Here is a 57,671-nt window from a genome sequence, read left to right on the forward strand (position 1 = left end):
AACCCCAGGTTCGCCTGTCCCTGCCACATGTTGATACGACGGGCGCGCTGATGAACCAGTCACATATTATCGGAAATTACTATCCACTCTATGCACTATTCCACACTGAAGCCAGAACTTAAAACTTAAACTTTAACCCCAGGTTCGCCTGTCCCTGCCACATGTTGATACGACGGGCGCGCTGATGAACCAGCCTAACTATCCACTCTAAGCACTATTCCACACTGAAGCCAGAACTTAAAACTTAAACTTTAACCCCAGGTTCGCCTGTCCCTGCCACATGATATCGGCGCTGATTGACCATAGGCACTCTCCACCGTCACAAAACAGAGCACTGCTGCTATTTACAAATGTGGCATAGCCTCTGGCATCTGCAAACAGTGAGAAGGCCTCGGTCATCTGGTACTCGATGCCGGCCCCGAAGCCCATTGAAAATCGCGACTCGGTCGAGTAATCGTCACCCGGACGCATCTGAGTCAAACCTAAACTTGCCGTTACATATGGCCTTAAATTGCCATTGGGGAAATAGAGCGAACCACCGAGATGAAAGTAATCCACATTTAAATCAGTAATGATGTCAGGGCTGAAACTGCCGCCGCTTCTAAGGTCTGTGCCTTGATGGCTATAGAGGAAGTAGATATCTCCCGGATCTATTGTCGTAATCCCCGCCATGAAGCCGTAATGTCCGGACTCAGAGATCTTTAATGCTCCCGGCTCTCCCGTATTTTCTGCGGTGACATCAAACTCGCTGGCACCGAAACTATAACCACCGAAGGGGGCGACAAATGCCTCGGCCACAGCCGAAGCGGGGAGCAGGGTCGACGCCGCAAATAACACTGAAAACGGTAACAGCTTTGTGATTTTCATAACAAATCCTTTTCTGTAAACGACAATATCATGCCTGTTAAATGCCACAAGTATACACATGACGACTCAACACAACCTTTTCCATACCGCCCGTAAGTGACTGATAAGCCAATTACAAATTTGTGAGAAGCTTAACGCATTCCTCTGTCACTCTTCACCCTGTCGTAAGCCGACTGAATATCTTGTGCTTTCACTTTGGCAAGTTCCATCATCTCTTGTGGTAACCCCTTGGCCACCAGCTTATCGGGATGGTGCTCATTCATTAACTTACGATAGCTGCGCTTAACCTCCTGATCCGAGGCAGCCTCGGTCAGCCCCAACAGATCATAGGCATCTTCAACCGTGGTCTGTTGATTATTGCCTCCCTTATGGAAGTTAAATTCGGCTTGCCAACGTTTCAGCAATTCGTCCAACTGGCCGGCGCTGAAACCTAACTCTTGAGCCACAGTTAACAAAACGGCGTGCTCTTTAGGATCGAGCTTAGCGTCAGATAATGCAGTCTGGATCTGGATCTCCAGAAACATCTGCAGCAACTCTTTACGCCCCATGGAGATGAGCCGGAACGTTTTAAGGCAAGCCTTGATATCGAAATCGCTCGCCTTCCCCTCTTTAAACGCAGCTTGTGCCTCCTTCCTGGCCTCCCCCTTAAGCTGCATCTGATCCATCAACAGCGTAGCGATACGAATATCGTTTTCGGTAACCTGGCCCGAGGCCTTTGCGACATGACCCATCACCGCAAAGGTGGTATTAAAAAAGAGTGTCTGTCTGTTTGCGCCTTTACCTATGATGCCACTGAGCTCGGCACTTTTCTTATCATAAAGATGGCCTAGCCAGAGGCCTATCAGACCACCAATGATTCGACCAAACATGAAGCCGATTGCAAAGCCAAAAAACTTACCCCAAATACGCATCAATAAACCTTAATCATAAAAAAGTGGACTTCCGAAAACTAATCTTGAATCCATAACAGCCTGTATCAGCCCCTAACGCTTACTCTTCTGTCGGCGCTCGAGTTTTAATAAACGCTCCTTAGTTCCTACATCACACCAAAAACCGGTGAAATGGGAACCGGAAACGGCCTTCAATGCCATCTTCTCCCTTAACAGAGGAGCTAGCGGAAAACCATCATCGGGAGTGCCTTCAAAAATAGAAGGGTGATAGATCCCCATGCCGGAAAATGTTAATGCCGACTCATCGTTATGCGGAGCCGGAGAAACCAGGCCATCTCTGAGTGGAAAATCCCCTTCCGGATGCTGCTCAGGATTATCTACCAGCCATAGATGAGCCAGTTTACCATCTAACGGGTCCCCCATACTGAAGTCGGGAAATGTTGGTAACTCATCGATAAATATATCGCCGTTGATAACCAAAAAAGGCACATCTCCCAATAAGGGGAGAGCTTGCTTGATTCCGCCGCCGGTCTCTAATGCTACAGACTCGGCACTGTAACGAATACTCACTCCCCATCTTTTACCGCAGCCCAAGGCTTGAACCAGTTTTTCGCCAAGCCAGGCATGGTTGACCACTATCTCACTGATCCCGGCTTGAGCCAACCGCTCAATGTGGTAGACGATCAGTGGTTTGCCGTCGACTTTGACCAGTGGTTTCGGAATGGAATCGGTAAGGGGGCGTAGCCGCTCCCCGCGCCCCGCCGCTAAGATCATCGCCTTCATAGTTTCTCCTTGAAACCAGGTATTATCAGCGACTCGATCCAGTGAGCAAACGAAGATAGCTCAGGGTAACGCCCTGAAACATCTTGGATATATTCCAGGGTTAATGGAATATCATTCATATAAGCTGGCTTGTTATCCCTGTAATTCAGTCTGGCAAAGATACCTGCGGCCTTTATATGACGCTGTAGCCCCATCAGATCGAACCACCTGCGGTAGGTAGCCACACTTAGGCCCTTATCGATTACCCCAGACTCAAGCTGCTGCTCGTAGTGTTGTAGCATCAGCCTTTCAACCAGCTCTTCCGGCCAACGAATATAGCAATCTCTCAGCAGAGAAACCGCATCATAGGTTACCGGTCCTATTACTGCATCCTGGAAATCGATAACGCTCAGCTTTTCATTGTCCAGCATCAGATTACGGCTATGATAATCCCGATGCATCCCCACCTTGGGCTGCTGTGCGGCGTTATTAATCAATAGGGTATAAACGCCATCCAACATAGTTCGCGTTGTGGCATCGACTTCTATGTTGAGGTGATGATTTATCAACCAATCAGTAAAAATGTCCAGCTCTCGCTTCACAAATTCATCATCGTATAGAGGCAGTGCTGTTTCACCGTCGTCCATAACTGAAGCGACCCGGTTCAGTAGGGTTAACGCCTGCCCATAATACTTGTCTACATTATCAATGGTTAATACAGACAGAAGCTGCATATCTCCCAGGTCACTCAACAGGAGAAAGCCTTCTTCGGCATTTATTTCAATCACTTGAGGCACATCAACACCTTTGCCTCTGAGTGCATTAGCCAATTTAACAAAGGGCATAACTTTGATGAGTTTTGGAGGCGAGTCCATAACAATGAAGCTTTCATCACCATGCCTAACCCTGAAATAGCGCCTGAAACTGGCGTCTCCGGAGATAAGCTCAGGGGCGACCTGGCTATCGAAAATGTGGTTCAGCCATGCATTTAAAGCAAGAAATCTGGGATCTGACAAGGGCACCTCATGGCTCTTATGGAAAAATTGCTTTATTATAAAGCAAAATGGAAACAGCTAATAAGCTCAATCTCGATATTTAGCTGTGTTGCCTCAAACTAGCGGCAACTTTTCTCACCAATATTTGTCCAGACTAAGAAATCATATAAAACGACTTAAGATGCAGATCCGTTATTTATTGGCACTAAGCCTACTTCCCCAATTAGTCTTGGCTGAAGAAAAAGAAGTCTCAACCAATACCGATACCCAATGTATCGTAGAGCCACCGGTTCCCCGTTTGTCGATTCCACAGAGCGATGTAAAGCTTGATCTTCAGGAGATCCGCATCATATCCGATCGCACAGAAGCACAGATGGGAAAACAAGCCAAATTTAATGGTGATGTTTCATTCAGCCAGGGCGAACGCAATATCGCTGCAGATGAGGCCATTTTAGATCAAGAGTCGGAACGATTAGACGCAAATGGCAATCTGGTATTTCAGGATCAGATGTTTACCGTCACGGCAGATTCACTGGTTGCCGAGATGCGCAGCAATAGTGCCACCCTGTCGGGAGCGCAATACTGGTTACATGGCCAGCAGATCCATGGAGATGCAGAAAAGCTGGAGATCACTCCGGACAACAACCTCTATCTGACCAAGACCAACTTTACTACCTGCCCCCCAGAAGACACCTCTTGGTTACTCGAAGCCGAGACGATAAAAATTGACAGTGAAGAGGAGTGGGGAGAGTTATGGGATGCCAAACTGAAAATAGGTAATGTACCGGTTCTCTATATTCCCTATATGACGATCCCGGTTTCGGATAAACGTAAGTCAGGCTTTCTGTTTCCGACCTTCAGCACCAGCACAACAAATGGTGTAGAAGTTGCCACTCCCTATTATTGGAATATAGCCCCTGAGTACGATCTTACCTTCACGCCCCATTATATGTCTGCCCGTGGGCTGTTTTTAAAGAGTGACTTCAGATACCTCGCCGGCGACGCTCAGCAGGGCCGCCTCAATGTCGAGTACCTTGGAAACGATGATCTGTTAGCTAACTCGCCTAATCGTTATCTCTATCATTGGGAGCACAGTGGTGCCATCGATGACAATTGGCGGGTACTGGCTAACTATACCGATGTATCGGACAACAACTACTTCAATGACTTAAAGTCGGATGTACAACGAGCTACCGATAATCAGTTGACCCGAATCGGTGAAGCCAGTTACTTCGAAAAAAACTGGGATTTCAACGCCAGAGTACAAGATATTAAGGTACTGGGCGAAGATGAGAAGCCTTACCAGGTCATGCCACAACTGGGATTCAACTACCGTGCTCCTGACATCTGGAATGGATTAGATTTTGGCTTCTTGAGTGAAGTAACCAATTTTGAGCATGAAGATAGTGACAAGACGACCGCCACCCGTCTTCATTTTGAACCCAGCATCTCGCTACCACTCCATGGACCGGCCGGCTCTTTAACCAGTGAGCTGAAACTGCTTCAGACCTACTACTGGCAGGAAGATAACAGAGTCGATACCAATGAAGAGCTGGATAGTCAGGTTAACCGAACCCTGCCGCAGGTACGGATCCATGGCCAGATTAACTTCGAAAGGTTTACTGACTACTTCAACGAAAACTACCGTCAAACTCTGGAGCCTCAGTTCCAATACCTCTATGTCGGATATGAAGATCAATCGAATATCGGAGTTTATGATACCGCCCAACTTCAAGAAGACTATTTCGGACTGTTCCGTGAACGGCGCTTTTCAGGGCTGGACAGGGTCGCCGATGCAAATCAGATGACCTTAGGTTTAACCACCCGCTTGTTTGATTCTCATAACATCGAGAAGTTTAAGTTTAGTCTGGGTCAGATTTTTTACTTCCAGGATAGCCGGGTCGGAATCACAGACTCTGCATTTCAAGGTGAAACCTTTTCTCAGGAAAATACCTCAAACTCAGTGTTAGCGGCAGAACTCAATACTCAACTCCACCGGGATTGGTATATGAGCGGTGCGATTCAATATGATACGACCGAGAGTGAGAATAAGAAGAGTGAGGTTACCCTCGACTTCCGTCCGGGAGCCAATAAACTGCTTCAATTCAGTTACCGTTATGTCCCCGATCTGCTGAACAGCAACACCAACGAATCGGTTAATATCTCACAGGCCGGTATGCGGGGAGCATGGCCGCTTAATGACAGCCTTTACTTGGTCGGTAACTGGTATTACGATCTCAACGAGAGCAGAAGTGTGGAAACCTACGCCGGTTTCCAGTATGAGTCCTGCTGCTGGGCCTTGCGTTTAAGTTATCATTACCGAATCAAGACCAACTATGATGATGATTATAATCCGGTATTGGATAACAGAGAGCTGTTTGAGAGCGGCTTATATCTTAATTTTGTGATAAAAGGACTAGGAGGCTCGGGTCCGTTAGGTGTATCAGACATGCTTAACGATGGTCTATTTAATTACCGAAAGCCCCTTTATCTTAAAAACTAGCAAAACAATTATTTTTTAGATGAACCATGAGTAAGACCTATAGTCCAACTCTTGATAATAGGATTTAACCGGCATCGTTTAATGCCGTACAGACGTTAATATGCCAAGGATTTTTGTTGATGAAACCCTGTAAACATTTGATTTTTGCCTTTCTTACCCTGGCAATGAGCCACACAGTTCAAGCTAAAGTGGAGCCTCTGGATCGTGTCACTGTTCAGATAAATGAAGGCATTGTGCTGGAGAGCGAGATAGCCAGCATGATAGAGACCGTAAAAGCCAATGCCATCTCGGCTGAACAGGCTCTTCCATCGGATCAAGCACTAAGAACTCAGGTCATCGAACGTTTGATTATGACCCGACTACAGATGCAGATGGCCGATAGAATAGGCTTGCATATCGGAGACCTTCAGCTGGATCAGACCATAAGTAACATTGCGAAAGAGCAAAAGCTAACTGTCGATCAGATGAAGGAGAAGATCGGCGAAGAGGGGATGAGCTGGAACCAGTACCGTGAACAGTTACGTAAAGAGATCACCTTAGGCGAGATACAACGTATTCAGGTTCAGCGCCGTATTCAGGTCTCACCTCAAGAGATTAACAACTTAGTCAAACTCATCGAGGAGCAGGGTCTACAGCAGGTTGAGTTCCAGATAGGGCACATACTGATTGAAGTACCAAGCAGTCCAAGTAGTGAAGAGCTTCAAAAATCGAGTGACCGTGCCAATACAGTATTAAACCGTATCAAGAGTGGCGATGACTTCCGCCGCACAGCGATAGCGGCTTCGGCTGGTCCAAAGGCTCTGGAGGGCGGTGTATGGGATTACATGAACGTCAACGAGATGCCAACACTTTTTGCCGAGGTGCTGGGTGGCGCTAAGACCGGTGATATCATAGGTCCAATCCGAAGCGGAGCCGGATTCCATATCATCAAGGTTCTCGATGCCCGTGGCCTTCAGACCAAAGAGATTGATGAAGTCAGATCAAGACACATTTTGATCAAGCCATCACCGATCCTTTCTGAAGAGCGAGCCAAGGCGATGCTCGATAAGTTCGTGGAACAGATTCGTTCAGGTGATGCAGACTTTGCCGCCCTTGCCCGTCAATACTCTGAAGATCCTGGGTCCGCTGCTAAAGGTGGCGAACTTGGCTGGGCCGATCCATCTGTCTATGTGCCCGCATTCGCGCAAACCTTGAATGCACTTGAAATAGATGAGATCAGTGAACCATTTCGCTCTACTCACGGCTGGCATATAGTTCAGCTTGAAGAGCGTCGAAAAACAGATGCAACAGATAAATTTAATACCAATCGGGCGCACCAACTTATTTTCCGCCGTAAGTTTAATGAAGAACTACAAAACTGGCTGGATGAGATGAGATCTGAAGCGTATATCGAAGTTTTCGATGCCGACTTTAATCGAGGTTAATCATATTGACGACTAAACGAATTGCCATTACCCCGGGTGAGCCCGCAGGAATTGGCCCAGATTTAGTTATCCAACTAGCTCAGCAGGCCTGGCCTGCTGAGCTAGTTGTTTGCGCCGATCCTGAACTTTTGTCCGGCAGAGCCAAAAAGCTCGGACTTCCACTCCAGCTTAGACCCTATCAGCCTAATCTGGAGCCAAAGCCCCAAGAAGCCGGAACACTGACACTGGCCCCCTTTTCGTTGCTTACCGAGTCACAGTGTGGTCAGCTCGATGAGCAAAATAGTGCCTATGTCGTTGAAACCTTACGTTATGCCGGCGAAAAAAACATGAACGGCGAGTTCGATGCGGTCGTCACCGGTCCGGTACATAAAGGGATCATCAATCAGTCTGGTATCCCCTTTAGCGGTCATACTGAATTTTTTGCTAATCAGGCAAACTGTCAGGATGTCGTAATGATGCTGGCGGCTCCGGGTCTACATGTAGCATTAGTCACGACCCATATCCCGTTAGCCTATGTATCTAAGGCGATTACCCGCGACAGGTTGCATCAGATAGTGAAGATTCTGCACTCTGATCTGGTCAGCAAATTCGCGATTAAGCAGCCTAAGATATATGTCTGTGGACTTAATCCCCATGCCGGCGAAGATGGCCATCTGGGACGGGAGGAGATCGATACCATCATACCCGCACTCGAAGAGTTACGCGGTGAAGGGATGCATATCGTCGGACCACTACCTGCCGATACCATTTTTCAAAAGAAATATCTGGAAGATGCCGATGTTATCTTAGCCATGTATCATGATCAGGGCTTGCCCGTGCTAAAATCCCAGGGATTTGGCAGCTCTGTTAATATTACCTTAGGGCTTCCCTATATTCGCACATCTGTCGACCACGGTACCGCACTGGAACTTGCCGGTACCGGCCAAGCAGACATAGGAAGTTTTGTCTGCGCACTTAATAAAGCCATTGATCTGGCTGCAAATGCTGAGTAGTTGAAAATACGTAATGAGTAATAAAGTACATTTAGGCCATACAGCCAGAAAACGTTTCGGACAAAACTTTTTGACCGATGGCAATGTTATCAACCGTATCGTGGGTGCTATAGCCCCGGATAATGATCATGTTATGGTTGAAATTGGCCCAGGTCTGGGTGCCTTAACCGAACCCGTTGCCGCAGCTATCGATAAACTAACGGTAGTAGAGCTGGATAAAGATCTCGTCGAACGACTCCAGGAACACCCGACGCTAAAAGATAAGCTTGATATTCATCAGGGTGACGCTTTAAAGTTTGATTTCAGTCAGCTGATCGAAGCGGACAAGCAGCTCAAGGTGTTCGGTAACCTTCCCTATAACATCTCTACCCCACTCATGTTTCATCTGTTCGAGTTTGCCGAACATATCAAAAACATGCACTTTATGCTGCAAAAAGAGGTGGTATTGAGGCTGTCTGCGAGTCCGGGAACCAAGGCCTATGGTCGATTGACTGTTATGGCTCAGTACCACTGTCAGGTGCTTCCGGTTCTGGAGGTTCCTCCGGGATGCTTTACTCCTCCGCCAAAGGTCGACTCAGCCGTTGTCCGTCTCGTACCATATAAAGAGAAACCCTGGCCATGTAAAGATGTTGAACTGCTCAGACACCTGACAACCACGGCATTCAATATGCGCCGTAAGACGCTACGTAACAACCTTAAGCATATGATCACAGATGATGAGTTTACCCAACTCGGTATAGACTCTTCGCTCAGGCCCGAACAGATAAGTGTCGAGCAATATGTGGCTATGGCCAATCTTGTTATCGACAAAAAATAGGTCTTTATCATATACCTATTGATATCGTCTTATTCGATACAGATAATCATACCAAGTAAATTTAGGGAGGGCTGAGCCCTCCCTTCTTTCGCCATAAGGAAAGTCATGACTGCAATCGAAGATTCAATCAAGGTCGAAGTAAAAACCGAATATATTGAAGAGCAATCGGATCCGATTGAAGAGAGATATCTGTTCAGATACACGATTACCATAGTTAACCTTGGCGAGAGCGCAGTGACACTGAAGAGCCGCTACTGGTCCATCACAGATGCGAACAACCACAATAGTGAGGTGCGGGGTCAGGGGGTTGTTGGCGAAACACCAAGGATTGAACCGGACAGTGCATATCAATATACCAGTGGTACTGTGATGGAAACCCCTCTGGGAGTAATGGAGGGGAGTTATACCATGATCACCGACGACGGAGTGAGCTTCAAGGCGCAGATCCCCCTGTTCAGGCTCGCGGTCCCCGGTCTTCTTCACTAGATCACTTAATCCACTTTGAGGCTACACAGATGGCGCACTATTTTGTCGGCGATATTCAAGGATGCTTTGAAGAGTTACAGCGGCTTCTGAGCAAGGTCGACTTTAATCCGTCACAGGATCAGCTTTGGGCTGTGGGTGATCTTGTGGCAAGAGGCCCGGGCTCACTCGAAACACTAAGGTTCTTTCAGCAACTGGATGGCTCAGCCCGGGTCGTACTGGGAAATCATGATCTTCACCTCTTTGCCGTTAACGCTAAAATTAAGCGGGCCAACCCCAGCGATCATCTGGGACCTTTGCTCTCAGCTCCCGATATCGACTCTCTGATTGGTTGGTTACGATTACAGCCTCTTTATCAGGAGTTTCCGGAGCACAAGCTGATAATGACCCATGCAGGCGTGCCGCCTCAGTGGGAGCTCGATACCTTGCGAACCGAAGCCGATAGGGTTTCCGCCGCACTACAATCACATGACTATATCTCCTCACTCATCGGACAGATGTATACCAATGGCTCAAATCGTTGGCATGACTCTATGACCACAGTTGAGCGCAACATATATTGCATCAATGCCCTTACCCGAATGAGATTTTTACACAGTGACGGCAGTCTGGACTTCGGCTGCAAGCTGCCGCCGGCAGCGTGCCAGGATCCTGACCTATCTCCCTGGTTTGAGCATGCGGGTATTATTAATCAAACCCATACGTTAGTTTTCGGGCATTGGGCCGCCGTTATGGGTAATGTGCCCTCAACAAGTATCCAGGCACTCGATACCGGTTGCTGTTGGGGCGAGCACTTAACACTTTGGCATTTAGAATCTAATCAAAAAATAACCCAAAGCAGGTTAAAAAAGAGTTAAACTAACTTTTAAATTGGCCGATAAAAATTAATCACGAGAGCCAACCTGCCCAAGCTATGAATTTTAAAGATATTTTGCGAGGGAAGAGTAACTGACAGCTCAGAGCTGAATAGTTGCGGGAAATATAATAATAATCGGAGCGCCCTATGAAAATGAATGTCGCCACAAGAGTCATTGGCGGGTTTACTGTTGTTACCCTGTTACTGATCGCTTTAGGTGGAGCCTCTCTACTTACCAATAGTAAACTCAAGACAAGTACGCAGGTGCTGCAAGAGCTCAGCCTACCGGCGCTCGAATCCAGTGGCCACCTTGTCGAGAGCCTGTCAGTCCAGGATACCCAGTTACTCACGGCCTACCATAGCGGAGAGTCGGCACACATTCCGGCAATCGAATCCAAGTTCTCAGAATCCAGCCAGGCATTTGTCAACGAATTAGATACGCTATCTGCTATTGTCAGCTCTCAGACTCAAGCCGACTTCACCACAGTGATCTCAGATCTGCGCCAAAGTTACCTTAACTTTGAAAGTGACGGCAGGAAGATGATCCAAACCAAGCAGAGCGCACTGGTTACCCGAGAGAAGCTGACCTCTAAGTTAGAAGCACTTGAGGAGGCCGCCGATGATGCCGCGTCTATCTTGTTGGATCTTATCGATCTCGAAATCAGTGAAGACCCCGTCGAGCAACAGATCGCCGCCACAGCCGGTGATATAGATAACAGCTTGAGTGGTATCGTGAGCACCAGTTTAGATCTGGTCAATAGCCGCAGTAAACAGCAACATGAAACTATTACCAATGAGCTGGACTACTACATTAGAAATATCGGCTATAAGCTTGAGTATATCGGGACCAACTGGACTGAAGAGGTTGATGCTGAATTACTCACCGAGATCAATAGCGAAGCGAAGAAAGTGTTCACTATGCTTGAAGGCGCTGACTCTATCCAAGCCTTAAAGGCCCAACAATTGGATCTCGAGTCAGAGTCAGACCAGATGCTAACACGGGTCGAAAAAGATACTCAAAACCTTAACCTGAATATGAGAGCCCTGACTGATACCGTAGAGTCAGTCTCTAAAGAGGTGAGTGACAAGGCCATCAGCGATATTGATTCAGCCAGCATCAACACTATGGTTCTGGTGCTGATTGCAATTATTGTCTCCATCATCGTCAGTGTCGCCGTGATCCGCCCTCTCACGCGTTCACTGGCTAAAGTTAATAATGCACTGAATATTCTGGCATCGGGTAACTTGACCCATAAACTGGATGACTCGGGTCATGATGAATTTGCCGAACTGTCCAAAAACTGTAATCGACTCGTAGATAGTTTACGAAGCCTAATCCAGGGAATTTTAGATCGCTCCAACCAGCTTGCCGCCGCCGCCGAGGAAACCTCTGCCATCACAATGCAAACCACCGCAGGTATCCAGGAGCAGAAGAGTCAGGTCGATCAAGTTGCCACTGCAACTACCGAGCTCAGCTCCAGCGCACATCAGGTAACCACAAGCGCCGACAATGCACTACAACAGATAAAACAGGCCGATGATGAAGCGCAGCATATGCGAGCCATCGCCGACGAGAATAAACAGACAATTCTGGCGCTGGCCGATGAAGTCGCAAAAGCTGGAGGCGTGATCAATAAGCTTCACTCAGATAGTGCCTCAATCGGTTCGATTCTGGATGTGATCAGGGGCATTGCCGAGCAAACTAACCTGTTAGCCCTCAATGCGGCTATTGAAGCCGCCAGGGCGGGAGAGCAGGGTCGCGGTTTCGCCGTTGTTGCCGATGAAGTCAGGAGCCTTGCATCAAGGACTCAGGATTCTACACAAGAGATACAGCAGATGATTGAGGTACTGCAGCAGGGTGCCCAGGAAGCGGTCTCGGTTATGGACTTAGGGCGCGAACAAGCCAGCTCCTGTGTCGAGAAAACTGAGCAGGCAAACATAGCGCTGGAAAGTATCAGCGAAGCCGTACATCAAGCTCATGACTCCGGCACTCATATTGCCCATGCTGCACAGGAACAAAACATCGTCAGCCAACAGGTTTCAGAGAAACTGGAACATATTGCCGCCATCTCGGAGGAGACATCTACCGGCGCAGATCAGACTGCGCAGTCGAGCCATCAGGTCGCACAGTTGGCCGAGGAGTTACAGGCATCGGTAAGAGAGTTCACCGTCTAAAGGGATGTTATACCAATCAGTATAAGCACACACAAAAAAGCCGGACACTGTCCGGCTTTTTTGATATTAACTTTGATATTTAACCGCCCGATACCCGTTCACTAATTGCAGCGGTAATCGCACTGTCACCATGACCATTTTCCTCAGCCCACTGAACAACAGTCTTTCCGTCAGCCTCAACAGCTTGCAGATCTGTTACTGAGAGGCGTTTGGCGACAAATTTTCCAACCTTATCTGAACCACTGTTCATCGCGGTCCGAAGTAGACTATTGCCGTTACAGGAGATACCACCGTAGATGTTGCGCAACTTTACGCGACTCTCTTTTAGCTTCTTACGCAAACGGTTCTTATCATCTGCTTGCACATAGTTGCAGATATTGGCCGCCAGCTGGTCATTAGCCTGTACAGGAATAGAAAAAGTAGAAGCCGCGATAATCACAGCGAGGGTCGTAGGTAACAGACGCATCCGATACTCCTTTATTATTATTAATTTTTATACTGTAGAGCACCAAACGAGTAAATTTATCTGCCCCACCCTAAAACCGAAACACAAACACTCAGACAATTTAACATTTTTTCACCAAATTGATAAAGGTATATTCCAAACCTTTCTCATTTATCGAAGTTTGCTCACTTTCACGCTCCCAGGTTCCATCATCCCATTGTGGAAAATAGGTATCACCTTCAACATCTATGTTGATCTGGGTCAGGTAGAGCTTATCCGCCTGAGGCAGCAGAGATGAGTAGAGCTGACCACCTCCGATTACAACCAACTCTTCACAGTTTCCGACAACCTCTTTTGCCGCTTCAAAAGAGGTAACACAGGTCACTCCCTCGATGTTCAGAGATTCCTGACGACTTACCACTATGTTATGACGGCCTGGCAACGGACGTCCGATAGACTCAAATGTCTTTCTCCCCATCACGATAGGCTTACCTAAGGTCATCGCCTTAAAGTGTTTAAGGTCCTCAGGAAGATGCCAGGGCATCTGATTATCTTTCCCGATAACACGGTTGTTAGCCATCGCCGCAATCATGGCAATCTTCATATAATCTCCAAGTTTTTGTTTTTAGTGTGCTCACCGATACAGTGAGAGTGGAAATATCCAGGTCAGATGACCGGTCGGGTTCGAAAGTAGAGCAAACTGGGCATAGCTAAGCCCACGGATAACGCACCAAGAATAAACACGGTTTTCAACCCGTTGCTGATCACCTCAGAAGTTAATTCAGGGCTGATCTCAGATTGAGCCGTCAGCTGCACCAGTGCTATTACGGTATTAAATGCATATGTACCGGGGATCATAGGAATGATGGCGGCTACTGCATACATCAACGGAGGTGCCAGGTGACGCTTGGCAAAACCGATAGTGATTAAACCGACAAGCGCAGCGGCAGCAAACGTTGCCCACTCTATCGGCAGGCCGATATACAGCAACAGAGTCCTGAAACTATGACCCAGCGCACCGGCAAGGGCGCAGTATGGCAGAAACCGTTTTGGCACGTTAAACACCATAGCGAAGCCGACGGCGGGAATAGCCGAAAAAAATGCGTCGTTGAGCAGGGCTAATAGAAGTTCCATCATAAGAACAGGCCTCCCAACTGCATCGCTATGGTGATGCCTATGACCGAAGAGACGGTGAGCAGTGTTGCATGCCCCCATCTGGATATTCCGACGTTAAGATGCCCTTTAACCATATCGGATATTGAGTTGATCATAGGAAAGCCCGGCACCAACATCAGCACACTCGCAGCCATCGGGAGCTTAGGTGTGTCGGTGAGTGAAAACTGATACCCGAGTTGTGCAATCAAGGTCGTCACGAAAGCCGTAACCGCAAAGTTAAGCAACAGGTTGAAATGATGCCTGGCGATTGAGAGCCTGACAAACATGCCAAATGATGACGCAACGAAGGTGATCATTGAAGCCGCCAGATCGCCGCCAAACAGATGACAGAAACTGGCGCATGAAAGGCCTATCATAGGAACTAAATACCGTTTGGGGTATGTTCTGGGCTCTATGCGCGAAACACGCTTTCTGACCTCGTTGAGCCCGTACAACCCCTTCTCTGTCAGTAGACAGATCCTAAGTAACTCACAAACGATCGTCATATTGATGCCGTGTTCCCGGGTTCGACGGGTAGTAGTGACACAGCGGCCATGAACCAGACTGGTTAAAACAAGGGAGTTGGAAGAGATAGAGATTTCAACACTGGCAAGCCCCAGTGCATAGCCTAAGCGCTGACTTATCTCTTCGACAAGTTCAGATTCAGCGCCATAGGCTAACAGGAGTTGAGCAACCCGGACAACTTGCCGGGTTATATCATTTTGAGTATCTGCGTACACACTATTCTCGACAAGTATGGCCTCAAAAAAATAGCCTCAATTTTTAACTGCCGATGAAACGAGACAAGCACTACCTTTGATAAATCACTTCTACATCATAGTCGTCATCATCAAAATCATCATCGTCCAGGTCATCATAAGCTTCGTTTAGCGAATCACTATCTTTATGATAATTATCCCACTTAAACTCAACCTCAGCTTCAACATCAACCTCCTCCTCTTCCGGGAGTGAGTCGATGAAATCGATCAACTTAAGACAAAGATCTTCTGTGCCTTCGCGGTTATATGCGGACATGGTGAAGACTTCACCTTTCCAGTCCAGCTCTTTCACGATATGGTCGATTCGCTCCTGAAGCTCCTCTTCGAGCAAGAGATCTGTTTTATTGATAACTAACCAGCGAGGCTTACTCGCCAGCTTTGGCGAATGCTTTTCAAGCTCACCCACGATAGCTCTTGCCGACTCAACAGGATCGCTGCCATCGATCGGCTCGATATCCAAAAGGTGCAACAACACACGACAACGCTCAAGGTGCTTGAGGAAACGGACACCAAGACCCGCGCCATCGGCAGCCCCCTCGATCAAGCCGGGGATATCTGCAATAACGAAGCTCTGTCCATGCCTTGGGTTAACAACACCCAGATTAGGCACTAAGGTGGTAAACGGGTAATCAGCAACCTTAGGTTTAGCCCTGGATACAGCACGGATAAACGTCGACTTACCCGCATTAGGCATACCAAGAAGGCCAACATCGGCAAGCAACATCAGTTCAAGTTTAAGGCTGCGAACCTCACCAGGAGTTCCAAGCGTCTTCTGTCTCGGTGCCCGGTTAGTACTGCTCTTAAAGCGAGTATTCCCTAAGCCATGAAATCCACCTTTGGCCACAAGCATTCTCTGACCATGAGTGGTTAAATCTCCAAGAGACTCTTGGGTTTCTTCGTCGATCGCACGCGTGCCAACGGGAACCTTAAGAATTAAGTCCTTACCACCATGCCCTGTGCAATCACGGCCTCGGCCGTTCTCACCACGTTCGGCACGATGAAAGCGTTCAAACTGGAAATCGATAAGTGTGTTAAAACTTTCATCTGCTTGCAGATATACACTACCGCCATCACCACCATCGCCGCCATCCGGGCCGCCATCGGGTACATATTTTTCGCGTCTGAAACTCACGCAACCACTACCGCCATCACCAGCTTCGACTCTGATCACGGCTTCATCGACAAACTTCATACTTACTCCTGGCACCACAGACTAAAAAGATTATACGTCTTTCTCTCTTAGGTCGCCAAAAAACAATTTATAAACCCATTAAAACAATAAAGCCCCACCAAAGGCGGGGCTTTAAAAAGCAATCTTAGCTTAAGCTAAAGATTAACCTTCGATGCTAATGAACTTGCGGTTCTTAGGACCTTTAACTTCGAACTTAACTTTACCGTCAGTCAAAGCGAATAGAGTATGGTCACGACCAATACCTACGTTTACACCAGCGTGGAACTTAGTACCACGTTGACGAACAATGATGTTACCAGCAAGAACTGATTCGCCACCAAAGCGCTTTACACCAAGACGTTTACTTTCTGAATCGCGGCCGTTACGAGTAGAACCGCCAGCTTTTTTATGTGCCATGAGTTAGACTCCTAATTAAGCGTTGATAGCTGTAATTTTAACTTCGGTGAACCATTGACGATGGCCCATTTTCTTGTCGTGGTGCTTACGACGACGGAACTTAACAATAGTTACCTTCTCAGCACGGCCGTGGCTGATAACTTCAGCTTTAACCTTACCACCTTCAACTAAAGGTGCACCTACGTGTACAGTCTCACCGTCAGCAACCAAAAGAACTTGGTCAAACTCAACAGTTTCGCCTGTAGCGACTTCTAATTTTTCTAGACGAACAGTATGGCCTTCAGCAACACGATGCTGCTTACCACCACTTTGAAAAACAGCGTACATAGCTATTTTACTCCGATATTTCAAACACGCCGGCTCATTATGTGAGGCAGGGGTGTTATAAAAGCTTTAATGACAATGGTCGCGGAGTTTACGCTAAGAACAGCCACCTGACAAGCCTTAATTGAGTAAGAATAAAAAAAGATCGGAATTTATCTCACAATCTTCTTCTAATACTGTCTTGAATGGCGTTTCTTAGGTAGAATCCCTACCATTATAACATTTATGCCTTCATTTGGGCCGCCTTTTTTATTGCAGCCCCACAAAACCAGAGCCTATATATGGATTTAAACGCCATTCGTCAGTTAGCCGATAACGATATGCAAGACGTTAATAAGCTAATATACAAACAATTAGAATCTGATGTCGCCCTAATCAATCAGTTAGGCTTCTACATTATCAACGGTGGCGGTAAGCGCATGCGCCCACTGCTTTCTATATTAGCTGCCCGTTCCATCGACTATAAAGGTGAAGCACATCTTAAGCTGGCAGCCATCATAGAGTTCATCCATACCGCCTCCCTATTACATGATGACGTCGTAGATGAATCCATGTTACGACGCGGCAGAGAGACAGCCAACGCACTATTTGGTAATAGTGCCAGCGTACTGGTCGGCGACTTTCTTTACACACGTTCTTTTCAGATGATGACAGAACTTGGTGATATGCAGGTGCTGGAAGTACTGGCCGATGCAACCAATGTTCTTGCTGAGGGTGAGGTGTTGCAGTTAATGAACTGTAATGACCCTGACACCACAGAAGAAAGCTACATGCGAGTCATCTATTGCAAGACGGCAAAACTCTTTGAGGCTGCCACACGTTTAGCCGGTGTGCTTGCTGAGAGCTCAGTAGAGACTCAAACCGCACTCGCCGATTACGGAAAGTTCTTAGGCACCGCATTCCAGCTCACCGACGATCTTTTAGATTATACCGCTGAAACAGAAGAGTTAGGCAAGAATATCGGTGATGACCTCGCCGAAGGTAAGCCTACCCTGCCCCTTATCTACGCCATGGCCCATGGTTCAGAGAAAGAGCAGGGCTTAATTCGCACAGCCATCGAGAAGGGAGACGGTACTCAGAACATTGAGGAGATCCTTAACGCCTTGCATAGCTGCGGTGCCCTGGAGTATACGTTCAAGCGTGCACAAGAGGAGTCTGAGAAGGCGATTGCCGCCCTGTCTGTCATCCCTGATAGTGATTACAAGCAGGCCCTTATCTCTCTGGCTAACATTGCCGTCGAGCGCAGCAACTAGTTTCACACTCGGCCAAGGTGAAGCTGTTTAACTCAATCGTTTCGGTGAAATAAAAAAGGAGCCCTGAGGCTCCTTTTTTATTTACTTGTACAGTTATTACTTAACGAACTCGACACCCAGCTTGATGTCGGCATTAAGTGTATCGAGCATAGCATCACGAGCATTGGCCTCAAACTCGCTGACTTCACCGTAAGCAAGTACCGACTCCACACCATTTTTACCAAGCAGAACCGGCTGAGCGAAGAAATCTGCATGCTCACTGCCACCGTCGACATAGGCACACTCAACCACATTCTCTTCACCTTGAAGGCCACGTACAAGGGACATGCCGAAGCGACACGCAGCCTGCCCCATAGAGAGAGTCGCGCTTCCGCCACCGGCTTTGGCTTCTACCACTTCAGTACCGGCATTCTGGATACGGGTAGTCAATGCAGCGATCTCTTCATCGCTGAAGCTTGCACCTTGAACCTGAGAAAGCAGAGGAAGGATAGTCACGCCACTGTGGCCACCGATAACATTGATCTTAACATCATCAACATTCAAGCCTTTAGCTTCGGCAATAAAGGTTTCAGAACGAATAACATCCAGAGTAGTCACTCCGAAAAGACGATTCTTATCGTATACACCTGCAGCTTTTAAAACCTCAGCAGCGATAGCCACGGTTGTGTTAACCGGGTTAGTGATGATTCCGATAAGTGCCTTAGGGCATGCTGCAGCACACTTTTCGACAAGGTTTCGGACAATACCGGCGTTAATATTGAAAAGATCTGAGCGATCCATACCGGGCTTACGAGCGACACCGGCAGAGATCAATACAACGTCAGCACCATCCAATGCCGGGGTTGGATCTTCGCCGGCGAAACCTTTAACTTCCACATCTGTCGGAATATGACTAAGATCAACCGCAACACCAGGTGTTACAGGAGCAATATCATAAAGGGACAATTTTGAACCTGCAGGCAATTGAGTTTTTAATAGTAGGGCAAGAGCCTGGCCAATACCGCCAGCGGCACCAAGTACAGCAACTTTCATAGTTATCTCCGTCATTTCTTGGATATTTGTGATGTCGATCTATATCTCTCAATGCCGCAACATTACTGCAATCACAATAAAAATTCAATTATCCCTTAGTCTTGGTTATATCAAATTTTTACCCTTAATCGGAAACCCCGTCAAAACTGAGCAATAAATCGCCAGCAAAAAGGAATAATTATTCCCGCTTGGGTGACTCTGGCTCTCCGCCCTCTCCAATGTGCGTTGGCTATGTAAGCTTTCAGCTTACTATCAAGCGGCGCCTTACAATCAAGCTTGAATTTTTATTCATTGAACTCGGGTATTTGTTGACAAAAAAGCCAATAATATGCAACATAACAATGATTTTTGAATAAAGAACAATAAAATTATGCAAGCAAATAAAACTCAGGACGAACTTGTTAAGACCTTTAAGGCAATTCTCAAAGAGGAGCGGTTTGGTTCTCAGAGTGAAATTGTCCTCGCCCTTCAGGCCGAAGGATACGGGAATATCAATCAATCGAAAGTCTCGAGAATGCTGAGCAAGTTCGGTGCAGTGCGTACTCGCAACGCTAAACAGGAGATGGTTTACTGCCTTCCGGCTGAGCTTGGTGTCCCCACCGCCGGCAGTCCGCTCAAGAACTTAGTCTTAGATGTCGATCACAACCAGGCCATGATAGTCGTAAGAACCAGCCCGGGCGCGGCTCAGCTTATCGCGCGACTGCTGGATTCTATAGGCAAACCAGAGGGCATTCTGGGGACAATTGCCGGCGATGATACTATCTTCATTACGCCATCGAATATTCAAGAGATAGACAAGACGTTGGAGACGGTAAAGTCACTGTTTAACTTTAATGACTAACTAAGTTCTGTTCGCCGGGTGCTGATAGAGGCACCCAACGGCCCCCCCCTTTCAAGAGGCGCATCGCGTCTCTTTTTTTACCTCTCACACCTTTTATATTGTATCCAATACATTGAGTCACGCCTGCTTTCATGAGAGATTAGAAGCTCGAATGCTGCAGCCAAAAGTTAAGGATGCCTTATGACAACAACCAAAATAATTAAAGTCGATGATATATGCTGGGAATCCTGGCAACACTCAGCTCAATATACCAGTCAACAAAAACATATAGGAGATGCCGCAGGTTGCGAGAAGATAGGTGTGACCATGGAGCGCCTCGCACCGGGAAAGATATCGACGGTAGCACATTACCATACCAAAGAGGAGGAGCACCTATACGCCCTTCAGGGTGAAGCCACACTACTCATAGATGGCGAGCCACACGCTTTCAGACAGGGAGATTATATCTGTTTCAATGCAGATACCGCTGTCGCTCATACACTACGAAACGATTCAGACCAAGAGTTTACCTTCATAGTGATCGGTAACAGGGATAAACACGATGTTGTCATCTACCCGGACAACAATAAGGTTTTGGTCAGGGCTGTCGATGAAATCTATGCAAGACGCCCGACCAACTACTGGGACCCGGACACCGAAAAATAAGCAATCGACCAGAGCCTGTTTTTGATATAAAAAAACGCACTCTCCCGAGTGCGTTCTTATTTCAGTCTCAACCGTTCAAGGCTACTCGCCTGCCTGACTCTCCATGAAGTCCAGCGAAGGAGCGAAGAAGGAGGAACCGGTTAATGCCTGGGTGAAGTGCAACAGATGATCATGGTTGCCATGGCCATCACCGTGGACCATGCTCTTTAACATCTGCTCAAAATTAACCGAGTTGCGACAGGTAGAGATAAACATCAAACCTTGCTCTTTCATCGAACCATAAGGCATGCTCTGTCTTAAGATCTCCATAGACTTACCATCGGCGTCTTTCAGATTCACTCGCTTGATATGACTGGTCAAGGGTTTATCATCCGATGCGTACTCGATATTATCTTGTTTAGTGCGACCGATAATATCCTCTTGCTTCTTGTGCGGTAAACGATTCCACTTACTCAAGTTATGGGCAAACTTCTGCACATGGATATAACTGCCGGCCTTAAATGTCGCATCTTCGGCTCCCACCAATGCGACCTCCTGACGGTTACGCCCTTTGGGGTTCTCAGTACCATCGACAAAACCGGTCAGGTCCCGGTTATCCATGAACCGGAAACCACGCTCTTCATCGACAAGCTCAACCAGACCTTCAAACATCTGACAAACTTCATTAGCAACCAGATGAAGGATATCGAAACGGTCGCAACGAATTTGTACAAAAAGATCATATTCCAGAGCTGGCGCATCACGGGTATCTGCATTCATCGCAGGAAAAGGTTTTAATGATGATGGTCTGGCTGATGGATATATTGCATCCCAGTAATTAGCACCTATGGCTACGAAGCCATTGAATGCACTGTCTGCATATTGATCGGTAAGCTCATAAATATATTGAGCCACGTTGGCTATACACGGGCGTAACTGAGACTCTACACCTTCATTGGCGTTGAACATCAAATACACACTGTGTAAATTCCCTTCTGCACACACACCCAACTGTTCACGAGGCATAACCTGATTATCCATCTATATATTTACCTTTTCACTTATTGATATTCGGCTTCATTATCCATAACTTTAGCTCTTATTGGTATTAACTTACGCACAATTAGGCGCTTTATTTGACTCTTTTGAACGATATTAAATAGTTATAAAACCGATTGTTACTATCGCTTTTTACCATCCTGTTGCAGTAGCTAACTAAACTAGCATACTAAGGGCCCTCATAAATCAAAATACGACTAAAGAGTGAGCCTGTGCATGAAGATCCACTTTCTGTCCAAGAGCCAATTGACTGATTTGAGTCTTAACCTCATAAAAGTGCTGCGCTACCTGCACCTGATAATGACAGATATTTCCCAAAAAGCGGCGCTCGACTATCACACCGGCTCCCTGTTCATCCGCCGTTATTTCAAGCTGCTGAGGTCTTAGCAATATCTCCCCCTGATAACTCACAGGATGAGTGAGTTCATGGGTACTCACCAGTTCTCCCAGAGGGGTCTCGACACTGAAGGCGTCCTTAACCGATGCCGGAATATAGTTGCCACTCCCTAAGAAGTCTGCCACATATCGGTCCTTAGGCGATGTATATAGCTCCTCAGCCGTGCCATATTGAGCAATATACCCGTCTTTGAACAGCGCAAGCTTATCGGCAAAAACGAATGCCTCATCCTTGCTGTGCGTCACGAAGATGGCACTGACATTGCGCTGTTTTAAGATTGCCCGTATCTCCAACATCATCTCACCACGAACCTTAGCATCGATATTAGAAAAGGGTTCATCGAGCAACAGCAGCTCAGGTTCATAAGCCAGAGCTCTTGCAATAGAGACCCGTTGCTGCTGACCACCTGAAAGCTCATGAGGATAACGCTGTGATAATCCATCGAGCTTAACCAGGGCCAGCATCTCATCGAGTCTTGCCTGTCTCTGCGCTTTATTCGCATCTTTAACACCGAATAAGATATTATCTGCAACATTCAGGTGCGGAAACAGGGCGTAGTCCTGAAAAATCATGCCGATACCGCGTTGCTCACTGGGTTCGAACCAATCCGGGCCCGATAATACTTGACCATTAATACATATCTCCCCCTGAGTGATGGGTTGCAGTCCGGCAATAGCCCTCAGCAGCGTGGTTTTACCACATCCACTGGGACCGAGGAGCGCGGCAATCTCCCCCTTACCAAGGGTTAAGTCAAGTCCCTTTAAGACCTGCTGTCCCTGATAATCACTATGAACACCGTTAATACTTAATGTCGACATAATCGTTTACTTACTCAAAGAGCCGTTAAGTTAAGTGATGAGAGCACAGCTTAAAGTGGCTGTGAGCTCAATATATCGGCAAACTCAGGCCGACTAGCTTTCCTGCTCCAAAGAGCGGTTGAGGTAGATAAGCGGAACTAAACCTACCAATACTATGACAATAGCGGCCAATGCCCCATGTTCAAGTTGTTCATCTGAAACAAATTGAAAAACATAGGTAGCCAGGTTCTCAAATCCAACAGGCCTTAGTAGCAAGGCTGCGGGCAACTCTTTCATACACTCTATAAATACCAGTAGTAATCCGGCAAAAATTCCCCTTCTCAACAGGGGAAGATGGACACGCCATAACAGTGCGGCTGGCTTCAACCCCATAGTTATCGCCGCCATATCCAGCGAGGGAGAGATACGCTTATAGCTACTTTCCACGCTACCGATGGCAATAGCGGAAAACCGTATACAAAAAGCGAAAATAAGCACAAATACACTTCCGGTAAATATGAGACCGGGCCCCCTATGTCCCAGATACTCGTAAAGATCGTTTACAGCAAAATCAAGATAGGTAAGCGGGACCAGAATACCGATTGCCAAAACGGTTCCAGGCAGAGCGTAGCCGGTCGATGAGAAGCGCGAAGGCAGCAGGTCCGCCTTTCTGGGACTGATCCTGCGAATGAACATCAAAAGCACGCCGACAAAAACGGCAATAACACTGACGATAGCCGCGATATACAGGCTATTGAGGCTATATTCCCAAAAATCACTGCTCCAACTCTGTTCGAAATAGCCCCAGGCATAGTAAAGCAAGATCATAAACGGCAACAAAAAGGAGAAGAGAAGCAGTAACCAACAGTAGCCACCGGCCAGATACGCCTCCCCCCCTTTAAGCCGATATCGCTGCTCTTGATTTACGCCGGTTTGTTTTTGAAACAGTTGCTGTTTTCTGCGTGCAAACCGCTCGAACCCTATCATGGAAAAAACCACAAGCAACATAATCGCGGAGAGTTTTGCCGCCGCAGATAAGCTTCCGTACTCAAGCCAGGTATCATAAACGGCCGTAGTCAGAGTCGGCACGGCAAAATAACTTACCGTCGCAAAATCGGCGGCGGTCTCCATGGCCACCAGTGCCACACCGACAGCCAGCGCCGGCCTGGCCATTGGCAGACTCAGGCGCCAAAAGCTCCGCCAGGGGCCACAGCCCATGACTCGACTGGCATGTTGCAGACTCGATGACTGCTCCATAAATGTGGTTCGTGCAAGTAGATAGATGTAGGGAAACAGAACCAAAGAGAGCATCAGAGATGCCCCGCCCAAGCTTCTCACCTCAGGAAAGTAGTAATCCAGCGGCGATTGCCAGTTAAACAGCTCACGCAACACCCCCTGTATTGGTCCCGCATAATCCAGAAGATCGGTATAGACATAGGCAACCACATAGGCGGGCATCGCCAGTGGCAGCAACAGGGCCCATTGAAATATGTTTCGTCCGGGAAAGTCACACTTAGCCACCAACCAGGCAGCAGGAGTAGCAATGAGAAGTGAACCAAGACAGACCCAAAACATCAATAACAGCGTATTGACAATATAGGTAGGCAAAACAGTCTCAAGCAGATGACCGAATACCGCTTCATCCGGCACCAACGCCTGAGCGATAATGGCGATGAGCGGTAATGTGATGACTGCAGCGATCAGGTAACCACTCACGGACCAACTTCTTGATAAACCTAAAATCATGATTATACCAATTTCACTAAATGTGTTACCAATTCAGAGCCACCGGACGGCTGAAATAAAATCAAGGAACATATACAGTATGCCGGGTTCGATACTTTTACTATAGAGTATTATTTAAGATCCAATTATCTAACATCAACCTAAACTCAAACTTAAATAAGAATGATTATAATTCGAAAATGTTTACCCGGCTCACAAAATAAAACAGCCTCCGAAAGGAAGGCTGTTATTAAGGAGCAAAAGTCGGGGTTAAAGATCGAATTTAACCTGATCCAGCAATTTAACCGCTGCTTGATGATGCTCAGCAAGTTTGAAGATAGGAAGCTTGTCGGCTTTAAACTCTCCCCATGATGAAACTAACTTTGAAGGTTTAACATCCGCCTTAACCGGGTACTCATAGTTAACTTCTGCGTAGGCTTTTTGAGCCTCATCACCGGAAAGATACTCCATCAACTTCATGGCACTCTCTTTATTAGGTGAGTACTTGGCTAATGCCATTCCCGATACATTGATATGAGAACCACGATTATCCTGATTCGGGAAGTTGATCTCTACAGACTCAGCCCATGGCACCTGCTTTGGATCATTCAGCATTTTACCCAGGTAATAACTATTACCTATGGCGATATCACATAACCCCTCTTTTACCGCTTTAACCTGAGCACGGTCATTCCCCTGAGGTTTACGGGCCAGGTTGGCTTTGACCCCCTCCAGCCAGCTTCGTGTTTTAGCTTCACCATGGTGAGCAATCATAGAAGCAACCAGCGAAATATTGTATGGGTGTTTTCCGCTGCGGGTACAGATCTTGCCCATATATTTAGGATCTGCAAGATCCTCATAGTCCAAAGCAAGCTTACCTAGTCTCTCCTTCGATGAATAAACATTTCTGACTCTCATCGTCAGCGAATACCAGTCATCATCAGGGGAGCGGAACTTGGCAGGGATATTATTTTTCAGCACTTCACTCGATGCAGGCACCACTAACTCTTTATCAACCAACTCCATCAAACGCGAGAAGTCAGATGTCAGAACGATATCGGCAGGTGACAATCGTCCTTCGCGAACCATTCGCTCCGCAATGCCCTTCTTAGAAAAGACAACATCGACGTCGATACCGGTTTCCTTAGTGAAGTTTTCCAGGATTGGATCGATCAAGAATGCTTGGCGGTATGAGTATACCGTTAATCTATCAGCCGCATTTGCAGCGGAAGCTAAGCAAACCAATCCAAGTACGGTCAGACTTCTTGCAATCTTCATTTACACATCTCCCTCACAACCTGATATATTTAAGTTGGTTAATGATAATTATTATCAGTCGCAGTAAGAATAATAAATCCATTAAAAATGAGCAAGCTGTATCGGCAGAAATGTTAACCACATCTTGTCCGTTCCGGTAACAAGAGGCGGGTCAAGGTGATACAAAATCAGCTCTCAAGCCGCAGGTCTTTTAAGGGCGGTTAACGGGGTCTGGTAGCCGACATCGCCGGATGTGCAGCAAAATCAGGCAGCCAGTTAGAAAGTGCCGGAGCCAGCTTCCTCCAGCTAAGATCCGGATGCCTGAAGTCTAAATACTCCAGCAAACAGGCTAAACTAAACTGCTGGATGACAAGCTTAGGTCTGGAGATGATCCCCGACCGTTCAAGCTGCTTTAGCCCTCTCAGCAGGGCTTGTTCGTGTCTTGAGCTCCAAAACACAGAGCGCTTTCCCTCCTCACGTACTGACTCCTGCCTCAATGCCACCGCACTGTCTAACAAACCTTTTATCAAGGAGAACTGACTCTCATTGACCCAATCATGAGCTGTGCCTCCAAACAACTTGCTGCGGCCAAATTCTGAATCGATGAAACGTAAAATGACTTCACTGTCATGGATTGCTGAACCATCTCCGAGCTGCAGACATGGAATCTTGCCTAATGGATTGGCTTGTAACAGAGCCTCACTGTTTTCGAAGGGATCTGTTTTTAACTCTTTGATACCTTCTATCTCCAGATAGCGAATAACGACCCGAACACAACGGGCATAGGGAGAGGTGTCAGAATAGAAAAGTTTCATTTTATCAATCCTTTGAAAAAGAATGGTATTATCGAAGCATTGAACATTGCTTACCAATATCTCTCAACCGTGATCTGACCGGGAGCACGGCGAAGATTTTTGGCCAGCCCTATGTTTAACAGTATCTCGTTCACATCACGAACCATATCAGGGTTACCGCACAACATGACTTGAGATTTATCGGGGCTAATGGTGATACCGGCATCTCTTTCAATTTCACCGGACTCCAGGCCCTTAGAGATACGGCTGTTACTGGCCCCCGGAAACGCCTCACGAGTCACCGAAAGCAGTAGCTTAAATTGCTGCGGGTGCTGTAGCTTCATCTGCTCCAGCTTTTCGAGATACGCCAGATCTTTCCCCTCTCTGACCCCATATACTAAAGCCACACTCTCAAACCTTTGCCAGGGTTCGAGCGTATCCAGCATAGAGATAAATGGCCCCACTGCAGTTCCGGTTGCCATTAACCAGAGCTGCCTTCCCTCTACCGGCGCAGCGGGGATCTCGGCTAGTGTCATAAATCCAGCCGCTTTAGTCGATACATCGATTGTATCGCCGACCTTAAGCTGTTGCAGATTCGGGGACAAAATTCCATCGGCGACAGCTACGGCAAGCACCTCGATATAATCCCCTCCCGGCGGATTAACGATAGAGTAGGCTCTGCCGATACGTTTATCATCGATAATCCGACTCAGCTTAATAAATTGGCCCGCGATGAAAGGTTCAATATCCGCTTTTATTTTTAATGAAAAAAGCTTGTCATTCCAATCAATTCGCTCAATGACTTCACCCTCAGTCCACATTCAGAGCTCCCGTTTACGACCATATACCATTTATCTTTAACATAAACGCTATAGTGTGGCTAGAGCCTGTTGACCTTTCATGCTTGTTTATGCAGCGAGTTGTTGGCCTTCAATCGTTATCCATGAAAGTTAGGTGGAGCATGTGTGGTGTAGTCACTTCCGGTAACGGCTCCTCATTACTCCAGCCTCTGTACCTGACCTCAACGAGGTAGGAGTTCTGTCATTTTAGATTAAACCAAACAGACCATGCAGCCGAACATAAATTAGAGATAAAAAAAAGCCTCATGAATGAGGCTTTAAAGAATATGTGCATCAGCATTATGCTTCGGTATCATCGCCACTGTTAAAGCTGTCCTTAAATGCTGCCAGGCCTTCCTGGACCAATGCATAGGTCTGCTCCACACCGGCCTCAATATCTCCCTCCAAAACCTGAAGACTGGATAATATATCCTTGGCTTCGTCAAAGCCCTGATCGATAGCACCACCGATAATATCCATAAATGAGCTCAACTGCTCATCGAAGTTCATATCTGAATTCTGCTCCTGATGCAGAGGAAAAAATTGTGTAGCAAAGCTGACAATTCTTTCTGCTGTCGCTTCCGGAGATGTGTCGACACCACTATCATAGGCATTCTGAATCGCATTCTCACCCATGGTAGGGGCCAGCTCTTCATTAATTGCCTCTATGGCGGCCCGATATAGCAGCACCATAGGCTCATTGGTTGAGCTCAGGTTGACCTCCTGTTGAGCCGAAATTATTGCGGTATTCATCAGTTGTTTACTTGTCGAGTAAGCTGTTTTGTTTTTTGCAACTTCAGATACTGTTTTACCATGATTCTCTGTTGACTCAGTTTTATTGCGTGCGACCTGCGACACCTCTGCGCCATGATTACGAATTTCCATTACAGCCTCTCAAAGATATAGATTACCACCTAACTATTATCGGCTACTTTTTGAACTACTTTAGGGTTTAATCATGAAATTTTCTGTTTTATTCCTCTTCAATTAGCTATCTTTACCACCTTCCCTCGACCGAATATGAACATAATGCCCAGATTAATAGCACTAACGCTTACCCTTTTAACACTGCTGCCTAACTGGCTACACGCCACTGAGATCATCCAGCCTCTGATCCCGTCAGGAGACAAGATTGTGATATTAGTCAGGCATGCCGAAAAAATACCATCCCTCTCCAAAGACCCAAGCTTAAGTCCCGAGGGCAAACTCAGGGCCGAAGAACTGCTCTCTACACTCAAAACAACTCAGCTTAGCGGTTTAATAGCCACTCCATTTAAGCGCACCCAAGAAACACTCGCACCGATCAGTGAAAACAGGGCCCTCCCCGTAAATATTATTGAGATAAAGGAGGGGGTAATGGCGCATATAGAAGCAACCGTACAATCTATCCGCTCTCAAAGCGGTAATGTATTAGTTGCTGGTCACTCCAACACCATCCCTCTGATTATCTCGGCCTTGGGAGGCCCGGAAATCGACGGAATAGATGAAGATGAATACTCGAATATGTTTATTCTTTCGTTATCTTCGGACAGTAAGGTTAAGTTAAAGCACACTAATTTCGGCCAACGGTGAGCCTCTATCCATCACATTCAATATGTTTAAGTCTTGGCTTTTACTATGGGAACTCCGGCCTCATCAAGAGAAATAAAAAACAGATAAGCCGACCAACCATGCACCAAATCAAGGAAAACAGCAAAAATATATGCTAGACCTTTGCTTTTTTATGGTTCAAACTCTACTAATCAGATAACCGCTAAATCTGGTTACAGAGAGGCACACGGAGGAGTTTGAATTGGTACCAGGATACGTAAGCCAAATACCGTCAACGAAGAAACGTTCATTGAGCTGTCAAAACTGCGAACGTCTAACCGTAATCGAGGGTGAAACGGTTTGCTTTCGACAAGGCAGAATCATCAGGCTTCATCGAATGGATGAGGAGCCATCAAAGTTGAGTTTGTCATGCGATGGCTGGCGGGGAAAATTACCGGTAAAATAGTGCAAGGCTCCTCAATGGAGCGGGTGCCGGCATCAATTTAGATATCGGCACGACACAGAGTATCAACCACACTTGCAGAATTAAGCCCTCAACATACCGGCATAGTCATTAGCCGAAAATGTGGTTTCTCGAATAATCCCCTGAAGCTCAAGAGTCGGATTAATCTTTGCTAAGCTGAGACCACGGGTTGTGACTCTCATTCCCGATGATAACTCGACATATACACTCATCAACTCATCTTGCTGTAATCCACGCTTCTTCAGGGTCGCCATAATGGCTAACCAATCCGTATCTACGCAGCTTGTTTGACCTTCCAGATTGACTTGTAAAGGAATATTCTTCATCACTGTTATCTCGCCATAGTCGTTATTGGTTAATAATTAGCAGTATACGAACGTAAGCTGAACCTATGCTGAACTGTCGGTTGACTATAAGCCAGTTCTGTAAGGTTCTTGATTTTGAATATTCCACAGCTTCGCATATAACCCATTATTAGCTAAGAGCGAAAGGTGATCTCCGGTCTCAACCACTTCACCTTTACTCAACACAAGGATTTGATCCGCATCGACTATAGTTGAAAGGCGGTGGGCGATGACCAAACTGGTATGCCCCTTAGCCACCTCTTTCAATGCATTTAAAATTGCCTGCTCAGATTGACTATCCAGTGATGAGGTTGCCTCATCAAAAACAAGTAGTGGCGAGCCCTTGAGAATGGCCCTGGCAATGGCAACACGCTGTTTCTCTCCACCGGACAGCTTTAAGCCTCTCTCCCCCACTTTTGTATGCCAACCATCGGGTAGTGATTCGATAAAGTTCGAGAGGTGAGCCATCTTAACCGCTGAGGCTATATCCTCATCACTCGCCTGGGGGCGTCCATAGCGGATATTCTCCAGCAATGACTCATTAAACAGAACCGTATCCTGAGGAACAATGGCTATTGACTGCCTCAGTGCGTCCTGGGTGAGATCTTCAATGTTGATGCCATCCAGAGTGATGCTGCCGGAAGAGATCTCATAGAAGCGAAACAGCAACTTAACTATGGTCGACTTGCCTGCACCACTATCGCCTACGATGGCAACCTTTTGGCCCGGCAAAATTGAGAAGCTGACACTATTCAGAATTGGCCTGGTATCGTAACTGAAACTAACCTTGTCAAACTTCAGCCCACCGAGCGAAAGCCTGGTATCTTTGGCTCCGGTCTTATCTTCGATTAACGGAACCCGATCCAGCAGGCCGAACATGCGTTCGATATTGGCCAGCGCCCCGCGAATTTCACGGTAGACGAACCCTAAAAAGTTCAGGGGTATAAAAAGCTGCATCATAAACGCATTGATCAAAACGAAGTCACCTATGGTCATGGTGTTATCGACTACATGATAGGCCGCGAGCGCCAACATCGAGGTCATAGCAATAGAGATAATCAAGGCTTGACCGGCATTGAGCGCAAACAGAGACAGACGGTTTTTCCGTTTTGCATCTTCCCAATCGGATAAAGCACGATCGTAACGCTCCGCTTCATAGGCTTCATTATTGAAATATTTAACCGTCTCATAGTTAAGCAAACTATCGATGGCACGCGAGTTAGAACGGGAGTCAGCCTTGGCCGCTTCACGTACAAACTCGGTTCTCCACTCTGTCGCAAAAATCGAAAAGACGCCATATGCGGCAACCGACGCCAAAGTTATCGCAGCAAAGGCCAGTCCATAGTTATAAAAGAGGATCCCAACGACTAATGCTATCTCCAGAATGGTCGGCACAATATTGAAAACCATGAACCGCATCAAGAAGTTGATACCGCTGGTGCCTCTCTCTATGTCTCTGGATAAGCCGCCGGTCCTTCGCTCCAGGTGAAACGCTAAATCTAATCGGTGAAGATGCTCAAAAACCGATAGACCCAGACGTCTTATTGCCCGTTCTGTTACTCTTCCAAAGAGGGTATCTCTGACCTCGGAGATCACCGTATTAAGCAGACGCAACGCACCATAAGCGATAACCAGGGCTACCGGCACACTTATCATCTGCTCGGTCGACGCAGAGCTTAAGGTATCAACCAGAGACTTCAGAACAAATGGCAGAGAAACGCTGGCGACCTTGGCAATCACCAGACAAAACAGTGCCAGACCGACTCTCAATTTGAACTCAAAAAGGTATGGCCAGAGGAGCTTAAGCACTTGCCAATTTAGTTTATCTATCGGTCCATCAAAATAGAGTGAGGGGCGCATGAAAGTTCCATTTATAAAAATTTAGTCATTGGGTGCAGCTCTATCTTTAGAAACAATAGAGACTTTCGACAATGATGACAGAGATAAGCTTACCTACACCCAAAATAGCACTTTAGACTGACACAAAACCCAAAGCAAACATCCAAAAGCACTAGAAAACACATTTTTTTTTGTAAATATGCCGACTAAAAGCAATTCTTGTTATACATAAGAAAAGAATTTGATATTCTTTTGATCTGCACCTAAGTCATTTTTTAATACCGACGGCACCGTAAAAGGTGAGGTATAGAAATCATTCGGGCGAATAAGGTAAGGGACGCCAATCTCACCCTTAATAAGCTATTAAAGGAAACTTACATGCTGGATTCATCAAAACCTCAATATCCGCCACTGCCTCTCATCCAAACCTGGATATGGATGATGACCCAATCTGGTGATAGCGATATTCAACAAAAAGGTCAAAATAATCTGATAGCTTCGTTTGGCAGCCTTGCAAAAGCCAATGAATATCTGGTTAACCATAATCAGGACTAATCGGCTTATTCAAGTATAACCCATATTATTCAGAGGATTACACACTCACCTTAAGGTGTTATGTAAAATAACTAATCTAATTCTCTGATTTCAGATCTTCAAAGGCGAGCCCTATAAGCTCGCTTTTTGTCGCTTAACTCCCCCTATAAATATATATAGCTCAGGTAGAGCTGCGAAATAAAAGGAATTAAAAACGACGTAACACGTTAATACTACACGATTTAAATTCAGGGTAAGCGTTTTAACTAAAAAAGGAGGCTTACGCCTCCTTTTTACGACCTTTACCATCGAGAGAGATTAACTCTCTTCTATTTTGCAACTCTGCGAGCCTTTACACTCTGAGAAAGTGTTTCCATGATGCTTTCGGTATCATCCCAGCCGATACATGCATCGGTGATGCTCTGACCGTAACGAAGTGGTTCGCCTTCGACATAATCTTGTCGGCCTTCGATTAAGTTACTTTCGATCATCACACCAAAGACAGAGTGGTTACCGCCGACTAATTGAGAGGCCACATCTTCACCTACCAACATTTGACGCTTAAACTGTTTAGAACTGTTTGCATGGCTAAAATCGATCATAATATTGAGATCTAAGCCGGCCTTATCCAGTTGTCCTGCGATGTCGGCAACATGTTCCGCGCTGTAGTTAGGCTCCTTTCCTCCACGAAGAATGATGTGGCAATCAGGGTTGCCCTTTGTCTCCACAATCGCCGAGTGACCATATTTAGTCACCGAAAGAAAATGGTGCGGAGCACTCGCTGCACCTATGGCATCGATAGCAACTTTAATCGTTCCGTCGGTGCCGTTTTTAAATCCGACCGGACAGGATAATCCTGAGGCCAGTTCACGGTGCACCTGAGACTCTGTCGTTCTCGCCCCAATAGCTCCCCAACACATGAGGTCGGCAACATATTGAGGAGTGATCATATCGAGAAACTCACCCGCCGTAGGGATGCCGATATCATTTAGATCCAACAGCAATTTACGAGCCGTTCTCAAACCATCGTTCAGCTTGAAGCTGCTATCCATGTAGGGATCATTGATCAGCCCTTTCCAACCAACCGTAGTACGGGGCTTTTCAAAATAAACACGCATCACAATCTCTAGCTGATCTTTATATTGTTCGCGTAATTTAACGAGCTTATTGCCATACTCCAGGGCAGCTTTAGGATCATGAATTGAACATGGACCAACCACGACCAGAAGACGATCGTCATTTTTCCTCAGGATCTGATGTATGCTTTCACGCGCATTAAAAACCGTAGCCGATGCGTTCTCTGACACCGGAAATCGCTCAAGAATAGCGATAGGTGGCAATAACTCTTTAATCTTATTAATTCGAACATCATCATTTTGGTAATACATAGTATTTAATCTACTCCGGCTAACGTTTAAACAAGGTTCTCTCAACAGCGCTACTAAGTTCAATTTATCCAGTATTCAATGACAATGCAATCAAGATATAAGCAATCAACAAAAATAAGATATAACAAACTGATAAATAACGAGTAAATCATAGCGCGTTATAAGTTAAATTTAAAATATGCCTCTGTTTATCCCATTATTCCCTGAAATTAAATAGCTAATGAGCAAACAAGACTCAAAAAGGTGTAAATTTCTAAACCTATTGTTATCGGTCCATACACATTGCCAGCATGAAAGAGTGATAGCCCTCGGTGGTCGACCCGAGGGCAACATGGAGGCAGCAAACGGCAGGGCTTTGTTTGCCTTCAAATACGAATTTTGCAACCAGCCCTACCCGGTAAAAGATAAAAAAGAGGAGGATATGAGGAACTATCAGTGGCTCTTCATGGCATGTAGCTTAGCCTGATATCGTAATTTATTATTTTCATCATGAGTGAGACTCAAGGCCTTTTTCATGTTCTGCTGAGCACGCCTCTCATCACCGGTTTTCCAGTAGGCTCTCGACAGGCCGAAGTAAAACTCATGACGATAGTCAGCCTTAGCCACGGCACGCTTATACCACAGGAGTGCATCTTGGTACTCCTTATCGAAATAGGCCTGTTGCGCCATATCATAGTAGTAATATGGGTTACCTATCCGCTCCAGCTCGAGCTTTTTATGAACCAGCGCCCACTCCTCTAACCGATTCTGATCTCCCAGCATTACCGCATAGTTATACAAGGCGTTCATATCGTTAGGACTCACATCTAACGCCAGCTTATAGAGAGTTTCGGCCTCCCGGTTTAAGCCTTTGTAACGGTATAGCACTGCAAGGGTGTTCAACGCAGGTACGAAATCGGGCTTCTGCTGTAACCCCATTTTTAATAAACCATAGGCTTTATCGTATTCTCCCATAACCAGAGACTCGGCGGCGACATTGTTGTAGAACATGGCGATCACAGTTTGCTTACTGATCTGTTTCTTTCCATAACCACGTACGGCTCTTTCAGGTAGAAAGTCGACCTGAATCGCCCGCTTCATCACATGTACTGTGTCTGTGCTTTGGGGAGGAAGCAAGCGCAGGTTGATATGACCGTTAACAAGATAGAAGTCACCCTGCTTATCCCAAACGGGCGGAACTTCAATCTCCTGGAACTCCACCTCTACTTTAAGCACATCGGCCAATGCAGAGGTCAACAACACCAAAGAGAGGCAGTTACCAGCCCTCTCACTGAAGGTTTCACTGGGAACTCTTGTCATGTTGTCACGATATTGAAAAGCGCCCTCTTCGGCATTGATATATTTAGCCAGCCACTCGTTAGCCGTCACACTCTTCGAACGCTGTACCTTATCCCGCATCAGCTCCCGCCGCAGTTCACTGATCGCTTCGGCTGGCAAAGAGAAAAGCTCATCGGGACGAGGCAGAGAGGCAACATCTTCAAAGTGTTGATCATAAAAATAGTATTCGATATCACTGACTCTGGTACGAGTCGAAGTAGAGCTGCACCCCTGTAGCAGGAGTAGAAGAAACAAGCCGATGAATGTAAGGAATTTTCCCATTGGAACCCAACCTAGAAACTGCAAGACCTTAACAGTAGCTTATGACATTGAGCAAAGAATAAGCAACCGTCAAAGGTTACAAAACATTAACAGGCTCACCATTTTTTCTCATTAACCTGAAAGATTATCTGTCTAATGGCACAACATCAGTGTCGATCGGGTCGATCGGGTCGATCGGGTCGATCTGAATATACAACTCTTGATTATGATATCGATAAGGCCTGTAGAAGTTTCGCCCGCAGGAATAGTAGGGATAGGGGCGTACCAGAGGCACACAACCTATTGGCAACGACTGCAAAATATTGAGCTGCCGCTGCATCCTCAATAGCTCCTGCCACTCATGATCACGCAATACCTGATCCCTTACAGCAAAGGCATCGAAAGGCTCACTGGATTTGCGCACAACAACCTGCCCGGCCTCAACGCTTAGCGAAGCGCCGAACAAGACTGTCGCGATTAAAATTAGCATGAAAAACTTTTGCTTCGCTAAACCAAACATCTCTCCTACTCCCAACCACAACGCTGTACAGAAAACACCCTCTTGGTTCATCATACAAAAAAACAGGGCAATAAGCCCTGTTTTTACTCACCGAGAGTGAGCTGCTATCGCGCGCTTTTCACCGACACAAATTCAGGGTATGCATCGATACCACAATCTGACGCATCCATCCCCTTGTACTCCTCCTCCTCGCTGACACGTATCCCAACAGTCAGCTTTAACAGGTACCAGACGGCAAATGAGACTGCAAATACCCATACGAAGATAACACCGGCACCCAGCAGTTGTGTCAATATCGTGGCGTCGCTATTTGAAAATGGAACCAAAAGCAAACCAAACAAACCTGCAACACCATGAACAGAGATAGCGCCTACCGGGTCGTCAATTTTTATCCTGTCTAACAGGACAATAGAGAAGATAACCAGCCCACCAGCAGCAAGGCCGATGACTCCTGCAAAGGAGATAGAGGGTGATAATGGATCCGCTGTGATAGCGACGAGCCCGGCTAATGCACCATTAAGAATCATTGTCAGATCAGCCTTCCCCCAAACCAACTTACACACAACTAACGCCGATACCGCACCAAAAGCCGCAGCGGAGTTAGTATTGAGAAATATCTTAGCGACAGCCGTTGCATTCTCGGCGTCAGATACAAGCAGTTGTGACCCACCGTTAAACCCGAACCAGCCCATCCAAAGAATAAACATACCTAAGGTAGCCATAGGCAAATTTGAGCCCGGAATAGGGTTAACCTGACCATTGGGACCATACTTCCCCCTGCGGGCTCCCAACAGGATCACACCAGCGATAGCCGCAGCAGCCCCCGCCATATGCACAATTCCGCTTCCGGCAAAATCGACAAAACCCGCTTGAGAGAGAAAACCTCCCCCCCAGGTCCAATAACCTTCTACCGGATAGATGAAAGCCGTCATAGCAACAGAGAATGCCAGAAATGACCACAGCTTCATCCGCTCGGCAACGGCACCAGAGACGATTGACATCGCCGTGGCGACAAAGACGACCTGAAAGAAAAAATCGGATTCGAGTGCATGATCGGCATCACTCGCCTGACTACCTATAAGGGTACCTATGGAGGGTAACCAGCCCCCTTCACCGTTATCGACATACATGATGTTATAGCCCAGAATCAAATACATCACGCAGGCAATAGAGTATAGACAGACATTCTTAGTTAAGATCTCCGTCGTATTCTTAGATCTGACAAGCCCGGCTTCGAGCATGGCAAAACCGGCAGCCATCCACATCACTAATGCGCCCGAGATTAAAAAGTAAAAGGTATCTAAGGCAAACCGTAACTCTGTAACCGTCGCCCCTAATTTAACTAAATCTTCCATCACGCTTCTCCTTTAAAGTGCTTCGCTATCAGACTCACCCGTACGAATACGGATAGCCTGCTCGAGATCGGTGACGAAAATCTTGCCGTCGCCAATCTTTCCGGTACGCGCCGCACCGATAATAGACTCTATTAGCAGCTCAAGATTTTCGGCTCTGGTTGCTATGTCGAGCCTGACTTTGGGCAGGAAGTCCACCTGATACTCGGCGCCCCTATACAGCTCGGTATGTCCTTTCTGACGACCGAAACCTTTTACCTCTGTTACCGTCATCCCCTCTATCCCTACTCCGGCGATGGCTTCACGAACATCATCCAACTTAAATGGCTTAATGATTGCGCTGACCAGTTTCATACCGACCTCCCATTTGATTCAGTTTAAGTATCTAAGACTTCTACAAATAACTGTTCAATCATCGAGCCAACTTAGCAAAACCTATATTTTCAATAGGTTAATAAATAACGATAGTTTTAAAATGGGTATTTATGCACCAAAAAAGTGCGCCTATTCACCTTATGCACAAAGATAGCGCGACTGATGAATAACATGATTAATTAGACCAAAAGACAATAGGCGGACACTGAAGTAAAGGTATGATGAGTTCACTGATAAATGAGAGGGAGAGATCTATGCTAAAACCCGAAGAGTGCGTATTGGTAGTCGTCGATATTCAGGGGGGACTGGCCGGTATCATGGAACAGAGCGAGGCGTTACATCAAACGGTGCTCAAACTCATACAAGGGTTGAGGCTTTTCGAGATCCCAACCTTATGGTTAGAGCAACTGCCTCAAAAGCTCGGCAAGACAAGTCCGATGTTAAGTGAAGAGCTAATCAAAACCTGCTCCCCCATCAGCAAGCAACACTTCAGCGGCTGGAACTGCCACGATTTCAGAGAACAGTTGCAACAATCAAAGCGAAAGCAGATCATTTTAGTTGGTATTGAGGCCCACATCTGTGTCTATCAAACCTGCCTGGACCTGGTGAAAAACGGTTTCGAACCGCACATTGTCGTCGATGCTGTCTCCTCCAGAACTGCCGAGAATAAGCGTATCGGTATTGAGATGATGCAAGAGCGAGGGGCACATATTACCAATATGGAGTCTTTACTGTTCGAGTTACAGCATGAGGCTACGGGAGAGAGGTTCAAGCAACTGCTCAAATTGATAAAATAGCGATCGGCTCTGCACCAGGCAAATAAAAAAGCCCTCGTCATCTGACGAGGGCTTTTGCTATGCAGGTTTTTTATATCGCTCTATTCAGAGCTAACTCACTTAGTAAGTTGCTTCGCGCTTCTTAGCTTCAGCATCCCACTTAGGAAGAGTGTTCTTCTTGAAGTCAGCCTTATCAGCATTCATCTTCTTCATGTCCATACCTAGAGCCGCTTGTGCTTTAGCCTTAGTAGAGATATCAGGAAGAACGATTGGCTGCTTCACGCCTTTCTTAGCAAGTAACTGAGCCAGCTTAACGCGAGCGTCGGCAGCTTTATCTACCGCAGTACCTAATACACGTAGCGCCTCATCCGGAGCGTGAGCTGCAACACCATGAGAGGCAATTGCATAATCCCAACGCCATTGAGCGTGACGGATATCAGTAAGAATTGGCTTCATTTCAGCTTCGGTAGCGCCGGCTTTCCAAGCAGCACCGGCTTCGAAGTGAGCCTTAACAAGCTGGTTCTCAGCTTTAAGCTGGATCTCTTTAACCTTAGCTTGACGCTCTTTAGTCAGGTTAACCATGAACTCTTTGCTCTGCTCATGACAAGTACCACAAGTCTCTTCGAAACGATCGAATGGGTTACCCACTTTGTGATCGGTAAACTTACGGCCTTCAGCATTCTTAACCTTAGGCATGTGACAGTCAGTACAACTTACGTTGTTCTTACCGTGCATACCCAGCTGCCAAGTTTCATAACCTGGGTGTTGTGCTTTCAGCATTGGTGTCTTAGATACCTTATGAGTCCAATCTTTGAACTCCAGGTTATCATAGTAGGCTTCCATCGCTTCAACGGTAGTGCCTTGATCCCATGGGAACTTAACGAAACCTTTCTTATCTTTGGTCTTCTCGAAGTAGTACTCTACGTGACACTGGCCACAGACCATAGATTGCTTATCTTTACGAGACGCTTTATCAAATGGTGTGCCGATAGCTTCCATACCGCGCGCAGCGAATGGACGAGAGAGACGTAGCTTAGACTTACCCTTCTCGTGACAGTCAGCACAGCCAATGGTATTAACGATTTCAGCACCGCCTTTGTACCACTTACCAGTGAAGTAACCATCTTCACCCTGCTCTTCGATTACACGTGGTACATCCGGGCTCTTACAAGACCAACATGCCATTGGCATCGGACCATCTTCTGCAGACTTAGGAGCGCCGGTACGTAAGGTGTTACGTACGTCAGTCACAGCATACATGTGACCACGTGCCTTGTTATAATCTTTTGCGAAGCCATAACCAGCCCACAGGATAACCAGATTTGGATCGGCTTCTAAAGCATCGATAACCTCTTTGCTTTCTGCCGTATCATGCCAGCTGTTATATTGCTTAGAGAACTTATCTTTATATACTTCACTACGTGGCTCAGTCTTATCGCTAGCCATCACACCGGAAGTCATTAAACTTGCTGCAACCAATGCACTTAATGCAAAGGATTTTTTAGTTAAATTTCTCACCATCTCATCTCCGTGTTATTTTATAGTAGTCTTATTAACCACATCATCTCCAAGGCCAAAGTTAGTCCCTTAATGACATTAAAAATATACCCCTAAGTGGGTATCCGTAGCAAAATATGCGGTAGATCAAAATGTAAATGTGTTGTTGGTCACACTTTTGCACTTTTGTTAATCTAGTCAAGAGTTAACTAATTTAGGCCACCAATAAAAAGTAGCTTAAAAATACTAATTTAGTGAGTTTTTACATAATGAAAAAAGGCAGCTTAACATCGACTATTTTAGGGTTAATGTTAACTTTAATTCTCCTCTCGAGCGGATTAGCAACATTTTCCATAATCAATTTGTCGTATAGCCTGGGAGATGCAAAAGCTATCAACGCATCTGGTTCTCTGCGAATGCAAAGCTACCGCCTGATGTTCTACGCAAATTCAGGCAGTGATGAGGCTGATGAAAAAATCGAGGAGTTTGAAAACACCCTATATTCAGAGGCGCTAAAACGGTCTCAAGCCTGGTACAGCTCTCAAGCATCAACGGATCAATACCAGTTAGTGATCAGTAAATGGAAACTGATGAAGCTCTATATTCAGCAGGAAAACTCACGTCTCTATGCGGCGGCGCTCAAGGACTTCGTCGATACCATTGACCTCCTGGTTCTGGAGATGGAACATCATGCCGCCTTCAAGATCAAATTACTGGCAGCAAGTCAGATATTTGGTCTCGGATTGATGCTGCTCATCGCGTTTATTGCGGTCCGTTTTACCAAGAAAAAGGTGGTCACCCCACTACATAAACTGATGGAGTCGGCAAATACGATATCCAAGGGAAATTTCGATATCGAGATGCCCTCGACAGACTATGTAGAGCTCAGCGCACTGAGTAATGCCCTGCAGAGCACAGCCAAAGAACTTTCAGCCCTTTATAAAGATCTTGAATCGCAGGTTAAAGAGAAGACATTTGCACTGACAAGAGCCAACGATGAGCTGACCCTGCTTTATGACAACCTGGTCATGTTGCACTCAGGAACACTCGATATCGACACCCTAAAGAAAGCATTGAATCAACTAAGGGCCCATGAACCTCACAGCTTTCTTCGCTTAGTCATATGTCAGGGTGATGAGGAGGATAAGCAGGTTATCGAAGCCGATGGAGGTTGGCCTCTTGCCACATCGAATCAGATAAACTTCCCGTTAAAATTTGAAGACAACGAGCTCGGCTATCTGGAGGTCATCTCCAATGAACAGCCTAACCATCCGCTATTTGAAAACTTTGCCATAATGCTCGCACGTTCCATCGTGATCTACAGTGCTGGAGAGCAGAAACAGCAACTGGCACTAATGGAGGAGCGTGGTGTCATCGCAAGAGAGCTACATGACTCACTAGGGCAACTGCTTTCATTTTTAAAGATACAGGTAAACCTGCTATCTAAAGGACTGGACAGTGCCTGTAGGAGCCCCCAGGTGGAGGAGCAGTTATCGGAGATCAACGAAGGGGTAAATACCGCGTATGTACAACTACGGGAGCTGCTGTCCACCTTCCGGCTAACGATCAAAGATCCCAATTTAAGCCACGCCATCGAGGCTATGCTTGAACAACTACGCGGCCAATCCGACATAGATATTTCACTCGACTATAAACTCCCCCTTCAGCTTTTAGGGGCTCATCAACATATTCATGTATTGCAGCTCACCAGAGAAGCGACGTTAAATGCCATCAAGCATGCCAATGCAAAACACATTAATATTCATTGCTTTATGAGCTCAGCCACCGAGGCAACCATCAGCATCAGCGACGATGGCGTCGGTATCGAGAAGCTAAGAGAGCGGGACCAACATTTTGGAATAGGTATTATGCATGAGCGCGCCAGCCGCTTATCGGGTATAGTAGAGTTCAGCAGCAACCCTGAGGGGGGAACAACGGTTACACTCACCTTCCCGCCTCAGCAGGAACCATCTTAGATGAAGAAGATAATCAAAGCCTTGCTTTGGATTAATAAGACCAATAACTACTCTGATGTTCACACCTCAGCAGGAGGAAGTATAAAAAATGGGTAAGCCATATTCCGTTCTCGTTGTCGATGACCACCCACTGCTACGCCGTGGGATCTGCCAACTAATCACCTCTGATTCAGATTTCACCCTCTTTGGCGAGGCAGGCAGTGGTTTAGATGCACTTTCAGCTATCGAGGAAAACGAGCCCGATATTGTCCTCTTAGATCTTAATATGAAAGGCATGACGGGCCTGGATACACTCAACGGCCTGCGTCAGGAAGGCGTAACATCCCGCATCGTCATTTTAACCGTATCGGATGCAAAGCAAGATGTCATTCGGTTGGTAAGAGCTGGTGCCGACGGTTACCTGTTAAAGGATACCGAGCCGGATCTCCTCCTGGAAAAGCTCAAGAATGCGATGCAGGGCCACAGGGTGATCAGCGAGTCGGTCGAAGATTTTCTTTATGAGCTAAAGGACGCGGCCGAAGAGGAGGAGTGGCTGAATAACCTGACTCCAAGAGAGCTGCAAATTTTGCAACAGGTCGCCGAAGGGAAGAGCAACCGGGTTATCTCGGAGCTACTGCACATCAGTGAAGGAACGGTAAAGGTTCATGTGAAGAACCTACTGAGAAAAGCTAACGCTAAATCGAGAACGGAGATGGCTGTCAGATACTTAAATCAGTAATCATCCACTGGTCAAGCAGTGTTAAACACTCATGGGAGAGGCAGTCAAGGTAGCCTCTCCTACTCTACTCGCTACTAGCGAGTTTCATCTAAAAACTCCCGCCACTTCACCAGTGCCTCATTAAAGTCTTCCAGACCACAGAATGCTTCAGACTCGCCATCATAGAGTGACATAGACTCATCAAAATCAAGCTCCTCGCCATTTTCCAGCTCATTGGCAAACACTCTCGCTTGCTCACAATCGAGTTCCAGGGACAGAGCCTTTCCCACCCATCTCCACTGAGATAAACGGGTCGACTGAAGCTGAGCAATCGCCTGACAAATTTCAGTATACTTGTCTCTGTTCTCACCCAACTCCTCTGCAAACCAAAAGCCCAACACCTCATGATCCATGCTGAAATTGGCAAGCACAGTTCCTGTTAAGGTATTGCGTCGAAATTCATATTCCATAATCTTAAACCTGAAAAAATATCTAACCTAATTCTAACCCAATGAAGGTTAAGATGTGCCATATCTGTTTAAAATAGCCTGATTACTCCCCCCTGAAAATGTTTCTTATGCCCATCGGGTGCCAAAGCTTCATCCGCCGCAGGAATTTATCCTGTCGGCATTTTCCCGCCCCATGAGCTGGAGAGTCGATTTTCTGGTATCCGGGAGATTAAACAGGATAAGAGGAGGATTACTGATATTGCAGGAGGACGCTTACCTTTGCAAAGTGGGAAAAGAGTGTGAAAAATGAATTCAAGAAACAGGTAAAAAAAAAGGTGCAGGATAAATTACCCTGCCCTACTTTTTACTGATTATTAAGCCAACTCAATCTGAACCGAAGAGATCGCGTGTGTAAACTTTATCTACTACGTCAGAGAGTTCATCCACCATGCGGTTAGATACAATAATATCAGACACCTGTTTAAACTCACTCAGATCCTCCATGACTTCAGAATTGAAAAAAGCTTTCTCCTTCATCACAGGTTCGTAAATCACCACCTTAATCCCTTTCGCCTTGATCCGTTTCATAATTCCCAGAATCGATGAAGCACGAAAGTTATCAGAACCAGATTTCATAATCAGACGGTATAAGCCAACAGTTTCAGGCTCTTGTTTAATGATGGAATCGGCGATGAAATCTTTACGAGTCACATTCGCATCTACAATCGCACTGATAAGGTTATTAGGAACATCCTGGTAATTCGCTAATAGCTGCTTGGTATCTTTCGGCAGACAATATCCACCATAGCCAAAAGATGGATTGTTATAGTGATCTCCGATACGGGGATCGAGCCCAACCCCTTCAATAATCTGCCTCGATGACAGGCCATGAGTCTCGGCGTAGCTATCCAACTCATTGAAATAGGCTACCCGCATCGCAAGGTAGGTATTTGAGAATAGTTTAATCGCTTCAGCCTCGGTAGCATCGGTAAAAAGCAGTGGAATATCTTTCTTTATAGCTCCCTCAACCAATAAGTCGGCAAATACCTCAGCCCTTTCAGACTGCTCACCGATGACGATTCGCGATGGATAAAGATTATCAAAAACAGCTTTACCTTCACGAAGGAATTCAGGAGAGAATATAATATTTTTGCAGTCCAGCTGAGCAGATAGTCGCTTAGTGTAACCAACAGGGACAGTAGATTTAATCACGATCGTGGCATTAGGATTCAAGCTGATCACATCGTTTACCACTGACTCTACAGACTTGGTATTAAAGTAATTCGTTTCAGGATCATAATCTGTAGGCGTAGCAACAATCACATATTTCGCATCTTTATAAGCAGACTCTTTATCCCGTGTGGCTCTTAAGTTCAGCTCTGCCTTTATCAGGTATTCGTCGGCTTCCTTATCTGCAATCGGAGACTTCCCACTGTTTAATAAATTAACTCTTTCTTCATCAATATCATAGGCAACCACTTCATTATTCTGAGCCAGAATAATCGCGTTAGACAGACCGACATAACCGGTTCCAACGATAACAATTTTCATAAATAACCTTTCAACAATTGACAAAAAATGCCTCTGAGCCCGAGGATTGTAATTCAGAAAGACATGGGGGAGCAAATAAGCGATGCGGTACAGATCTGAGTAATTATACTCAGTTCACACATAAAAAATTTAATCCAACATTTCGAAAGTCGGGGTTAAATAAAACTACTTAAAGTAGCACGCTGACGAATCAAAACATTATTTCGGTAGAAAAAAACGGCACCCGCAATTGAGGGTGCCGCTCTATTTAAGTTGCGAATTTAGAACCTAACCAGGCTAGTGGTTCTATATCTGCCCACTCTTTAGTGAGCATGGCCGTCTGTTGCAGCTTCCGCTGTCGGTGCGGCAGCTTTCTCGATAGAGAGAAGTTCAACTTCGAAAACCAAGGTAGAGTTCGCAGGAATCGACCCCGTATCACGGTCGCCGTATGCAAGCTCTGCCGGGATAACGAACTTATACTTAGCGCCAACAGGCATCAACTGAACACCTTCGGTCCAACCAGGAATAACGCGGTTAAGCGGGAACTTAGCCGGTTGACCACGTGCAACAGAGCTATCAAACTCGGTGCCGTCGGTGAGGGTACCAACATAATGCACCTCAACGGTATCTTCCGCTGATGGCTTATCACCTGTGCCCGGAGTCAATACTTCGTACTGAAGACCAGACTCTGTTGTAACTACGCCCTCTTTAGCCTTGTTAGCATCTAAAAATGCTTTGCTTTCAGAGAGGGCTTTCTCAGCAAGTGCAGCTGCCTGGGCCTGACGCTTTTCATTCAGCTTCTCGTCTAGTCCCTGAAGAACAGTTTGCATCTCCTCTTCGGTGAGTTTGAGCTCATCATTCAGACCGTTAGTGAAACCGGTAATGATAAGGCTACGATCTACCGACAGGCCTAACTCTTCCTGCTCTTTGATATGACCTGACATATACTTACCGATAGAGGCGCCGACGCTGTAGGCTTCTTTCTGTGCTTCTGTTTTCAATTCGACATTGGCAGCAGTTTCAGCTGTTTTTTGTTCTTGGTTACAAGCAGACAGACCGATAACGGCCAACGCAACCAGCGAGATTTTATAAATTGATTTCATTAAAGCTTCCTCAGCATCTTCTTGTAGTTACAATAACCTTACTCTTATAAGGCGAACCACTTTATACTAGTTAAATACGTTATTCCAATTACATTATCTAAGTTTGCTGATCATAGATAAAAGTAATGACACTTGAGCTACAGACAACAGGATAGGGAGCAAGTTCATGAAAATATTCTTCACGCTTGTTTTTTGTGCTCTTCTTGTTACCGCTTGTCGGCCACAAGCCATAGATACGTACCAGCTAATAACTGAGCCCAGTTACGATGCCAGTCTCTCGGAGCAGGGCGACATGGCCTTAATCAGCACCGCCAATAGCGGCTTACAATTATGGGATCTCGATACCAATCAACAAATGTTCACCTGGATCCATGGCAAGAGTGATAATAGTGTTGTCGATACAGCGATATCTCCGGACCAGAAATATGCCGCCTCTTTGAGTCGAACCTCTGTCGCACTTTGGAATGTTGTCGATGGCAGCTCACTGGGTTGGTGGTCACTTCCCTCCACGGGTCAGAGCGTTGCACTGGCAAACACCGGCGCTTTATTGATAGGGCTCAACGATGGTAGCGTCATGTCCCTTCGTCCCAATAACGGCTCACTGATTAAATTCCTTGGCCATAGTGAAAAAATTAACAGCGTATCTCTTTCAGCCGACGGTAAACTTGCATTAACGGGGTCAAATGATCAACATGCTATTCTATGGAATGCGGCAACCGGACAACCGATACATGACTGGAAACTGGATAATCGCATCATCAGCGTTGCCCTGAACCAGGCAGGCACGCTCTCATTTATCGGCGACAGTACCAACATAGCCAAGATTATCGATAACAGGCGTGGGGAACAACTCAGCCAGTTAAGTATCATTCGCAGAAAAATGAACTTTTCAACCGCTCGATTTTCAAATGAGGATACCTTGCTTATCACAGGCACACCGGCGAGAGAAGTTATAGTATGGAGAGTCGAAAGCGGGCGAAAACTCGCCAATTGGCAAGTTCAGCGAACCAAACGTGCCCAAATTAAGGGAGCCGTTGTATACTCTGTCGCTAACAAGGATCCTGATCGGATCATCAGCATCAGCAGTAACGGCCTGATAGAAACCTGGCCAATGCCCGTCCATTAGAGGTAAAAATGGATCAATTAGAAAGAAGAGTCGAAGATCTTGAGATGAAACTGGCGTTTCAAGAGGGAACCATAGAAGAGCTGGACCAACAGGTGATAAAGCTCAATGACCTGCTCGCAACACAGCAGGAGCAGCTGCGTATACTTATCACTAAGTTGCAATCGGTAGAACCCAGCAACATGGCCAGTCAGTCCGAAGAGTCGCCACCTCCTCACTATTAAAAGTAGTCAGGCCACTTCCGGATTGACTCCCCCTATATGGTATAAGGGACGCTATGATGACTCTTGCTCATTTTTGATAACCGAGTCAGGCTGGATTCAGCTATAGCATGTTTAAATTCGGATGTGGTTAAATGCAAAATATGGACATTGAAGGATCAAGATGTTAGCCATTGCTCAAGTCGGTGAGGCCTCACAATGAAAAGATGGCTACTGCTCTGTCTGCTTAGCCTATTAGTCAGTGGCTGTGCGCTAAACAGTATCTTAATCAGCTACCCCTCCCAAATCGCTCCGGTAAAGGCACAACTCAACACCGCTAATCCGATTAAAGGGGTGCGTGAGATCGAATCAAATATCTCAGGTGCCGATGGACTCCTGTATGCACAGGAAGCCGGTAGGGTCGCACAGATCAGCGGAGACTTCGAAGCAAGCAAGCGGTATTACCAACAAGCCGTTGCCGGCTATCTTGAGTTTGACGATAAGGCGACGGTGAGCGTTACCGATATCGGAGCGACCGCCAGCAGCTTGTTTATTAATGATAATGTGATCCCCTATCGTGGCCCGGGCTATGAGCGGGTGATGCTGCACCAATATCAGGCACTAAACTATATCTTCAGTGGCGATAAACAGGGTGCCCTGGTCGAAGTCAGGCGCAGTAACGAGCTACAAAGCTTTGAACAAGCCAGGTATCAAAAATCGAACAGCTCAGTTCAAGCGATGGCGAACGGCACCATTGACGCCGAAGTTAACAGGCTGGAAAAGGCGGCTGGCTCACTCACCAGTTCATTTCTTAATGCCTATAGCTACTACACCACAGGTGTACTGCATGAGCTGTTGGGCGAGCCTAATGATGCATTTATCGATTACCGTAAAGCCGCACAAATATCTCCCGATAACCCCTACCTGCAGAAAGACCTGGTTAGACTCTCGAAGCAGTTATCTATGCCTCAGGCAGATGAATTCGAACGTCGCTGGGGGAAAGCTACAACGGCGAAAAGAGATCAGGGTGAGGTCATTTTGCTGATCGAACGTGGGTTTGTGCCTGAAAAGCAAAGCTTCAGCGTCCCCTTCACCATCCACGGAAACTGGCAAACCGCCTCACTTGCTACCTATACTTCTAACTCACGCCCCGTATCTCCGGGAAAGGTTAAGGGACTAGGCAAGAGCCTGACAGCATCGCCGATAGCAAACATTGACGCACTGGCGATCACGGCACTCAAAGAGGAGTTGCCCGCCGCACTCATTCGTCAGGCCGCACGTATTTATGCCAAGTCTGAGATGGCCCGAAGTGTTGAGAGCGAATCGAAGAAGCGCCGTAACGAGACCGATCTCGGCGTAATTGCAATGCAGATATTTAACGTTGTCACAGAGCAGGCAGACAGACGCAGCTGGCTCACTCTTCCCAAGCAGGCTCAAATTGCGCGGACCTACCTTGATAATGGCCCTTATTCGATTCAACTGGATAATGGAACGCCCGCTCAGATAGAGGTAAAAAGCGGAAGAACAACGCTGGTTTGGGCAGTAGACACTGGAAATTACACACGTTTTTATTCAATAATCATCTGATAAACATTTAATGGAATTCACTATGAAACATTTCAAACTTATTTTTATGCTAGCTGTAGCCATTGGCCTGGCAGGTTGCCAATCTAAAGTCGAATATGGTGATGCCACAGAAGTGGAAACCGTTAATGAAAACTTCGGCTCCAGCGATCTTCAGGCCATCGCCGCCAAGATGGTCGACAGCATGCTGACCTTCCCGCCGGTCATGGTGTTAACGGCTAACGATCGACCTATCATGTTTGTCGATAAGATTAAGAACAAGACCTCTGAGCATATCGATACCGAATCGGTCACCGACTCTATCAGCAATAAGCTACTTCGTTCGGGTAAGTTCCGCTTCATCGACATGACAAAAGTCGACGCAGTACGTAAACAGCTGGATTATCAAAATAATGCCGGCATGGTAGACCCATCTACAGCCATAAGCTTCGGCCGCCAGATCGGTGCTCAATATATGCTCTACGGCAACCTGTCCAGCATAGTCAAGCAAGATGGCAGCACCAAAGATGTCTACTATAAGATGACGATGCGCCTGATGGATCTCGAAACGGGCCTTATCGAATGGTCTGATGAAAAAGAGATCCGTAAAGTTAAGTCTAAGTCTTTCCTGGGCTTATAGCCTTTAGAATATAGGCCGCACCAGAGAAGGGAGCTACATTCATAGCCCCGAGGCCAGAAGGTTTTTAAAATGCCGGTCAGCTCCTGACCGGCATTTTTTATTTAGGCTAAAAACAGTCACTGTTATCGCCCCTATCGCACACAGAATAAAAATGAGTTAGTGTATCGGGCATAAAAATAATAAGCCTAAGGATCTTTGCTGTGAATCTGCTGCGTGTCTGTCTACTCTTAATGCTCTCTGCCTCAATCATCTCCTGCAGCAGTACAGAAACACCACAGCCGACACGCTTGGAAACTAACACCTACATCAGCCAGCAGCAGGCACAATCCCGTTCAGACAGGATCTCCGGGGTGAGTTATCAACTCGAGTTCACCTTAACCGGTCAGAGCGAGTTTAGCGGGGTAACCCGGGTAAATTTCACCCTATCCGATACAGACTCTCCCCTGACCTTAGATCTCAATCAGGCCACGATTAACAGCTTTATCATCAACGGTCATAAGATCTACCCAAGATACAACGGCAACTACTTCACTTTAAACCCCGGCCTGTTAATCTCCGGCGATAACACCATAGAGGTCGCCTATACACGAAAACACAGCACCAATGGTGAGGGGCTGCATCGCTTTGTCGATCCTATCGACAGCAAGGTCTACCTCTACTCTCATTTCGAGCCTGCCGCCGCACAGCAGATGTTTGCCCTGTTCGATCAGCCCGACCTGAAGGCCAGCTACCAGCTCACCGTCACCGCACCTAAAGAGTGGGTCGTGATCAGCGCCATGAGAGAGCAGAGCATAACGGCAATGGGAGAGATGAACCGCTGGCACTTTCCGGCCAGTCCGAAACTAAGCCCCTACAATTTTTCGCTACATGCCGGCCCATACCATATGTGGCAGGATAACAGTAGTAAGTACCCACTACGCCTATTCTCCCGTCAATCGGTCGCAGAGCAGGTCACTCCCGAATACTGGTTTACTTACACCCGGCAGGGATTGAGTTTCTTCGATGAGTATTTCGGCATCTCCTACCCCTTTAATAAATATGATCAGCTGCTGGTTCCCGACTTCCTCTACGGCGCCATGGAAAATGCCGCCGCCGTGACCTTCAGTGAAAATTATTTCCTGCATAAGACAGAGATGACCTTAGCTCAAAAACAGAGCCTGGCCGGAGTCATCATGCATGAGATGGCCCATCAATGGTTCGGTAACCTGGTCACCATGAAATGGTGGAACGGTCTATGGCTCAACGAAAGCTTCGCCTCCTTCATGGCCACACTCGCCACCGCTGAAGCCACCGAGTTTACCCATGCGTGGCGAAGTTTCTATGCCAAGGGAAAACAGAAAGCCTATGAACAGGACAGCCGGGTCACGACACACCCCATCGAAGTTCCGGTCGCCACCTCAGGCAACGCCTTCGATAATATCGATGCCATCACCTATCAAAAAGGGGCGTCGGTACTGGTGCAACTCAACCACCTTTTAGGCACTAAGGTGTTTAAGCAGGGAGTACAGCACTACCTGACACAATACAGCTACCAGAATGCAGAACTGCAAGACTTTATTACCAGCTTAGGTAGCATAGCCAGACGCGATCTCAGCAATTGGAGTGATGAGTGGCTCAACCATAGTGGCGTAAATACGATAAAGGCCGAATTTAGCTGTGAAGCAGATCGCATCTCCTCCTTCGCCCTGCTGCAACTTCCTGCAAGTGAGGCCCTGCCAAAATTAAGAGAACAGAAGATACAACTTGGCCTGTTTACCAAGGGGCGACGGGAACTGCATCTGAATGTCACAGTCCCGGTAACTTATAAAGGTGCGAGAACCGAAGTAAAACGACTCATTGGTGTCCGCTGTCCGGATCTCGTATACCCCAACTATCAGGACTGGGGGTATGTGAAAGTCCTACTCGATGACAAATCATTCGATACGGCCAGACAAGATCTCAACATGATGAAAGATCCCATGTTGAGATCTATGCTATGGCAAAGTCTTTGGGACAGCGTATCGAGCGGCGCTCTTCCCCTGGACAGGTATCTGGGCACAGTATTTATCAACCTGCCACACGAGAAAGATTACATCATCCTCGGTCAGGTGTTGGCTAACCTCTACCAAAGCAAGTCTTACCTTGAGCAGATGCAGCCTATCCATCTAAGCTACACGGATAGAGTACTTAAAGGGCTGGCGCAGATGAGCCTGAGAAATACCATGTCAAATACCGGCAATAGCGACTTCCAGCGTCGCTGGTTCGATGCCTATATTCACTTTTCACGAACTCCACGAACCTTGGACCACCTTGAGCAGCTGCTGCAGGGAAGAGCCCAAATAAGGGGATTAACACTGGATCAGGATACTCGGTGGAAGATCATCACCCAGCTCAACCGTTATGATCATGGCGGCAGCCGAAAATTGCTTGAGGCGGAGCAGAAAGTCGATGGCAGTGACTCCGGAGAGAAAGCAGCCATCGCGGCACTGGTGTCCAGACCCGAGGCCAGCATTAAGCGTCAATGGCTTAACCGCATCGAGCATACTCAGACCTTGCCGTTTTCCAAACTCAGCACCGCAATGTCTCACCTCTATCCGGCTGAGCAGAAAGTGCTGAGTGCCGCCACCTCCGAGCAGAGGTTAGCCGGCTTAGCTAAGATAGACAGCGAAAATGACCCGGTGTTTATGCGCAGTTATGCCGCTAAGCTTATTCCGACTCAATGTGACCATGCGGGCATAGCCCGGCTACAGAAAGCCATCGATAAACATACGCAGCTATCTATGGGAACCCGTCGCGCGCTGTTGGAGGTACATCAGGAGGAGAAACGATGCGTGCTCATCAAAGAGAAGCTGTTGCACTGAGCACCTTAGCGTATATGGTGATAAAGTCGCAAAATTCACTAAATGATCATGACAGCAGAGAAGCGCAAGCCAAACAAAAAATATAATCATCTGATATAAAACAATATATTTTTTGGCATAGAGTTTGTATTCTCATTTGTATTCAGTTACTACAATCACTCAAATTCGAATATATTTGTAGTAGAAAAACATAAGAGCAGAGGGAATCAGGATTATGGGACCATTTGAAGTCATGGCCATCGCCATTATCGCAGTTTTTGGCGTAAAGGCTTATAAAGAGTTTAACAACAGAAAAGCCAGTGTCGATAACAGCGAAGTGGATGCACTGAAGAGTGAGCTGGTCAAGTTACAGCAGAGAGTCGCCACTCTTGAAACCATAGTGACCGATAAATCCTACCAACTGAGTGAACAGATAGACAGATTATAAAGGTCTAAGAAAACAGAGAAAGCTCACTTAGCTCATAATAAGAAAGGCCATCACCTAGGTGATGGCCTGACAACAGCTTTAAGCACTCGCTTCAAAGATCAGCTTTAAAAGAAGCCTTAGACAAACAGATGCTTAATATTTTTCAGATCGCTCTTACCGTTTTCCAGATCTTCGGCAGAGAGCCCCGATACTTCATGAGGGAACACTAACCACTCTTCCGACTCATGGATGTAGTAATCAGGTTTCAGCGGAACTGCGGTGTTCTTTGGCTTGTAGTATGGACAGGCAATACGTACATCCTGAGGCATGTTTAAACGCATCAGCTCTGCCAGCTTCTCTTTAAGCGCATGAACACTGCGACCGGAATCGAAAACATCATCGACAATCAAGAGCCCGTCGCCTGCATTTGCATTCTCGACGATATAGTGCAAACCGTGAACCTTAATTTGTTTGCTCTGTTGATTAATGCCGTAGTAAGAGGAGGTACGAACCGCGATATGATCGGTCTCAATCTCCTTAAAGTCGAAATATTCCTGCACTGCGATGCCTATCGGAGCCCCGCCACGCCAGATACCAACAATAAACTGCGGACGAAAACCGCTCTCATAAACTTGAGCCGCTAAGCGAAATGAATCTTCGAGTAGCTCTTGTGCTGTAATAAAGCATTTTTCCGACATCAGACCGTCCCCATCTTGTTATATTAGGTCAACTTGGCAGGTGGGAGCGGACATTCCAAAGACGGGAATGCACCGCAAAATAACCAGTTTGAAAATATACAGGTTAAAGTGTAGGCACCTACCAGATTTTGGACGCAAATTTTATACTAAAAGTGAATCTAGCGCTGCAAATAAAATGAAAACTTAGACACATGGCGGCATTTTTCAGCTTTAAATTTACCTCAGCCGGGCTCCCCTCTCTTTACGTCTCCGAAGTACAGTTGAAGATGATGGGATAGCCGAAGTGATAAACAACTCCATGTACAAATCCCACATCTTTTCATCCATGGACAAATAGATAGAGATGATGGGATAGCTAAGTAATAGATAGATCCCTGTACAAATACCATATCTTTCCATCCATGGAGATGATGGGATAAGTACATCCATGTACAAAAAAACCACCCGTAAGGGTGGCTGCTATGTAGGACTTCCGGGTAATAATGAGTTAGTCGGCGGCGACGATCTGTGGCACACCGATTTGAGTGACGGCACTATATGCTTTATCACGATTCTCACTAAACTCGGTCGATAAGATGGTATCGACGAAGTGCCAATCACTGCGCACCTGCTCGCTTGTAAACGTTAATACCATAAAGCCCCGGTCACGCAGATTCGTATACTTGAGGCCATCGACCATCTGGGTCACCCCGGCCTCTGTTGCCTCCTGTTGCTCTTGTGGGATCCCCACATAATACTCCAGTCCCGGAGAGGAGACAGAGCTGGTCGCAAATTCGACACCTACGGTATCACCGGCGGCATCGGTCAGCTCATTAGCCCAGGCGTTATGGGTATCACCCGCAGCAACGACCAGGTTTACCCCCTTAGACTTGGCAGTGGCTAAGATAACCTCACGCTCATAGGCATACCCGTCCCACGCGTCTAAGTTATAGGGCACATTTGGCATCTGCAGCAGCGCCATCGCCTCAGGCGTTAACTTATGTTGATTGCCGATCAAAAAGCTATACTCACTGGCGGTTAAGCTAGGGTCGCCCGCCTCGGCACGGGCGGCTAACTGAGCGATAGCCCCTAACTCGGCATATTCGGCAATACTCAACTTCTGCATAGCGATCGCTGCCGGCAGTGACATCTTCCCCATTAGAACCTGTTGGCCGATCAATTGCCACTTACCCGTTGCGGTTAACAGGCTTCCCTGCAGCCATTGCAACTGCTCCGCTCCCAACATAGATCGCTCAGTACTGGTCACATCCAAGGTGAACTTTTCGCTATCCATGGCTTGAGTTGCAGGGTCAATATAGTCTGCGTAGTCCAGAGGCTTGTCTCTGCCCACCACCCGCGTATCCAGCATATGCAGATCCACCAGATCGCCAAAGCTGAATGAGCGGTAGATCTCCTCATGATTACCTTCACGCCACGGACGGATCGGTAACCACTCAAAATAGGCTTGCAGGGCCCCCGTTTTGCGGTCGACAAACTCCCCTTCGCCCTCGTTATGGTTCTCGGCGCCATCGGACCAGGCATCGTTAGCGATCTCATGGTCATCCCATACGGTAATAAACGGCACCTTAGCATGTAGTTTCTGCAGGCTGGCATCGCCGCGATACTGACCATAGCGAGTACGATAGTCACTTAAAGTGAACAGCTCCCCCTCAGGTAGCACTTCACGGCCTAACTCGGCGGCATTCTCACTGGCATACTCACCGCGGCCATATTCATAGATATAATCACCAAGGTGAAGAACCGCATCCAGCTCATCCTGCCCAGCCGCAAGCTCATAAGCATTAAAGTGACCGGCCGGAAAGTTAGCACATGACATCACAGCCAATTTTACCGACTCCACCGCCCCCTGAGGCAGGGTACGAGTGACCCCGGTTTCGGTTACGACCTCTCCGGAGGAGAAACGGTAGTAATAACGGCTTCCCGCCGCTAAACCTATGGCATCCACCTTGACCGTATAATCACGTTCAGCCGAAGTCGTTGTTTCACCATTGGTCACCAGATCGGTGAAGCCTTCGTCGGTGGCGACCTCCCAGGCAACTTTTACCTCGCCCTCCGCTTGGGGGGTTACCCGGGTCCAGAGAATGATGGCACTGTGACTGGGATCGCCACTGGCGATACCATGTAAAAAACTAACCTGGCTAACCTCGGTGTCATCATCACTACTACAGCCCATCAGGCCATATGACACGACTGCGGCGCCTACACCTTTTGCCGACATTGCTAAAAAATCCCGACGAGAAAAAGACCGTTTCATTATTATTCCTTTATTTTTTATATCACTTCTAGTGGTAAGAGGTCTAACTTGCCCCCACTTTGTAACATTGAGATGACATTTTCGCTACAAAAAAATTATCTTAAAATGGTAATCTTGGTAGAATTGTCTAATAAAAACTTGGAATTAAGGCTATATTGACAGTAAGAAGTCGATAAACTGTCCATGGAGTAATAACGATGAAAGTAAGCGATATTATGAGCACACAAGTGGTCTGCATTAGTCACAAGGCCAGCTTAAAAGATGCCCATGAGTTGATGCAGAGCCGAGGAGTACGCCACCTGCCCGTAATATCTGAGTTTGATTCTAAGCTGGTCGGCATTCTTACACACAAGAAGATGATCAGCACTGTGATGGCCATGATGCATAGGTATGGTGGCAACGCATTGGACAGAAAAGAACGCGGGCAGCTCGTTGAAAACCTGATGGATACCGAATTTCAAAAACTCACCGATGATGAGCCCCTCTCCATCGTCGTAGAGTACTTTATCGAGAACAAGCTGGGCTGCCTGCCGGTGGTCAACTCTCAGGGGGGGATTGAGGGCATAGTCACCTCATCAGACTTCGTAAAACTCTGTGCAAACCTGCTGAAACAGTAACACCATCAATAGACCAGAGAAGAGATCGACAAAAAGGGGCTGAAATCAGCCCCTTTTTGTTATTCCAGTTTAATCATGGTTAGCCACGAGTACACTCTTCGAGCAGATAGGCCAGATGGCGATAGGGAACGCCGCTGTGTTGAGTCAGACCAACTTCACACATGCGGTTAGCGTAATAACCCTCTTTCACATCTACAGGGATCAGCTTCTTGATGTTGCGCAGTGCACTGGCATTGATCTCAGGCTTATAGAGCCCCTTCTCACCCGCATAGCCACAACATTCGATCCCCGCCGGACGGATAACCTGAGTACAACAGGCATCGGCTATCGCGGTCATCTTAGGCTCAACCTTCATGGTACGAGCACTACAGCCAAGATGTAGTGCGGCGTGAGACTTCTTCTTAATAGTCAGCTTAGGCAAGAGCTTGTCGTGCATAAACTCAACCAGATCCAATATCTCCACCTGCTCAGTCAAAGCTTTATCGCCACCTAAGGTTCGCTTTGTACATGAAAGTGCATCGATGATCACCGGGAACTTCCCGCCTTGTGTCATGGCAGACACGGCCCTGATCAACTCCAGACGCTTGGCATCGGCATTCTTAAAGTCTCCCTTAGACTCCCACATCTGGCCGCAGCATAGATCCCGTGTCTTCTGTGGAGTGATGACGTTGTAACCGGCTCGCTCCAGTAAGGTCACCACAACCTCCGGCAGTGGTCGCTTATCGCTATCTACAGGCGTAGGACCGAACGTACGTCCGCCACAGGCCGGGAAGTAAACCACAGTCTCCTGCCCGGGCTTAGGGGCTGAAACCCTGGGAAGTTTGCCGCCTTTAGGGAAAGAGGGGTTCCAGTAAGGCACTTCAGAGCTGAGCAATCGTCCAGCCTTCATCATTGTATTGGTGAAGCCGTCGCCGGTGATCTTATGGATCACACCCAGCATATCGAAGCCGGTACTGATCACCTGGTTTACAACACCGAAATGGTCCGCCTGAAAATCGAGGAACTTCTGCTGACCACTGCTGATAGATGGCGTTCTGAGTTTACGCACCAACTGACCCATCTTATTGTCGACCGGACAGGCTATGGTACACAGCTGACAGGCTGCACAGGTATCGATGACATCATATTTAGCGGCGGCGCGCATCTCTTCGGCAGCCTGTTGCTCACCAACTTGCTCCAACCGGGCAATCTCACGCAAGGTGGCAATCCGCTGTCGCGGAGTGAAGTTAAGCGCCGAGGTCGGACAGGTCTTCTCGCAGAAGCCACACTCGAGGCACTTATCGACAAAGTTATCGACCTCCGGGCAGGGCTTAATGTCTTTAACGTGGATTTTGGGATCATCATTCAAGATGACACCCGGGTTCAGGATCCCCTGAGGATCAAAAATATGCTTGATACTCTTCATCAGAGTATAAGCTTCCTCCCCCCACTCCATCTCTACATAAGGTGCAACCGCCCGACCTGTACCATGTTCGGCTTTCATCGAACCGTCGTACTTATTAATCACCATCTTGGCAATTTCATCCATAAAGGCGTGGAAATTGTCAATATCATCCTGAGTCGAGAACCTTGGAGTGATGATGAAGTGGAAGTTACCGGCTAACGCATGCCCATAGATACAACCTTCCGGATACCCGAATTTGTGCATCAGCGCGGTAATATCACTCGCAGCGGTGGCCAGGTGT

The 57,671-nt window shown here is 46.9% G+C and carries 56 protein-coding genes (1 of these 56 running past the window's edge); 23 read left to right on the plus strand and 33 right to left on the minus strand.

Going from position 1 to position 57,671, the window contains the following annotated elements:
- Positions 1-237 precede the first annotated feature (237 nt).
- From Q1B47_RS16455 to Q1B47_RS16470, 4 genes are all read right to left on the minus strand, one after another.
- Positions 238-867 (minus strand): outer membrane beta-barrel protein, encoded by a 630-nt coding sequence (locus Q1B47_RS16455; RefSeq protein ID WP_299795868.1) that lies wholly within the window; start codon positions 865-867, stop codon positions 238-240.
- A gap of 131 nt (positions 868-998) precedes the next feature.
- Positions 999-1,778 carry a co-chaperone DjlA gene (gene djlA, locus Q1B47_RS16460; RefSeq protein WP_299795871.1) on the minus strand — a complete coding sequence of 260 codons (780 nt, stop codon included), beginning with the start codon at positions 1,776-1,778 and terminating at the stop codon, positions 999-1,001.
- A gap of 72 nt (positions 1,779-1,850) precedes the next feature.
- Positions 1,851-2,540: an N-acetylmuramate alpha-1-phosphate uridylyltransferase MurU gene (gene murU / locus Q1B47_RS16465; RefSeq protein WP_299795874.1), complete on the minus strand. Its 690-nt coding sequence runs from the start codon at positions 2,538-2,540 to the stop codon at positions 1,851-1,853.
- Positions 2,537-3,541, minus strand: coding sequence for a phosphotransferase (locus Q1B47_RS16470; RefSeq protein ID WP_299795877.1), 1,005 nt, complete (start codon positions 3,539-3,541; stop codon positions 2,537-2,539). Before Q1B47_RS16470 ends, murU begins: the two co-directional genes overlap by 4 nt.
- A gap of 154 nt (positions 3,542-3,695) precedes the next feature.
- Here Q1B47_RS16470 and lptD point away from each other — a divergent pair, with 154 nt between their 5' ends.
- The 7 genes from lptD to Q1B47_RS16505 all read left to right on the plus strand — a co-directional run bounded on the left by lptD (position 3,696) and on the right by Q1B47_RS16505 (position 12,764).
- Complete coding sequence (gene lptD, locus Q1B47_RS16475; protein ID WP_299795880.1) at positions 3,696-6,017, plus strand: LPS assembly protein LptD; 2,322 nt, start codon at positions 3,696-3,698, stop codon at positions 6,015-6,017.
- Between the two features lie 119 nt (positions 6,018-6,136).
- A complete protein-coding gene (gene surA, locus Q1B47_RS16480; protein WP_299795883.1) occupies positions 6,137-7,441 on the plus strand; it encodes a peptidylprolyl isomerase SurA in 1,305 nt (434 codons plus the stop codon).
- Between the two features lie 5 nt (positions 7,442-7,446).
- Positions 7,447-8,433 carry a 4-hydroxythreonine-4-phosphate dehydrogenase PdxA gene (gene pdxA, locus Q1B47_RS16485; protein WP_299795886.1) on the plus strand — a complete coding sequence of 329 codons (987 nt, stop codon included), beginning with the start codon at positions 7,447-7,449 and terminating at the stop codon, positions 8,431-8,433.
- Between the two features lie 13 nt (positions 8,434-8,446).
- Positions 8,447-9,250: a 16S rRNA (adenine(1518)-N(6)/adenine(1519)-N(6))-dimethyltransferase RsmA gene (rsmA, locus tag Q1B47_RS16490; protein ID WP_299795889.1), complete on the plus strand. Its 804-nt coding sequence runs from the start codon at positions 8,447-8,449 to the stop codon at positions 9,248-9,250.
- Positions 9,251-9,355: 105 nt separating this feature from the next.
- Positions 9,356-9,736 carry a Co2+/Mg2+ efflux protein ApaG gene (gene apaG / locus Q1B47_RS16495; RefSeq protein WP_299795893.1) on the plus strand — a complete coding sequence of 127 codons (381 nt, stop codon included), beginning with the start codon at positions 9,356-9,358 and terminating at the stop codon, positions 9,734-9,736.
- Between the two features lie 29 nt (positions 9,737-9,765).
- Complete coding sequence (locus Q1B47_RS16500; protein WP_299795896.1) at positions 9,766-10,590, plus strand: symmetrical bis(5'-nucleosyl)-tetraphosphatase; 825 nt, start codon at positions 9,766-9,768, stop codon at positions 10,588-10,590.
- A gap of 146 nt (positions 10,591-10,736) precedes the next feature.
- Positions 10,737-12,764: a methyl-accepting chemotaxis protein gene (locus tag Q1B47_RS16505; protein WP_299795899.1), complete on the plus strand. Its 2,028-nt coding sequence runs from the start codon at positions 10,737-10,739 to the stop codon at positions 12,762-12,764.
- 79 nt (positions 12,765-12,843) lie between these two features.
- Here Q1B47_RS16505 and Q1B47_RS16510 read toward each other — a convergent pair whose 3' ends face one another.
- The 7 genes from Q1B47_RS16510 to rplU all read right to left on the minus strand — a co-directional run bounded on the left by Q1B47_RS16510 (position 12,844) and on the right by rplU (position 17,058).
- Positions 12,844-13,230 (minus strand): DUF3718 domain-containing protein, encoded by a 387-nt coding sequence (locus Q1B47_RS16510; RefSeq protein WP_299795902.1) that lies wholly within the window; start codon positions 13,228-13,230, stop codon positions 12,844-12,846.
- A gap of 100 nt (positions 13,231-13,330) precedes the next feature.
- Complete coding sequence (folA, locus tag Q1B47_RS16515) at positions 13,331-13,813, minus strand: type 3 dihydrofolate reductase (protein ID WP_299795905.1); 483 nt, start codon at positions 13,811-13,813, stop codon at positions 13,331-13,333.
- Positions 13,814-13,875: 62 nt separating this feature from the next.
- Positions 13,876-14,346: a threonine/serine exporter family protein gene (locus tag Q1B47_RS16520; protein ID WP_299795907.1), complete on the minus strand. Its 471-nt coding sequence runs from the start codon at positions 14,344-14,346 to the stop codon at positions 13,876-13,878.
- Positions 14,343-15,104 carry a threonine/serine exporter family protein gene (locus Q1B47_RS16525; RefSeq protein WP_299795910.1) on the minus strand — a complete coding sequence of 254 codons (762 nt, stop codon included), beginning with the start codon at positions 15,102-15,104 and terminating at the stop codon, positions 14,343-14,345. The genes Q1B47_RS16520 and Q1B47_RS16525 overlap by 4 nt, the downstream gene beginning before the upstream one ends.
- A 70-nt stretch (positions 15,105-15,174) precedes the next feature.
- Positions 15,175-16,335, minus strand: coding sequence for an Obg family GTPase CgtA (gene cgtA, locus Q1B47_RS16530; RefSeq protein WP_299795913.1), 1,161 nt, complete (start codon positions 16,333-16,335; stop codon positions 15,175-15,177).
- 141 nt (positions 16,336-16,476) lie between these two features.
- Positions 16,477-16,731: a 50S ribosomal protein L27 gene (gene rpmA / locus Q1B47_RS16535; protein ID WP_012141302.1), complete on the minus strand. Its 255-nt coding sequence runs from the start codon at positions 16,729-16,731 to the stop codon at positions 16,477-16,479.
- A 15-nt stretch (positions 16,732-16,746) separates the two neighbouring features.
- Positions 16,747-17,058: a 50S ribosomal protein L21 gene (gene rplU, locus Q1B47_RS16540; protein ID WP_299795917.1), complete on the minus strand. Its 312-nt coding sequence runs from the start codon at positions 17,056-17,058 to the stop codon at positions 16,747-16,749.
- 278 nt (positions 17,059-17,336) lie between these two features.
- Between rplU and ispB the strand changes: the two genes are divergently transcribed.
- Positions 17,337-18,308 (plus strand): octaprenyl diphosphate synthase, encoded by a 972-nt coding sequence (gene ispB, locus Q1B47_RS16545; protein ID WP_299795920.1) that lies wholly within the window; start codon positions 17,337-17,339, stop codon positions 18,306-18,308.
- A 96-nt stretch (positions 18,309-18,404) separates the two neighbouring features.
- On the opposite strand, the gene mdh is transcribed toward ispB, so the two are convergent.
- Positions 18,405-19,340 (minus strand): malate dehydrogenase, encoded by a 936-nt coding sequence (gene mdh, locus Q1B47_RS16550; protein WP_299795923.1) that lies wholly within the window; start codon positions 19,338-19,340, stop codon positions 18,405-18,407.
- Between the two features lie 370 nt (positions 19,341-19,710).
- Between mdh and argR the strand changes: the two genes are divergently transcribed.
- Together argR and Q1B47_RS16560 are read left to right on the plus strand one after the other, a co-directional pair.
- Positions 19,711-20,181, plus strand: a complete 471-nt coding sequence (gene argR, locus Q1B47_RS16555) for a transcriptional regulator ArgR (RefSeq protein WP_299795926.1) — start codon at positions 19,711-19,713, stop codon at positions 20,179-20,181.
- 180 nt (positions 20,182-20,361) lie between these two features.
- Positions 20,362-20,826: a cupin domain-containing protein gene (locus tag Q1B47_RS16560; protein WP_299795929.1), complete on the plus strand. Its 465-nt coding sequence runs from the start codon at positions 20,362-20,364 to the stop codon at positions 20,824-20,826.
- An 81-nt stretch (positions 20,827-20,907) separates the two neighbouring features.
- Here the strand turns inward: Q1B47_RS16560 and Q1B47_RS16565 are convergent, their stop codons facing one another.
- The 7 genes from Q1B47_RS16565 to Q1B47_RS16595 all read right to left on the minus strand — a co-directional run bounded on the left by Q1B47_RS16565 (position 20,908) and on the right by Q1B47_RS16595 (position 28,558).
- Positions 20,908-21,846 carry a Dyp-type peroxidase gene (locus tag Q1B47_RS16565; RefSeq protein ID WP_299795932.1) on the minus strand — a complete coding sequence of 313 codons (939 nt, stop codon included), beginning with the start codon at positions 21,844-21,846 and terminating at the stop codon, positions 20,908-20,910.
- A 204-nt stretch (positions 21,847-22,050) separates the two neighbouring features.
- Positions 22,051-23,082, minus strand: coding sequence for an ABC transporter ATP-binding protein (locus tag Q1B47_RS16570; protein ID WP_299796190.1), 1,032 nt, complete (start codon positions 23,080-23,082; stop codon positions 22,051-22,053).
- Between the two features lie 90 nt (positions 23,083-23,172).
- Positions 23,173-24,804: an iron ABC transporter permease gene (locus tag Q1B47_RS16575; RefSeq protein WP_299795935.1), complete on the minus strand. Its 1,632-nt coding sequence runs from the start codon at positions 24,802-24,804 to the stop codon at positions 23,173-23,175.
- A gap of 249 nt (positions 24,805-25,053) precedes the next feature.
- On the minus strand, positions 25,054-26,061 hold the full coding sequence (locus Q1B47_RS16580) for a Fe(3+) ABC transporter substrate-binding protein (protein ID WP_299795938.1): 1,008 nt from the start codon (positions 26,059-26,061) through the stop codon (positions 25,054-25,056).
- Positions 26,062-26,261: 200 nt separating this feature from the next.
- Positions 26,262-26,855: a glutathione S-transferase N-terminal domain-containing protein gene (locus Q1B47_RS16585; RefSeq protein ID WP_299795941.1), complete on the minus strand. Its 594-nt coding sequence runs from the start codon at positions 26,853-26,855 to the stop codon at positions 26,262-26,264.
- A 50-nt stretch (positions 26,856-26,905) separates the two neighbouring features.
- On the minus strand, positions 26,906-27,655 hold the full coding sequence (locus Q1B47_RS16590) for a ferredoxin--NADP reductase (RefSeq protein ID WP_299795944.1): 750 nt from the start codon (positions 27,653-27,655) through the stop codon (positions 26,906-26,908).
- 318 nt (positions 27,656-27,973) lie between these two features.
- Complete coding sequence (locus Q1B47_RS16595; RefSeq protein ID WP_299795947.1) at positions 27,974-28,558, minus strand: DUF5610 domain-containing protein; 585 nt, start codon at positions 28,556-28,558, stop codon at positions 27,974-27,976.
- Between the two features lie 144 nt (positions 28,559-28,702).
- Between Q1B47_RS16595 and Q1B47_RS16600 the strand changes: the two genes are divergently transcribed.
- Both Q1B47_RS16600 and Q1B47_RS16605 read left to right on the plus strand, forming a co-directional pair.
- Positions 28,703-29,245, plus strand: a complete 543-nt coding sequence (locus tag Q1B47_RS16600) for a histidine phosphatase family protein (RefSeq protein WP_299795950.1) — start codon at positions 28,703-28,705, stop codon at positions 29,243-29,245.
- Positions 29,246-29,465: 220 nt separating this feature from the next.
- Entirely contained in the window at positions 29,466-29,669 is a 204-nt protein-coding gene (locus Q1B47_RS16605) for a hypothetical protein (protein ID WP_299795952.1), read from the plus strand.
- 80 nt (positions 29,670-29,749) lie between these two features.
- Here Q1B47_RS16605 and Q1B47_RS16610 read toward each other — a convergent pair whose 3' ends face one another.
- Together Q1B47_RS16610 and Q1B47_RS16615 are read right to left on the minus strand one after the other, a co-directional pair.
- Complete coding sequence (locus tag Q1B47_RS16610) at positions 29,750-30,013, minus strand: hypothetical protein (protein WP_299795954.1); 264 nt, start codon at positions 30,011-30,013, stop codon at positions 29,750-29,752.
- An 84-nt stretch (positions 30,014-30,097) separates the two neighbouring features.
- Complete coding sequence (locus tag Q1B47_RS16615; protein ID WP_299795956.1) at positions 30,098-31,891, minus strand: ABC transporter ATP-binding protein/permease; 1,794 nt, start codon at positions 31,889-31,891, stop codon at positions 30,098-30,100.
- Between the two features lie 357 nt (positions 31,892-32,248).
- Here Q1B47_RS16615 and Q1B47_RS16620 point away from each other — a divergent pair, with 357 nt between their 5' ends.
- Positions 32,249-32,425 carry a hypothetical protein gene (locus tag Q1B47_RS16620; RefSeq protein ID WP_299795958.1) on the plus strand — a complete coding sequence of 59 codons (177 nt, stop codon included), beginning with the start codon at positions 32,249-32,251 and terminating at the stop codon, positions 32,423-32,425.
- Between the two features lie 308 nt (positions 32,426-32,733).
- Here the strand turns inward: Q1B47_RS16620 and aroG are convergent, their stop codons facing one another.
- From aroG to Q1B47_RS16645, 5 genes are all read right to left on the minus strand, one after another.
- A complete protein-coding gene (aroG, locus tag Q1B47_RS16625; RefSeq protein ID WP_299795960.1) occupies positions 32,734-33,792 on the minus strand; it encodes a 3-deoxy-7-phosphoheptulonate synthase AroG in 1,059 nt (352 codons plus the stop codon).
- Between the two features lie 432 nt (positions 33,793-34,224).
- On the minus strand, positions 34,225-35,391 hold the full coding sequence (locus Q1B47_RS16630) for a hypothetical protein (protein ID WP_299795962.1): 1,167 nt from the start codon (positions 35,389-35,391) through the stop codon (positions 34,225-34,227).
- A 124-nt stretch (positions 35,392-35,515) separates the two neighbouring features.
- Positions 35,516-35,860, minus strand: coding sequence for a hypothetical protein (locus Q1B47_RS16635; RefSeq protein WP_299796193.1), 345 nt, complete (start codon positions 35,858-35,860; stop codon positions 35,516-35,518).
- A gap of 134 nt (positions 35,861-35,994) precedes the next feature.
- Entirely contained in the window at positions 35,995-37,245 is a 1,251-nt protein-coding gene (locus Q1B47_RS16640; RefSeq protein ID WP_299795964.1) for an ammonium transporter, read from the minus strand.
- A 12-nt stretch (positions 37,246-37,257) separates the two neighbouring features.
- Positions 37,258-37,596, minus strand: coding sequence for a P-II family nitrogen regulator (locus tag Q1B47_RS16645; protein WP_299795966.1), 339 nt, complete (start codon positions 37,594-37,596; stop codon positions 37,258-37,260).
- A gap of 275 nt (positions 37,597-37,871) precedes the next feature.
- On the opposite strand from Q1B47_RS16645, the gene Q1B47_RS16650 reads away from it, so the two are divergent.
- Positions 37,872-38,414 (plus strand): hydrolase, encoded by a 543-nt coding sequence (locus Q1B47_RS16650; protein ID WP_299795968.1) that lies wholly within the window; start codon positions 37,872-37,874, stop codon positions 38,412-38,414.
- A 99-nt stretch (positions 38,415-38,513) separates the two neighbouring features.
- On the opposite strand, the gene nrfA is transcribed toward Q1B47_RS16650, so the two are convergent.
- Complete coding sequence (gene nrfA, locus Q1B47_RS16655) at positions 38,514-39,914, minus strand: ammonia-forming nitrite reductase cytochrome c552 subunit (RefSeq protein ID WP_299795969.1); 1,401 nt, start codon at positions 39,912-39,914, stop codon at positions 38,514-38,516.
- 245 nt (positions 39,915-40,159) lie between these two features.
- Between nrfA and narQ the strand changes: the two genes are divergently transcribed.
- Together narQ and Q1B47_RS16665 are read left to right on the plus strand one after the other, a co-directional pair.
- Positions 40,160-41,866: a nitrate/nitrite two-component system sensor histidine kinase NarQ gene (gene narQ, locus Q1B47_RS16660; protein ID WP_299795971.1), complete on the plus strand. Its 1,707-nt coding sequence runs from the start codon at positions 40,160-40,162 to the stop codon at positions 41,864-41,866.
- Positions 41,867-41,954: 88 nt separating this feature from the next.
- Positions 41,955-42,584 (plus strand): response regulator, encoded by a 630-nt coding sequence (locus tag Q1B47_RS16665; RefSeq protein ID WP_299795973.1) that lies wholly within the window; start codon positions 41,955-41,957, stop codon positions 42,582-42,584.
- Between the two features lie 74 nt (positions 42,585-42,658).
- Here Q1B47_RS16665 and Q1B47_RS16670 read toward each other — a convergent pair whose 3' ends face one another.
- From Q1B47_RS16670 to fkpA, 3 genes are all read right to left on the minus strand, one after another.
- Positions 42,659-43,033, minus strand: a complete 375-nt coding sequence (locus Q1B47_RS16670) for a YacL family protein (protein WP_299795976.1) — start codon at positions 43,031-43,033, stop codon at positions 42,659-42,661.
- A gap of 363 nt (positions 43,034-43,396) precedes the next feature.
- On the minus strand, positions 43,397-44,563 hold the full coding sequence (locus tag Q1B47_RS16675) for a nucleotide sugar dehydrogenase (RefSeq protein WP_299795979.1): 1,167 nt from the start codon (positions 44,561-44,563) through the stop codon (positions 43,397-43,399).
- A gap of 302 nt (positions 44,564-44,865) precedes the next feature.
- Complete coding sequence (gene fkpA, locus Q1B47_RS16680) at positions 44,866-45,645, minus strand: FKBP-type peptidyl-prolyl cis-trans isomerase (RefSeq protein ID WP_299795982.1); 780 nt, start codon at positions 45,643-45,645, stop codon at positions 44,866-44,868.
- 166 nt (positions 45,646-45,811) lie between these two features.
- Between fkpA and Q1B47_RS16685 the strand changes: the two genes are divergently transcribed.
- The 6 genes from Q1B47_RS16685 to Q1B47_RS16710 all read left to right on the plus strand — a co-directional run bounded on the left by Q1B47_RS16685 (position 45,812) and on the right by Q1B47_RS16710 (position 52,438).
- Positions 45,812-46,771 carry a hypothetical protein gene (locus Q1B47_RS16685; RefSeq protein WP_299795984.1) on the plus strand — a complete coding sequence of 320 codons (960 nt, stop codon included), beginning with the start codon at positions 45,812-45,814 and terminating at the stop codon, positions 46,769-46,771.
- Positions 46,772-46,779: 8 nt separating this feature from the next.
- Complete coding sequence (locus tag Q1B47_RS16690; RefSeq protein ID WP_299795987.1) at positions 46,780-46,992, plus strand: SlyX family protein; 213 nt, start codon at positions 46,780-46,782, stop codon at positions 46,990-46,992.
- A 195-nt stretch (positions 46,993-47,187) separates the two neighbouring features.
- Positions 47,188-48,555: a hypothetical protein gene (locus Q1B47_RS16695; RefSeq protein WP_299795991.1), complete on the plus strand. Its 1,368-nt coding sequence runs from the start codon at positions 47,188-47,190 to the stop codon at positions 48,553-48,555.
- A gap of 22 nt (positions 48,556-48,577) precedes the next feature.
- Positions 48,578-49,171, plus strand: a complete 594-nt coding sequence (lpoB, locus tag Q1B47_RS16700; RefSeq protein ID WP_185817515.1) for a penicillin-binding protein activator LpoB — start codon at positions 48,578-48,580, stop codon at positions 49,169-49,171.
- A 200-nt stretch (positions 49,172-49,371) separates the two neighbouring features.
- On the plus strand, positions 49,372-52,011 hold the full coding sequence (gene pepN, locus Q1B47_RS16705; protein ID WP_299796000.1) for an aminopeptidase N: 2,640 nt from the start codon (positions 49,372-49,374) through the stop codon (positions 52,009-52,011).
- A gap of 214 nt (positions 52,012-52,225) precedes the next feature.
- Entirely contained in the window at positions 52,226-52,438 is a 213-nt protein-coding gene (locus Q1B47_RS16710; protein ID WP_299796003.1) for a hypothetical protein, read from the plus strand.
- Positions 52,439-52,554: 116 nt separating this feature from the next.
- Here Q1B47_RS16710 and Q1B47_RS16715 read toward each other — a convergent pair whose 3' ends face one another.
- The gene (locus tag Q1B47_RS16715) at positions 52,555-53,115 is read right to left on the minus strand and encodes a phosphoribosyltransferase family protein (RefSeq protein WP_299796006.1); all 561 of its coding nucleotides are present in this window, start codon (positions 53,113-53,115) and stop codon (positions 52,555-52,557) included.
- Positions 53,116-53,602: 487 nt separating this feature from the next.
- Positions 53,603-55,369 (minus strand): alkaline phosphatase D family protein, encoded by a 1,767-nt coding sequence (locus tag Q1B47_RS16720; RefSeq protein ID WP_299796009.1) that lies wholly within the window; start codon positions 55,367-55,369, stop codon positions 53,603-53,605.
- Positions 55,370-55,566: 197 nt separating this feature from the next.
- Between Q1B47_RS16720 and Q1B47_RS16725 the strand changes: the two genes are divergently transcribed.
- Positions 55,567-55,986, plus strand: coding sequence for a CBS domain-containing protein (locus tag Q1B47_RS16725; RefSeq protein WP_299796011.1), 420 nt, complete (start codon positions 55,567-55,569; stop codon positions 55,984-55,986).
- 79 nt (positions 55,987-56,065) lie between these two features.
- On the opposite strand, the gene Q1B47_RS16730 is transcribed toward Q1B47_RS16725, so the two are convergent.
- A protein-coding gene (locus tag Q1B47_RS16730) for an FAD-binding and (Fe-S)-binding domain-containing protein (RefSeq protein WP_299796014.1) crosses the window boundary here: on the minus strand, positions 56,066-57,671 show its 3' portion. Its footprint extends 1,214 nt past the window's final position; 1,606 of the gene's 2,820 nt are visible here — the last part of the coding sequence; its start codon lies beyond the right edge, outside the window; the stop codon is at positions 56,066-56,068.

This window comes from uncultured Shewanella sp., from assembly GCF_947501225.1.
In the GTDB taxonomy this organism is placed as follows: Bacteria; Pseudomonadota; Gammaproteobacteria; order Enterobacterales; family Shewanellaceae; genus Shewanella.

Excerpts from the sequence above, each read along its gene's own strand:
- Q1B47_RS16455 (WP_299795868.1), bottom strand. The coding sequence starts at position 867 with ATGAAAATCACAAAGCTGTTACCGTTTTCAGTGTTATTTGCGGCGTCG.
- djlA (WP_299795871.1), bottom strand. The coding sequence starts at position 1,778 with ATGCGTATTTGGGGTAAGTTTTTTGGCTTTGCAATCGGCTTCATGTTT.
- murU (WP_299795874.1), bottom strand. The coding sequence starts at position 2,540 with ATGAAGGCGATGATCTTAGCGGCGGGGCGCGGGGAGCGGCTACGCCCC.
- lptD (WP_299795880.1), top strand. The coding sequence starts at position 3,696 with ATGCAGATCCGTTATTTATTGGCACTAAGCCTACTTCCCCAATTAGTC.
- surA (WP_299795883.1), top strand. The coding sequence starts at position 6,137 with ATGAAACCCTGTAAACATTTGATTTTTGCCTTTCTTACCCTGGCAATG.
- rsmA (WP_299795889.1), top strand. The coding sequence starts at position 8,447 with ATGAGTAATAAAGTACATTTAGGCCATACAGCCAGAAAACGTTTCGGA.
- apaG (WP_299795893.1), top strand. The coding sequence starts at position 9,356 with ATGACTGCAATCGAAGATTCAATCAAGGTCGAAGTAAAAACCGAATAT.
- Q1B47_RS16500 (WP_299795896.1), top strand. The coding sequence starts at position 9,766 with ATGGCGCACTATTTTGTCGGCGATATTCAAGGATGCTTTGAAGAGTTA.
- Q1B47_RS16505 (WP_299795899.1), top strand. The coding sequence starts at position 10,737 with ATGAAAATGAATGTCGCCACAAGAGTCATTGGCGGGTTTACTGTTGTT.
- Q1B47_RS16510 (WP_299795902.1), bottom strand. The coding sequence starts at position 13,230 with ATGCGTCTGTTACCTACGACCCTCGCTGTGATTATCGCGGCTTCTACT.
- folA (WP_299795905.1), bottom strand. The coding sequence starts at position 13,813 with ATGAAGATTGCCATGATTGCGGCGATGGCTAACAACCGTGTTATCGGG.
- Q1B47_RS16520 (WP_299795907.1), bottom strand. The coding sequence starts at position 14,346 with ATGATGGAACTTCTATTAGCCCTGCTCAACGACGCATTTTTTTCGGCT.
- cgtA (WP_299795913.1), bottom strand. The coding sequence starts at position 16,335 with ATGAAGTTTGTCGATGAAGCCGTGATCAGAGTCGAAGCTGGTGATGGC.
- rpmA (WP_012141302.1), bottom strand. The coding sequence starts at position 16,731 with ATGGCACATAAAAAAGCTGGCGGTTCTACTCGTAACGGCCGCGATTCA.
- rplU (WP_299795917.1), bottom strand. The coding sequence starts at position 17,058 with ATGTACGCTGTTTTTCAAAGTGGTGGTAAGCAGCATCGTGTTGCTGAA.
- ispB (WP_299795920.1), top strand. The coding sequence starts at position 17,337 with ATGGATTTAAACGCCATTCGTCAGTTAGCCGATAACGATATGCAAGAC.
- mdh (WP_299795923.1), bottom strand. The coding sequence starts at position 19,340 with ATGAAAGTTGCTGTACTTGGTGCCGCTGGCGGTATTGGCCAGGCTCTT.
- argR (WP_299795926.1), top strand. The coding sequence starts at position 19,711 with ATGCAAGCAAATAAAACTCAGGACGAACTTGTTAAGACCTTTAAGGCA.
- Q1B47_RS16560 (WP_299795929.1), top strand. The coding sequence starts at position 20,362 with ATGACAACAACCAAAATAATTAAAGTCGATGATATATGCTGGGAATCC.
- Q1B47_RS16565 (WP_299795932.1), bottom strand. The coding sequence starts at position 21,846 with ATGGATAATCAGGTTATGCCTCGTGAACAGTTGGGTGTGTGTGCAGAA.
- Q1B47_RS16575 (WP_299795935.1), bottom strand. The coding sequence starts at position 24,804 with ATGATTTTAGGTTTATCAAGAAGTTGGTCCGTGAGTGGTTACCTGATC.
- Q1B47_RS16580 (WP_299795938.1), bottom strand. The coding sequence starts at position 26,061 with ATGAAGATTGCAAGAAGTCTGACCGTACTTGGATTGGTTTGCTTAGCT.
- Q1B47_RS16585 (WP_299795941.1), bottom strand. The coding sequence starts at position 26,855 with ATGAAACTTTTCTATTCTGACACCTCTCCCTATGCCCGTTGTGTTCGG.
- Q1B47_RS16590 (WP_299795944.1), bottom strand. The coding sequence starts at position 27,655 with ATGTGGACTGAGGGTGAAGTCATTGAGCGAATTGATTGGAATGACAAG.
- Q1B47_RS16595 (WP_299795947.1), bottom strand. The coding sequence starts at position 28,558 with ATGGAAATTCGTAATCATGGCGCAGAGGTGTCGCAGGTCGCACGCAAT.
- Q1B47_RS16600 (WP_299795950.1), top strand. The coding sequence starts at position 28,703 with ATGCCCAGATTAATAGCACTAACGCTTACCCTTTTAACACTGCTGCCT.
- Q1B47_RS16610 (WP_299795954.1), bottom strand. The coding sequence starts at position 30,013 with ATGAAGAATATTCCTTTACAAGTCAATCTGGAAGGTCAAACAAGCTGC.
- Q1B47_RS16615 (WP_299795956.1), bottom strand. The coding sequence starts at position 31,891 with ATGCGCCCCTCACTCTATTTTGATGGACCGATAGATAAACTAAATTGG.
- Q1B47_RS16620 (WP_299795958.1), top strand. The coding sequence starts at position 32,249 with ATGCTGGATTCATCAAAACCTCAATATCCGCCACTGCCTCTCATCCAA.
- aroG (WP_299795960.1), bottom strand. The coding sequence starts at position 33,792 with ATGTATTACCAAAATGATGATGTTCGAATTAATAAGATTAAAGAGTTA.
- Q1B47_RS16630 (WP_299795962.1), bottom strand. The coding sequence starts at position 35,391 with ATGGGAAAATTCCTTACATTCATCGGCTTGTTTCTTCTACTCCTGCTA.
- Q1B47_RS16635 (WP_299796193.1), bottom strand. The coding sequence starts at position 35,860 with ATGCTAATTTTAATCGCGACAGTCTTGTTCGGCGCTTCGCTAAGCGTT.
- Q1B47_RS16640 (WP_299795964.1), bottom strand. The coding sequence starts at position 37,245 with ATGGAAGATTTAGTTAAATTAGGGGCGACGGTTACAGAGTTACGGTTT.
- Q1B47_RS16645 (WP_299795966.1), bottom strand. The coding sequence starts at position 37,596 with ATGAAACTGGTCAGCGCAATCATTAAGCCATTTAAGTTGGATGATGTT.
- Q1B47_RS16650 (WP_299795968.1), top strand. The coding sequence starts at position 37,872 with ATGCTAAAACCCGAAGAGTGCGTATTGGTAGTCGTCGATATTCAGGGG.
- nrfA (WP_299795969.1), bottom strand. The coding sequence starts at position 39,914 with ATGGTGAGAAATTTAACTAAAAAATCCTTTGCATTAAGTGCATTGGTT.
- narQ (WP_299795971.1), top strand. The coding sequence starts at position 40,160 with ATGAAAAAAGGCAGCTTAACATCGACTATTTTAGGGTTAATGTTAACT.
- Q1B47_RS16665 (WP_299795973.1), top strand. The coding sequence starts at position 41,955 with ATGGGTAAGCCATATTCCGTTCTCGTTGTCGATGACCACCCACTGCTA.
- Q1B47_RS16670 (WP_299795976.1), bottom strand. The coding sequence starts at position 43,033 with ATGGAATATGAATTTCGACGCAATACCTTAACAGGAACTGTGCTTGCC.
- Q1B47_RS16675 (WP_299795979.1), bottom strand. The coding sequence starts at position 44,563 with ATGAAAATTGTTATCGTTGGAACCGGTTATGTCGGTCTGTCTAACGCG.
- fkpA (WP_299795982.1), bottom strand. The coding sequence starts at position 45,645 with ATGAAATCAATTTATAAAATCTCGCTGGTTGCGTTGGCCGTTATCGGT.
- Q1B47_RS16685 (WP_299795984.1), top strand. The coding sequence starts at position 45,812 with ATGAAAATATTCTTCACGCTTGTTTTTTGTGCTCTTCTTGTTACCGCT.
- Q1B47_RS16690 (WP_299795987.1), top strand. The coding sequence starts at position 46,780 with ATGGATCAATTAGAAAGAAGAGTCGAAGATCTTGAGATGAAACTGGCG.
- Q1B47_RS16695 (WP_299795991.1), top strand. The coding sequence starts at position 47,188 with ATGAAAAGATGGCTACTGCTCTGTCTGCTTAGCCTATTAGTCAGTGGC.
- lpoB (WP_185817515.1), top strand. The coding sequence starts at position 48,578 with ATGAAACATTTCAAACTTATTTTTATGCTAGCTGTAGCCATTGGCCTG.
- Q1B47_RS16710 (WP_299796003.1), top strand. The coding sequence starts at position 52,226 with ATGGGACCATTTGAAGTCATGGCCATCGCCATTATCGCAGTTTTTGGC.
- Q1B47_RS16715 (WP_299796006.1), bottom strand. The coding sequence starts at position 53,115 with ATGTCGGAAAAATGCTTTATTACAGCACAAGAGCTACTCGAAGATTCA.
- Q1B47_RS16720 (WP_299796009.1), bottom strand. The coding sequence starts at position 55,369 with ATGAAACGGTCTTTTTCTCGTCGGGATTTTTTAGCAATGTCGGCAAAA.
- Q1B47_RS16725 (WP_299796011.1), top strand. The coding sequence starts at position 55,567 with ATGAAAGTAAGCGATATTATGAGCACACAAGTGGTCTGCATTAGTCAC.